Here is a 57111-nt window from a genome sequence, read left to right on the forward strand (position 1 = left end):
ACGCCTGCCGTTGGCGACGACCGTCGATGAAATTGAAGCATTGTTGCCGTGGAATACCCATGACCAAGATTTAGCCATGAATCTGGCCGCCTTGGAATAATGGGGGAAATGGATCAATTACGCTATTGCAGTTGCGTTTCTTTCCCATTCTTTGGCAAAGGCCAACTTCCAATTCGACTTTCTGAATTCCTGATTACGCTCTTGATCCGCGTTTAACGCTTTCTTTGGCGCATGGAATTCGCGGTCGATGCGCACAAGTCCCTCGTGATAGCTCGCGATTGCCTTGTGTAATTTGGCAATCACATCCTGAAAAGTTTTTGCACTTCCGTTCATCGCACCCACCGACTGTCTTTGAACTCGTGTGTTCGCGCATCAGCCATGCCCCTATCAATGTTGAGCGATTGCTGCTGGAAATCAGCATTAAAGATACGGAGCGAATCAACTTCCTTGATAATCGGATCGAGTACATCCTCAACAATGGATGCTCCGAACGAATCACGCACTCCTTCGCGGAAGTTCCCAGCACATAGTGCGGCCATTCCAAAAACCTCATCAAACATCAGACTCCTCCCCTTCCATATCCCCGTCTACAGGAAGTTCGAGAACATAGTCGCCAGCTGCAATTTTTGGAAATAAAGGGGCGCAAATATCACCAGGCAACAGATAGTTGGATTTGAACTCGGGATTCTTGAGCCGGATTTTGTTAAGAAACTTGCGCCACTCATCCTCGGACAAGTCAATCGAACTGCAATTAGCTGTCAATTTCAAGAGGAGTGCCGTAGCCGCATCCACTCCATCCATATCTCCGGCATTGACTGCACTTAGAAGAGCATCAATTTCAGTCCGGACTTGTGCGAGCAGGTCTGAGCCAACAATTGCGAAACGTATTTTCATAGTCACAACTCCTCGTCCTGGCGAATGAAATCAAGGCAGGACTGATCTATTTCATTTTTACTTGGCAGCATCCCTACCATGGGCGAGCCAGCGTCGCGCAGAGTGTCACGCAGTTCTTTCTCTTTCTCTGGCGGCAGGTCGTGGATATCTCGTGAGCAAAGGGTGCATTGCGCATCTGCCTGCTTATGCCCTTCGGCTTGGAAAACCATGTGATCCTTCTGGGAGTAGAGGTATTCTGCCTTGCCGCATTTCACCTCAAATGCCATTGAACCTCCTACCGGCGCTCCCATCCCCTCGCCACGCCCCAAAATGACTGGAGCCCGTAAATCAGTAACCAATAGATCTGTTTTTGTGTACCGGCCGTTATCGCCAACGAAGGTTCGCCCTTGTGTTTCGATCCGGCCACCAAGCGGTGCAAGTGCGTGCCGAGCTATTTGTTCTCCAAATTCGCCACTCAAATGTATTCGCGCCCTACGTGCGACGATGTTGCGCTCGGCATCACCCTTGGCGGTTGCCCACTGGTTCCGATACTTATCAACTTGCTTGCGATACGCTGGATTACGGTCATAAAGATATTCCTGAAACAACCGTCGTTGTTCTGACGATAGATTCATACGGTCTCGCAAGGCGTCAGGCGTGACAGGGCGACCTTTCTGAGCCGGATTCCATTTCAACCAAGCATGGAATTCCGCAGCGGGCGGATTTGTCGCAAGATAGGCATCGAGTGCTCGTTGCGCGGAATTCAAGCGCGCAGTGCCTATTGCAATAGCTTGATCGACAGTTGCCAAGCGCGTGGCGCATTCTTGTTGAGCCTGCTCCAGAGCGTGTTCCGCTATCGCCTGCGCCTGCTTCGCAATATCTACGCGCTGCTCCATGGAGATGCGATTTCCTGTCGCCACCTCAAGCTCTGCTTTTGCTTGCTCCAGCATGCCTTGAGCCTGCTCAACAGCGGCTTCTGCTTCGGCAACAGCAGAGTACTCGCCGGAGCAGTCCGGGCAACGACCATCGTCATCCGGCGGTTGAGCAAGGCAAGACGATAGCGAAGACTGGGTGGAGGAGAGTGCGCTTTGACTGCTGTCGAGAGCCTGCTCAGCACCGTCAACTTTTTGCTGCGCAGTTTGCTCCTGCTGGGTGGCATTCTCCAACATGCTTGAGCTGTTCTGCGCTTCTTCGCGAGCCTCTGCGCATTTCTGTGCCGCAATAGCAATTTGTTCGCGGCATGCGGTTTCTAGAGCCTCGCGCACTGACTGTAGCCCGCGCACCAGATCCTCAAGATTCTCCACTTGTCCAATTGAAACTTGTGCCATTGCGACCTCGGTGCCCTTAGCTTTGTAAATAATCCCGCAGCCGGGACGCGAGCGCGGCCAGATATGGAACTTGCTCAGACGCGTTTTCGTTGAAATGTTGCAACTGCTGGACGAGCGCGTTGTAGTCCTCCTCAAACCGTGCCCGCTTTTCGTCTTGCCATGTGTCGCCTAGCGAAGCGAAGGCACCGTTAAGGTTGCCCACTGCATCGTTGAGTGAATCAATGAATTGTTGCAGTGAATACGCGAAGCGCTCAAGCTCTTCCGGATCTCCAATTGCCTGCGGCATTACCAATAGCCCCCATCTGCTGCAGAAGTACTCTGCGTCTTATCTTGGCGCGCTTCGATGGTGGCGGGCTGAATGTCAATAGCGCTCGCTTCAGGCACATTATTTGGTGTCTGTGACTTTGTGCGAATGGTCACCGACATGGTGACAAATTTGAAGAAATCGCGCAGCTGTTTGGCGTTCTCAGCATAGAACAGTTGATTCGAAGTACCTTCGATAAACTTCCCAAGCACTGCCTCGTCAGCATCAGCGCCTATCGCCATTGCCAAGCGGTCGCATTTTGCGGAGCGCCCGTCGCTAATGAACGCGTTCAGGGGATTTTCCCACGCATCGTTAGGGCCACCATCCGAAACCAATACAACCGTTGGACGATACGCACGCGAAGGAACGACATCTTTGTCTTCGATCATCGCCTTGGCCATTTGCAATGCCGTACCAAGCGGGGTCATACCACCAGCAGAAAGATCCTGCCAATGAATAGCACTGGCACTGGCAAGCTGCTGATGCAGGGTTACTTGAGAACCGAAAGTGATGATCGCTACATGGATTTCAGTTTCACCATTCTCAGTGTCACTGAATGTATTCAGCATATCGCGAACAGCATCATTCAGATTGTGGATTTTGTCTCCGCTCATGCTACCACTGACATCAAGCAGGAGAATTACTGGCAGTGGTTTGGCTTTCGGCGCTGTGAATTTCGACGGATCGAATGGGGTATTGCTCATAGACAGGACTCCTTGAAGGTTAATCAGGTTACTTCTTATCCCAGTGAGACAAAGGACTATTGCATAGACATAGCGCCCCATCAAATCAGGGCTCTTTGTAGCCAGGTGCCAAAACAGCATTCTTGACGCCGTATAGCGCCAAATGGTCCTTCAGCCAGAGTCGGTATTCATGGCCACGCAGACTATGGTCTGGAGAGCAGTCGACACTCCATTGCCTCAGGATGTATCCGGCCGTCGCTGCTCGCAGCTTCATTCGCAGCACGCCGTTGCACATGTCGTAGTCCATTTCGGTGATCTCCGGCCGGGGCTGGTCCGGGTGCGGCACCAACTCCAGTTCGACGATCCGAGTCCATTGAATGTCTTGGTCGCTCATCTCATGGACTGCAACTGGCTGTCCCTTAAGTACAACGGGGTTCTTGATCCGCGTGATGACGAAATCACGGAACTCCTGCGACTTCCGGTCGAACGCCCTGACATGCCAGCGCAGACCGTTGTCGATCAATGCTAAGGGAACAATCTCTCGCTTAGATTTGCCACTTGAGATCGAGTAATAGTCGGCCGCGAGTGCACATTCCTGGTGGATCGCCCGTGTCACGCTTGCCAGTACATCCAGATCCGGGTGCGTAAGCTGAGACGGGCTTTCACTGGCTACCCATGCCTTGAGCCGCATTGGCTCGCCGTCTCCAAAACCCTGCGTCAGCCAAGACAGCACTCGCTCCGGAGGAAAGTCGAAGATGGGGCGGAAGCCCGGTCCCAGGACGTAGGCCTTGCGTTTGGGGTTATAGTCGATGTTGCCCGGAGACAACTCCTTGTAGAGTGCCAAATCCCGGGTTGCCGCTGCGGACTGGATGCCAAACCGCGCAACCAAGTCCTGCCGACGGATCTCCCCCACGAAGCGCACACGCAGCTCAATGAACGCGAGCCGGTCGCGCTGAGGCTGGGTCAGTTCTGAAAGTTGGTCTTTGGACATTCCTGAGTGCTCTATCGGGTTAACGAATACTTGTACGGGTTATTGCGGGAAGTATATAAGCTGCTTTAGAATGTGGCAATGCAATGATTTTGATTCTTGTATGCGTTGCATTGTGATTACTACAGAATGGGCGACGCCCGCACTTTGGAGCACGGGAGTGAAAGCAGACAAAGCAATCGCGACGTACCGGCGCATGCGGGCGCAGCCGCTGTGGCGTCTGCTTGCCTCGACTACCGGGCCTACCGTCATTGGCCTGCTTCAATCCCATCTGTATGAGGGCGAGCGAAGCCTCCCGGCCTCCATTTTTCACGAACGCATCGCAAGGGATTTGGAAGAGCTGCGCGCCCAAGGCGAAGACTTTCCCCAAACGGCACAGGCGTATGTTGCCAGCTGGCTCGCCGATGGGTTCTTGGAGCGACGCTTCCCGGCTGGAGCTTCAGAAGAGGAATATGAACTCTCCACGGCGGCCGTCGAAGCCATTCGGTTTGTCTCTGGCCTGGCACAGCCGCACTCAGCCGCGACCGAAAGCCGTCTGACGCTCGTCATTGAGGCCTTGGCCCGACTTGCCGAGGACACAGATACCGACAAGTTCCGCCGTATCGACCGGCTCATGGCTGAGCAAGCCCGCATCGACAAGGAGATTGACGCCATCCAGAAGGGGCAGATGCGCGTGCTGCCTCACACAACGGCGCTCGAACGCACGCGGGAGATCATCACGCTGGCTGACGATCTGGCCGGTGATTTCCGCCGAGTCCGCGATCAGTTCGACCAGCTGAATCGCGACCTCCGTGAGCGCATCATGGACAACGATGGCAATCGTGGAGATGTGTTGGATTCGCTGTTCGCCGGAATCGACCTGATTTCAGAGAGCGACGCCGGAAGGACTTTCTCCGCTTTCTGGCGATTGCTTACGGACCCAGAACAAGCGGCCACGCTCGACCAGGCGCTCGATAACGTCATGTCGCGGGAGTTCGTGGGGCAGCTCGAAGCCAAGGAGCGTCGGTTCCTACTGCGGCTAACGCGCACCCTTCTTGAGCAGGGCGGCATGGTTCACGAGGTGCTCCAGACCTTCGCGCGCAGCCTGAAGCATTTCGTCCAGAGTCGTGAATACCTCGAGCAGCGCCGACTCAATCACCTGCTGAAAGACGCCCAGCGCGCAGCACTGGCCCTGAAGAACGAGGTCAGGGCCACAGAAACCCTCCAGTACACGCTTGAGCTCACGAGCAGTCGTTTGCGCTCATTGTCTCAATGGGTGCTGCACGACCCGTCCCTGCAAGCTTTGCCCGGGCAGATGGCAGAAGGGGACGCGCCGCCCATCGACCTGGAGTCTGTGAGCGAACTGGTCGCACAGTCCGAGATCGACTTCCGAACACTGAAGGCCAACGTGCTGGCTGTCCTAGAGCAACGCTCCCAGGCATCGATTGCCGACGTGCTGGAGCAGTTCCCCGCTGCACAGGGGCTAGGCAGCGTCGTCGGCCTGCTGGCGTTGGGCAGTCGGCATGGGTTCAAAGCCGACCACAGTGAAACCGTAGGCTGGGTTGGAGGCGACGACGAGCGTCGTAGCGCCCGAATTCCAAAGATCTTCTTTTTGAGGGAGCGGGCCAATGAACTGGTCTGAAAATGGGTCCATCAGCGACGAATCGGCAATGCCAGCCGAAGCTCAAGCACCAGATGCTGCCCAGGCACCTGCCAACACCCTGTTCATGGGCGACAGCGGCGAGTTGGCACTGGATACCCGGCGCGCCCTGGTGCAATTGCTGGCAGGGCCATCGCTCGATGGACGTCGGCATCCAAAACTCTGGCCGATCTTGGTGCGAGACGAAGCGGTGATACGTCGTCGGCTTGCCGAATTGTTTCTCGAACTGGTCATCGACCGAGATGTACAAGTCGCCTTCACGCGCCAGGCAGATACCGGCGACCTCGAAGTGCCCCTCCTGTTGCGTCGCGCCCAACTGACCTTCATTGACTCCATTCTGCTGCTCCACCTTCGTCAGCGATTGACCCAAGCGGACTCGCAGGGGGATCGTGCCGTGGTGTCGACAGATGAGGTCAGGGAGTTTCTATCCCTCTATGAGCGCGCCGCCAACACCGACCGTGCAGGGTTCGTGAAACGGGTTCATGCCTCAATCGAGAAGATCAAGAAGCACAGCATCCTTCAGAAAATTCGCTCGAGCGAGGATCGCTTCGAGATTTCGCCGACGCTGAAACTCCTCTTTTCGGCAGAGGAAATACAGGCGCTGACCCACTTGTATCAGCGCATGGCTGCCGGAGAAACGCCAGCGCAACTGGCTCAAATTGACGCTGACGAGGAGGCCGACCAATGATCTCGGAACCCCAAACGCCTCCTTGTTTGCCCGGGAGCAGTTCCGGATGACCCGCCTGCAGGTTTACAACTGGGGCACTTTCTCCGACCTGCATGACGTTCCAATCAGCGAGCGGGGCTTTTTGTTTGTCGGTCGATCCGGCGCTGGGAAGTCGACGCTGCTCGATGCATTCTCGGCGTTGCTGACGCCACCTCGCTGGATCGATTTCAACGCGGCTGCGCGCGAGGCGGACCGCAGTGGCCGTGACCGGAACCTCGTCACCTACATACGTGGTGCGTGGGCTGAACAGAAGGATGGGGAGTCGGGAGAGATCGCAACTCGCTACCTGCGCGCGGGGACGACCTGGTCAGCCTTGGCGCTGACCTACCAGAATGCCTTGGGCCAGTTTGTGGTGCTGATTCAGGTGTTCTGGCTGCGGGGCAATGCGAACGGCAGCACCGACGTCAAACGCCACTACCTTGTCATAGAACGGGCTTTTGACCTACGCGAGCTGGAAGATTTTGGCCAATCCAACTTCGACATCCGAAAGCTCAAGCAGTCTTTCCCGGAGGCATTCGCCCGCGACGAATTTCGTCCCTATTGCGAACGATTCTGTCGCCTGCTCGGCATCGAGAGCGAAATGGCGCTGCGTTTGTTGCACAAAACCCAGTCGGCCAAGAATCTCGGCGACCTCAATACCTTCCTGCGGGACTTCATGCTCGACAAGCCCGAGACCTTCGAGGTAGCGGATCGCTTGGTCAGTGAATTTGGCGAACTCAATGCTGCTCACCAGGCAGTAGTCACGGCCCGCGAGCAGGTTCAAACACTCGCGCCAGCGCGGGAGCAGCATCAGCGCAGGGACTCGTTGATGCTGCAGCGCAATGGCTTGGATGAGCTTCGCCTTGGCGTTGATGGTTACCGGGAAACCCGACGCATTGATCTTCTCAAGGAGCATGTGGCAGCCCTAGAGGTGCAAGCCAACGGCTCAGAAGGTGAAGTGGGGCGGCGTCAAAGCACGCTGGATAACCACGCCGCAATCTTGCGCGATCTGGAGCGACAACACCGTGAAGCAGGCGGTGATCAGATCGAGCAATGGGAGGCCGAGAAATCGGGGCTGGAGGGTCAGCGCACAGATCGCCTGCGCAAGCGCGGTCAAGCCGAAGAGGCTTGCAAGAAGCTGGGCTGGAGTCTCCCGGATTCGCCACAGGCGTTCGCTGAGCTGTTGAGCAACGCACGGCAGGAGGTTGAAAACTGGGAGCAGCGCAGCAACACGAACCGCGAAGAACAGTTCCGCCTGGCAGGTGAAAAAAGGGACGCTGAGGCAGCATTTTCGCAAGCAGTCAGAGAGGTGCAGGCACTGCAGCGCCAGCCATCGAACATTCCAGCCGACATGCTGGAAATGCGCCGAAACATTGCCGCTGCCATCGGGATCTCGGAGTCGGCACTTCCTTTTGTTGGCGAACTCGTCGAGGTGAAGCGTGACGAGGCCGAATGGCAGGGGGCCATTGAGCGCGTACTGCACGGATTTGCGCTCTCACTCCTGGTGGACGAGCGCCAGTATTCTGCGTTGGCCAATCACATCAACAACACCCATCTTGGCCAGCGCTTGGTGTATTACCGGACTGGCCGTCCGGAGACCTGGCAGGCTAAGCCTATCGGTGCTAACTCGCTCGTCCTCAAGCTGAACGTCAAGGAGGGGACGTATGCCGATTGGCTCCAGTCCGAGCTGCGGCAACGCTTCGATTACGCGTGTGTCGATTCCATTCAGTCCTTCAGGAGTGCTGATCGCGCCATTACCCGCGAGGGGCAGGTCAAGCACAGCAAAACTCGCCATGAGAAAGACGACCGCAGAAGTGTCGGCGACCGACGAAACTGGGCACTCGGGTTCGACAACCGCGAGAAGCTTGCGCTCTTTCAAACCCAGGCGCAGGAGCTGGCTGACGCGATTGTGCGCCTCGGCGGGGAGATCGACAAACTCTCCGAGCAAGACAAAAATCGTGCGACCCGAGCGATGCAGTGCCAGACTCTGGTGAATCTTCAGTGGCAAGAAATAGATGTGCTCCCATTGCTGGATCGCATCTCCACCATTGAGCGGCAGATCTACGAAGCGCGCGAGGAGAACACCACCCTGCAGCAAATCAGTGAGAAGCTCGAGAAGCAAAAGAAACTCGTCGATGATGCTGACAAGGACCTTCGGCAGGCAACGCGTGCGCACGACTCAATTGTTGACCAGATCAAGACCAACGCTCAGAAACTGGAATCTCTCCTGCAGGACGCGTCTATCGTTCCATTGACGCCCCATCAGGTTTCGGGTCTCGACGAGCGCTTCGCCAAGCAGTCAGATGCAGTCCGGCTCGACAACCTCGACAAAGTGACAACTTCTGTAGAACGTGCACTCAATGCGGAGATCGAAGAGGTCAACCGTGGGATTGGTGCCTGCGAGAAGGAAATAGAAGCGCGCTTTGCCGACTTCAAACGGCAATGGCCGATGGACGCGGGCGACATGGACACGAGCCTTGCCAGCGCGCCAGACTTCTTCGCCAAACTGGTTCGGTTGGAGACGGATGGTCTGCCCGCCTATGAGCAGCGATTCTTTGAATTGCTGCAGAACCAAAGTCACCAGAATCTGGCGGCGCTTTCCACCTATCTGAACGATGCGCGCAAAGCCATCCTGGAACGGATGGATCTGGTCAACGACAGTCTTGGCCAGGTGCCCTTCAACCAGAGCGCCAATCAACGCACCTATCTCCACATCGACGCCAGTGACCGGCAGCTTGTCGACGTCAAGGAGTTCAAGCAGGAGATCCAGCTGGCGCTGAGCCATGCATGGACGGAGGATCGCGAGTTTGCCGAGGCGCGGTTTCTGGCCTTGCGACGACTTGTTGATCGACTCGCCAGTCAGGACCCCGAGCAGAAACGCTGGCGTGAGACTGTGCTCGATGTTCGGCAGCATGTTGAGTTCATCGGGCGGGAGATCGATGAAAGCGGCGTCGAGGTTGAGATCTACCGCAGCGGAGCAGGCAAGTCTGGCGGCCAACGGCAGAAGCTGGCCACCACGTGTTTGGCCGCTGCACTGCGATATCAACTGGGCGGGAACGACCACGGCGTGCCGATGTATGCGCCCGTCGTGCTGGATGAAGCCTTCGACAAGGCGGATAACGAGTTCACCGCTTTGGCGATGAACATCTTTACCAATTTCGGATTCCAGATGGTGGTCGCTACGCCGCTGAAGTCCGTCATGACCCTTGAGCCATTCATCGGTGGCGCCTGCTTCGTGGATATCAGCGACCGACGCGTCTCAGGCGTCCTGCTGATCGAGTACGACGGTGATCGTCAGCGGTTGAAGCTGCCAGAGCACGCGCGAGAGGAGGCTGGCGTTGAAGCTTCCTGAAGATGTTCGGCAGTTTCTCGCCCGTCGCTTTCAAAGCAAGCACCGCGAGTGGTTGATCGGCGGTCCGTGCGAAGGCCAATGGCCGCTTGAGGTTACGCTCGGTGTACCGACCGAGCAGGCTGCACTGAGACAAGTCGACGGCGTTCGTGCCTGGGTGAGCGCATGGCAAGGCTGGCAAGGGGGCGGCACACTATCCTGGTGTGAGCGCCGGTGGAAAGCGCTTGGCGTCCAGCGACTACCGGAGAAGCTAGCGTTGGGCGGCCCGGAGGATGTTGCCACGTGGGTTGGTGAGTCTACACGATGGGAGCGTGCTCAATCTCGCTACCGGACGCTCACCGCTCGCTGGCCGTTACTGGCGCAGCAGTTGCCGAGGTATTTTGATGTCCTGGCGGACTACGGCGATGCCGATTTTCATCGGCTTGCAGAGATGCTGGATTGGATCAATCGCAATCCGAAATCGAATCTATACCCACGACAAATTCCGGTCCCCGGTGCCGACAGCAAATGGCTGGATTCTAGAAAGGGCATCATTTCTGACTTGATTGCAACGCTCCAGGGTGACCCAACAGGAGAGCGCGACTTCTTCAGCCGCTGCGGCTTGAGGGCACAGCCGCAGTTAATGCGCATGCGCGTTCTAGACCCGGCGCTAAGAGCGCTTTTGGGCGGTCTTGGCGATATCTCTGCTCCTTGCGAGGAGGTCGCGAGCATTGGTATACAGCCAAATAATGTCTTCGTTGTAGAGAACCTTCAAACTGGCCTTGCCTTTGATGATCTGCCTGGGGCGGTTGTGATCATGCGACTGGGTTACGCGGTTGACGTTTTGGGACAGCTTCCATGGCTACAACACGCGCAATGTATCTACTGGGGTGACATTGACACGCATGGCTTTGCAATTCTTAATCGGGCCAGAACATACATCCCCAGCTTGAAGACCGTGCTTATGGATGAGCCAACGCTGATGAGTCATCGAGACTTATGGGTGGAAGAGAAAGAGCAGCACCTATCCATCGAACTCCCAATGCTCACCAACACTGAACAAAAACTCTATCAGTCGCTCAAGACCAATATCTGTGGGCAACAAGTCCGCCTCGAGCAGGAGCGTGTGCGCTGGGATGTGGCGTGGACAGCCATACAGGAAAGTATTCGATGATTCAGGTTTTCATTACAAAGTTGCTTGATGAACACCTGCGCTCACTAGTCGACACGAAAATTGTGCCTCCGGTTTAACGATGCTGCATACGAGCTGTTCGCTGGGCTTGTATCATAATAAGGAATTTTGAATGTCAGGCGAGTATGAAAAGGCCATTTCTATCGGCAAGGCAATCCAGAATATTGTCTCTCGCCGGTATCTCCTGCCCGCGATACAGCGGAAGTTCACATGGAGCACATCTCAGATCGAAGTGCTGTTCGACTCGATCATGCGTGGCTATCCCATCAACACATTCATGTTCTGGGAGGTGACCGATGCAGAGGTCAAGACTAACTTCCGTTTCTACCAGTTCCTGGAAAAATACTGTGAACGTTTCGGTGAGAACAATCCTGATTTCGATACCAAGGGCCACGGAAATTTCCAGGCCGTCATCGATGGCCAGCAGCGACTGACTTCGCTATACATCGGCCTGAAAGGTACCTTCGCATACAGATTGCCGCGCAAATGGTGGCCGAAGACTCAAGACGATTCTATTTTGCCCCCGAGGCGGCTCTATCTGAATATCGCTGCGCCTTTGGACGAAGAGCGCAACGAGGAGATGATGTCTTATGAGTTCTCCTTCCTGACAAAGCAAGAGCGAGACAACGCCAGCGATGGCAAATTCTGGTTTCTTGTCGGTGATGTACTGGACCTCGAAGAGGCGGAAACGGCAGATCAGGTAGTGGACGTAGTCATGTCCCACCTGGAAAAGGTTGGCATGTCGTCGAACGCATATGCCAGAAAAACACTAACGCGGCTCTATTTCGCGGTTCGGCGCGACACCCTGATTCATTACTACAACGAGACCAGCCAGAAGATCGACCACGTCCTGGATATTTTCATCCGCACTAATCACGGCGGAACACCGCTGTCATTTTCCGATTTGCTGATGTCGATTGCCATTGCAAACTGGAAGAAGGATGCGCGTCAGCAAATAGATGATTTGGTAGACAAGGTCAGGTTTGGCTCCGACATGGAGTTCTCTATTGATCGCGACTGGATATTGAAGGCGGCATTGGCGTTGACGGATGCTGACATCCGCTTCAAGGTCGAAAACTTCGCCGGTGCGCAGGTTGCCCGAATCGAAAGCGAATGGGATGAGATCAGCGCCTGCATCTTGGAGACGTTCCGACTGATCCGATCGTTCGGCCTCAACGACGCATCTCTACGTGCAAAGAACGCAGCCATTCCCATTGCCTACTACCTGTATCACAAAGGGCGCGATGCTTCCGCTGGCAAGAAGGGCGTGTTCTCAAGCATCAACAAGCAGGCATTTCATACCCAAGATCGGAAGCTGATTCGGCAGTGGTTGCATATGTCTCTGCTCAAAGGCGTTTTTGGCGGTCAAGGGGACGCGTTGCTGACGAACTTGCGCAAGATCATCAAAGCTAATATTTCGACGGATTTGTTCCCGCTAACAAAAATCATCGAAGACTACCGCGGGCACAGCAAGGATCTACTTTTCGATGATGACTTCATCAGTCGATTGTTAAAAACTCAGAAAGATGATGCGTCGTGTTTCTCGATCTTGGCATTGCTCATGCCGGACCTCGACTACACACGTGCATTGCAGAAGGATCACATCCATCCTGCGTCCTCTTTCAGCCTAGACAAATTATCTCAGTGCGAGTTTTTGAAAGGGAAACCAGAAGCGCTCGAATTTTTCCAGAACCGTGAAAACTGGAACAGCATCGTCAACCTTCATCTCTTGGAGGAGTCCAGAAATAAATCGAAGCAAGATAGGCCATTCGCTGAATGGCTCAAGGAGCAAGAGGGCATCAGCCTTGACGGACTACTGATCCCAACCGACGCACCACTTGATTTCGCATCGTTCAGAACCTTCGTTGAGAAACGATCTCAGCACCTATACGACATCCTTAAAGAATTGGGCAAATCCGGATGCTCTGCAGCCACCAGTCCAATTCCATAAACGGGGATCGAACCGATGGCCTGTTTCAATTGCTCGGTTGGTGCCAATATCGTCTAGGTTGATTGACCCGAAGGTGCCTTGATACGAACACTGCACCTTCGAGTTTTCGTTATGCCTGTTACCTTGGCTTCGGGAGCCGTGGCATGCGTGGCGGTCCCTTCGGGTTCCGCATCGGATGAGGCACCTGCCTTTGTAACGACCTAACTCGGCCATCATGACGCGCGGGGCATCCAGCCGCCCCCTCACGAATCATGATCGCCTCGGCAGGGATCTAGGAAAAAAACGAGAGCCGACACCGGGTTGCTCCGGCCGTTTACGTCTGCGTGGTGAAAAATTCTGTGCAGCGATGAAGAAATTCCCTGTTCGTACAACTAGGGAATTTGCTGTCAAGGGCTATGAAATCTCGGCCCTTTTCAGGAAACGGCAACCGTGAATGGCTTGAAAAGCCAAAATTTCCCTGCACTTTCCCGTTGAACAGGGAATTGACGTTGAGAGCGGTTCGCAGCAGACTACGTCCACCGCCAGGAATTCGTCTACAACGGTAGACAACAGTATAGAAACCCGCATGTTTGCTGACATTGCGGGTTTTTTTGCGTCTGTGTGTATACGTCAGGGTATGGGCATATACCCCCGCATTGGATACTTCGGCCCTTCCCCATTTTGGGGGGGGGCACTTATCAGACTTGGTTCGTTTGGGTCTTTAAGACAGCCGTGGCCCGGGGCCCGGGCCACGGTCTGGTTTTACTTATGCCCCTAGTGCCCCGACGCCGGGTCGATTTTTTCGGTTGAGTGGAAGATCGTGTGGTCTTCTTTGCCGGTCACCTCCAGCACGCCCGACAAGCCTTTTTCAACGCGTGATAGGGCGTGGTCTACCAGCAGGTAGTTGCCTGGTACGTCTACCTTGAATTCGACCATGGTGGCGCCGCCCGGAGGGACGAGGGTGGTCTGGACGTTGGTAAGGGGTGGGCTGGTTAGCGAGGCGTGTTTGTAGACTTTGTCGAAAATTTCGCCAATGACATGAAAGCTGGAGGCGAGGTTGGGGCCGCCGACACCAAAGAAGATGCGTACGGTTTCGCCGACCTTGGCTTGCAGCTTGTATTTCTCGGTCAGTGCGCTCATGGTGCCGTTAAACATCAGGTGTTCGGGGTTTTCGTCCAGGAGCTTTTCAAGCGAGAACTCTTGTAAGCCTTGCGAGCCGTGTTTTTGGGCGGTGTAAAGCTCGCCTTGCATGACGTAGAACTCGCGGTCGACTTTCGATAAGCCGCCTTCGGGTTCGACCAGGATCATGCCGTACATGCCGTTGGTGATGTGTTGTGCCACCATGGGGGTGGCGCAGTGGTAAACGTACAGGCCGGGGTGCATGGCTTTGAAGGTGAAGCTTTTGGTTTGCCCGGGTGCTGCCTGGGTAACCGCCGCACCGCCGCCGGGCCCGGTGACGGCGTGGAAGTCGACCGAGTGGATGTGGGCGGCTTCTTTGGCGTTGGTGAGGTTGACCTTGACGGTATCACCCACGCGCACGCGGATGAAGGGGCCCGGTACTTTATTGTTGAACGTCCAGTATTTATAGGTGCTGCCGTTGGTTAGCTGGCCGACAACCTCGGTGGTTTCCAGGTCGACGGTATGGGTTTGCGGCCCGCGTTTGCCTACAGGGGTGCCCACCTGGGTGGGGTCTTGGGAAACGTCTAGGGCGTTACTTGGCGCGGCCTGTTTGGGGTCGCCCACAATAAGCTTGCCAAACATGCCGGCGGCTTTGTGGCCGGGCAGGGTGCACAGGTATTCGAAGGTGCCGTCTTTGCTGGCGCGCAGCACAATGGCGGTGGCTGACCCTTTGCCGGTGATGTTGTCAGACTTGGCGCCGAACTCGGGGACGGCGATATCGTGAATGGCGCCGTCGCCGTTAATGACGTTGATTTGGACGACGGCGTTGGAGGGGACGTGCAGGTCGGGGTTGACCTTGCCGGCAATGGCGCCTGCGTCGCCGATATAAACCAGTTTGCCGTCGGCAATGCTGGTGCGTAGGGTAAAGGTAATGTCGGGTTTGTACGTAACCGGTTGCTGTTCGGCCGCAAGTGCCGCGCTGCCCCCTGCAAAGGCCCAGAAAAAGGCAAATAACGTTAACAAGATTTTCATTGGTACTCCCCGTGCTTGGCGCGACGTGAATCGTCGGCCCTGTGTACGCGCATGGTGTATGGGCGTGTCTGTGCATTGTAGGGTTTTGTCTTGCATGTATCAAAGTGGTTACATTTCGCCTGCGTCTGGGGCATTATTCAGGGAGTATAGATGCTTTGGTGCAATTGATCAGACGCTCGTTTTTCGGACTTGTTCGCCCGTAAAAAATAAAGTCTGGCGGGCGCAATATTTGTCATTACAATCGCGTCACTTACAAGTTGTATCTTGTGGGTATTGGACGTGTATGCAGCGTGCGCTGCGGGCGGCCTGGTTCAGAGAAACGTCTGTTTTTCTGCCGCTGTTTATCTTTGTTTAACTTATTGGTGTTGCTATGAAAAACATTGCTGTTGCCGCAGTTCTTTTTGCTTCAATGGGCGCTGCTTTTGCGGCAGATGCGGATTTCACGCTGGTAAACAAAACCGGCTATGCAATTGAAGAGGTGTATATCTCGCCGTCGCAAAAAGACGCCTGGGGTAAAGATCGTTTGGGTGAATATCAGTTTGCCAATGGCGAAGCCCGTAAATTCAAGTTTGGCGATACGAACAATTGTCAGCAAGACATCAAGGTAGTTTTCTCTGATGACGAGTCTGAAGTGCAGTGGGACGATATCAATTTGTGCGAACTGAACAAGATTACGTTGCGCTACAACCGAAGCACTAACGAAGTGTCAGCCGACCTGGAATAAAATCTGGGTTTGAATGAAACAAGGCCGCTCATGCGGCCTTGTTTGTTTTAACCGTTTAACTGTCATGGGGGGCCAGGGTGAATACGAAGGACTCCGAAAAAAACGGGCGCCTCAGCTGCCCACAATGCCTTCGCCCGTCCTCACACTGCGTGTGCGCATACGTGACTGCCGTACACAGCCGTACGCGGGTGTTAATACTGCAGCACCCCGAAGAATCCCGTCATGCCTTGAATACGGCGCGTTTGGCCGCGTTGGGCTTGCCAAATAGCGCCCTGTGGGTTGGCGAGCATTTTCCTGATCTGGCGTCGTACCTGGGCCAGGCGTCCGCTGCGTTTCTGCTTTTTCCGGGCCCCGAGGCGCAGGCCCCGCAGCCGCTTGGCGTGCTTGACGCCGGGGATGCCCCGTTGCTGATCGTGCCCGACGGGACGTGGCGCAAGGCGCGCAAAATTGTGCACATGAACCCGGTGCTGGCCGGCCTGCCAAGGCTGATGCTGGCCGAGGGCGGGCCGTCACGTTACAGGGTGCGCAAGGCCTCCGAACCCAATGCCGTCTCAACGATCGAGGCGGTTGTCCGAACATTAACACGGCTTGAGCCCGAGCAAGACTTTGAGCCGTTGTTACGGCCGTTTGACGCCCTGATTGAACAGCAGATTGCGGCGATGGGGGCCGATGTTTATGCGCGGCACCATGCGGGATAGGTGTTGCGCTATCGCTTCATCGTCGTGTAACCGTTCGCATGACAATTCATTGAAATGTCATAATTACGCAATTTTTCGCAAACGGGCTTTTTCTCCCGAATCTCTTCATGCAATTCCAGGAACTCTCCGACATCCAGCACGCGACCAAACGTAGTCAGCGTGAATTTTTCCGCTTTGGCATGGGGCTGCTGTTTGTTGTCAGCATCATGATCTACTCATCTTTAGGGCTGGGTATTTCGGGCACGCAGGGCATTATGCTGGTGGTGGCGTCCATGATTGGCGGCTACATGGCCATGAATATCGGCGCCAACGACGTTGCCAATAATGTTGGGCCGGCGGTGGGGTCAAAGTCTATTTCAATGGCCGGGGCCATTGTCATTGCCGCTGTTTTTGAGGTGATGGGCGCGCTTATCGCCGGGGGTGATGTGGTGTCGACGGTACGGGGCGACATCATCGATATGACAGCTATCCCCAGTCCAGATCACTTTCTAGCGTTAATGACGGCAGCATTGCTGGCCGGGGCGCTTTGGCTGAACCTGGCCACTGCGCTGGGTGCGCCTGTGTCAACGACCCATTCTATTGTAGGTGCTGTGCTTGGGGCCGGGGTAACGGCCGGTGGCTTTGCTGCCGCCAACTGGGATGTCATGGTCAAAATTGTGGCCAGCTGGGTCGTGTCGCCAGTGTTGGGCGGGCTGATTGCTGCCGGTTTTTTGCTGTGGATTAAATGGGCCATTACCTACAAAAGCGACATGGTGGCCGCAGCGCGCAGAACGGTGCCCATCCTTATCGGCGTCATGGCGTTTTCTTTTGCCACCTACCTTATTCTTAAAGGGCTTAACAAGGTCTGGAAGGTGGACTTCCTGACGGCGGTTGTCGTGGGTGCGTTGATTGGTGTGGTGGTGTGGTTATTTATGCGTGCCGTCATGGCGCGCCGTGTCGCTACCCTGTCCAACACGAAGAAATCAATTAATTCGCTGTTTACTATTCCGCTGATTTTGGCGGCTGCTTTGTTAAGTTTTGCCCACGGCGCCAACGATGTCGCCAATGCGATTGGGCCTCTGGCTGCCATTGCCGATACAGTACTTAAGGGGGGCGTTTCCGACAAAGCCGGTATCCCGTTATGGGTCATGCTGATTGGCGCAGCCGGCATTGCGCTTGGGCTGGCGCTGTACGGCCCCAAACTGATTCGTACGGTAGGGGGCGAAATTACCGACCTAGACCAGATGCGGGCGTTTTCTATTGCCATGGCTGCAGCCGTTACCGTGATTGTGGCGTCGCAACTGGGGTTGCCTGTTAGCTCAACGCATATTGCCATTGGCGGTATTTTTGGCGTTGGCTTTCTGCGCGAACACCTCAAGTCAAACTATTCACAAATGCTCGAATGGATCAAGCACCGCCATACCGGGGCCGACAAGGCCCAAGTCGAGGCGTTTCTTGACAAGTTTGCCGCGGCCGACGTGCAAGCCAAGCAAGACATGCTGCAGCAGCTTAAAGACCACACGGTAGATGTAGAGCTGACCAAAAAAGAATACAAAAAAATGCGTCGCGTTTACCGGGGTGAACTGGTCAAACGTACGGCGGTGACCAAAATTGTGGCAGCCTGGATCATCACAGTGCCGGCCTCGGCACTGATGGCGGCCGGTATTTACTGGCTGATTGCGTCGTTGCTGTAAGCCTGTGGGCAGAAAGAAATTAAGCGTTGTTTGACGCTGTGCCCGTTTTACCGATAAGCCGGTCTTGCATGGCGTAATAAGACGCTGCCGAGCTTCTAAGGTTGTATTGGACCCCCTCGCAAGCCGCCTGGGGGTCTTTTTTTATGAATGCGTCTGTGATTTTTTGCGTGGACAGCAACGAAGATGCCCTGACCTTGGCGTCTCGTAAGGTGGCCAGGCGAACGGCCTCGAAGTGGGCCGCAAGACGAATAATCATGTCGGCCAAGTGCGGGTTGGGCACTTGGCTGATCCATGTGCTTCTGAATAAGCTGTTGGCAGCCATATAGGCGACGATATCGTCATCGCGGTGAGCTTTTTCGGAGGCTTCAGCCGCTATCTTCATTTTGGCGACGGCCTCCATTGAGGCCTGTCGACACGCGGCCTCAGCTGCAGGGGGCTCCAGCAACAATCGCACGTCGAATATCTGGGCGATATCTGTCGGCGTAAAACGCCGCAAGACGAAACCCCGTGAGGTGCTTTCGAGCAGTCCTTCGTTTTTAAGCTGAAGCAGTGCTTCGCGAACGGGCATGCGCGAAACGGAGAGGTCTGCCGCAATTTCATGGTCGACCAGCCGATGTGATGAGTCGATCTCGCCTTTTTGCATGCGCGTGCGCAGGTGGTTGTAGACCTGTTCCCGCATATTGGGCTTTTTCATGTCTGTGGTTTGACGGCGAGGTGAGGCGCGGTTCTTGAGGGTCATTATTGGGTGTCTGAGCAAATCGTAAATTGACAGGCATCTATATGTGGGCCGGACGCGCAACATTGGGTTTCGGTCACTGTGACCGCCGAACCAAGAATCAGGCGCCCTACGGTTTGTAGCATGCCCGCTATGGGGTAACAAACCGGGCCGTTTGCCGATGTGCCATAACCCGCAGCGAAAGGGCTGTTTTGCACGGTGAGCTGTATTTCGCGATCGGATGCTGCAGTGAACGACCAGCATCCCCAACCCAGTTCAGCAGAGAAATCAACCATGGTTTGTATCAGGCGAACGGCATCGCAATTGAGTGATTCATAGTAAGCCTGTGCGGACTTTCCCCCGTTTTCGGCGACCGATGCTTCGAAGGCGCGCAGCGCCGCGTGGCGAATGTTTTCGGGTAGACGATTGAAGATGCCCATAAGCACGTCTGTACGCATCAAGAGATAGCGCCGGTCATGGTCAAGAATCTGACCCTGGGCGGTGTCGAAATGCATTCGGCCAACGAGAGATTCCGGCATATGGGCTTCCTTTAGTGTTCTGTTGGAACTAAATTATACTGAATTAGAATTTGATAACATAATGATTTATATGTATTTAATTGATAGGGTAAACCACTATATCCAATAAATTAACACAAACAATATACTGTTTAAAGAGTAAAAAACGGTGCTTGTGGCGTTGATGCTGTGTGATCAGTCTACGTGTCTCAAGTGCTTTATATCCACAAACTCATGAGGGCGTTGACGTGAACTTTTTACGTAAAGAAACGGCAGGTTTGGTGTTGGGGGCGTGTTTGGGGGTGTTGGCTGGTGGTGTGTCAGCTCAACAAGCACAAGAACTAAAAATTGCGTTTCCAGTCGACGTGCCCACGTGGGATCCGACGGCGGTAACCTTTCCGGCAGGCCAGTCGGTTTACAAGGCGGTATTCGATTCGCCTATGTTCGTAGATGATGACTTGCAGGCCGGGCCGCGGCTGATTGAATCCTATCGTTGGCTGGATGATACGGGTACACGCCTCGAGCTCAAGCTTCGTGGCGATGTGTTCTTTCACGACGGCAGCAAAATGTCGGCCGAAGACATCAAGTTCACTTTCGACCGGGCACGAGGTACCAAGACCCTTGCCCTTAACGGCATGATGCCAACGGTAAGTGCGGTTGAAGTGGTCGATGCGAATACTGCGATCATGACGTTTTCGAAACCGACGCCTACCGCAGCCAAGTACTTGAGCTTTCTTACTGCCTATATCTTGCCCAAGGCATATTTCGAGAAAGTCGGCGAAGCTGAATTCTTAAGCAAACCAATAGGGGCTGGCCCTTACAAGCTTGTCGACTACAAGCGGGGTTCGCGTATCACACTCGAAGCGTTTGATAAGTATTGGGGCGGTAAGCCAAAGATAGACAAGGTTATTTTCGATATCGTGCCTGATTCCTCGGCACGGGTTGCGGCCGTTGAGTCGGGCCGTGCAGATATGGCGGTGCAAATTCCTGTGCGCGAGGTCAGCCGTCTCGAGAAGAATCCGAAGCTGGACGCCAAGGTTTACCCGTACAGCGAACTTTATATTTTGCAGATGCCCAGCTACGAGCCGGTGTTTCAGAATGACCATGTACGCCGCGCCATGCACATGGCAATCGATAAGCAAGGGCTTTCACGTGCGTTTTACAACAACGTAGCCAAGCCAGTGTCTGTATTGGCTACTAAAGGGTCTCCCGGCGATGTGCCGGATTTCTCGGTGCCATTTGATCGAAAGGCAGCAGTCCAGGAGCTTGCCAAGGCGGGTTTTAGCGTTGAAAAGCCGCTGGAAATCAAGCTGTTCTCGACCAATAACACGTTTCCGTCAGACTACGACGTTGCACGCGCGGTTGCGCAAATGTGGAGCCAGATCGGCATCAAGACGACAGTTGAGGAAATTACGGTTGCCAAGTATCTGGAGCTGAGCCATTCGTCCAAGTTGACCGGTGTCATGCTTTATAGCTGGGCTAATGCAACCGGCGACCCCGAAATCTTCAGCGGCCGTATTCTCGACCCGCGCCTGCGCTTTTCGACATGGAAAGACATGGCCCTGGCTGAAGAAATTGATGGCCTAAGCGTTGAAATGGATGAGGAAAAACGCGTAGCCGGTTATCGGGCGTTAAACAAAAAGGCTTCTGAAAATGCCTGGAGCTTACCTCTGTTGCAGTCTGTCTCTACGGTGGCGCATAGTAAAAAATTAAACGTTCCCACTTACCAGACTGGCTATATCCTGCCCCAGGAGTATTCCTGGAAGGAATAGTTAACCTCGGCTTGAGTTTATAGGGGCGGCACGGCGCTGCCGCCCACATTCAAACGCTCTGCACTGCGGCAGGTATTACATGTCATCTGGAATTGTTTTCTTGCTGATGCGAAAGCTCGGCGTGGTTGTTCTGACGTCTATTGTTTTGTCGATAGTCGTATTTATTGTCCTTCGCATGATTCCGGCTGATCCGCTCGGGATGCTGCTGCCGCCATCGGCAACCGAGGCGGATGCCCAGGCGTTACGCAAGGCGTTGGGGCTCGATGGCTCGATAGCGCAGCAGTACCTGGTATGGCTGGGTCAGGCCCTGCAAGGGAACCTCGGCGACTCGATTTTCTTTCGCGAATCGGTAATGCAGTTACTGGCGGAGGCCTTGCCGCCAACACTCGAACTGGTGCTTATCAGCTTGCTGATGGCACTTGCCATTTCCATACCCGGGGGTGTCTTGCTTTACAAGCTCGAGGGCCGCAGGGGTGAGGTGCTTGCCGACTTTGTTTTAGTGCTGCTCCTGTCAATTCCGTCGTTCTTGTGGGGCATCATTCTCATTGTTTTGTTTGGCGTTCTGTATCCGGTGTTGCCGTTTATGGGCCGACTCAGCGCTGACTTCGATGTTGATGGCTCGGGCGGCTTTCTGTTGATCAGTTTGCTGGCCAGTGGTCAATGGTCGGCATGGGTAGACGCGGTGTCACACTTGCTTTTGCCGGCGTTGGCATTGGCCTTGTCGTTCAGTCCAATCATTATCCGCGTGTTGCGTTCAAGTCTTATTGACACCGCAACCGAACAGTACGTAATGGTGGCCCGTTTGCGCGGGCAGTCCGAGTGGCGTGTGCTTGTGCATCACATGCTAAAGAATGCGGCCTTGCCGACCCTGACCCTTATTGGTGTGCAGTTCGGCTTCCTCTTTGGCGGTACGTTGCTCATCGAGGTGATTTTTTCCTTCCCCGGTATTGGCAATCTGATGGTCCAGGCTATCAAGAATCACGATCTCCCGCTCATTCAGGGCGTTGCGCTGGTGTTTTGCCTCATGGTGCTGGTGGTCAATTTTTGCATCGATGGGCTCTACGCCGTCCTTAACCCCAGGCTTCGAAACTCATGAGTACGTTAATTGCAAATACGCCGCGCATCGGCGCGATGCGGGGCATGCTGGCGCATCCCAAAGTATTGGTTGGTGGCTTTTTGGTGCTGATATTTTTGTTGGTGGCCATGTTCGCCCCATGGCTGGCGCCAAACGACCCCAATGCACAAGACCTGTTGGCCACACTGTTGCCGCCCATGTGGCAAGAAGGAGGTCTCGCGCAGTATCCGTTGGGTACCGATGCATTGGGGCGCTGCGTGTTGTCTAGATTGATTTACGGTAGTCGTCTGGCCTTGCTTGTAGCGGTTGTGGCCGCGACGGGCGCGATGTTGCTGGGTACGGTGCTGGCGATTGTCGCGGGGTATCTTGGCGGTTGGTTCGACCGGGTTACCAGCGCTGTGGTTGTGCTGTGGATGGCGTTCCCGCCTGTTGTTTTTTCAATGATGTTGATGGTGGGGCTGGGTACCGGGATTGTGAATGTCATTCTGGCCGTCGTTTTAGTCGATTGGACCCGCTTCTTTCGTGTGGTGCGCGCCGAAGTTCTGGTGGCCCGTCATCGTGAGTATGTTTACGCAGCCCGCTTACTAGGCTTCCCGCATCTTCGCATTATGTTGTCTGAGGTCTTGCCCGGTGTCGCGCCACTCATTATTACGCTGTTTAGTTTGCAGATGGGCGTCGCCATTATTGTCGAGGCCATCCTGAGTTTTGTCGGGCTGTCGGTTCCGTCCGACGTTGTGGCGTGGGGGGTGATGTTGGCAGATGGTCGAGACCAGATCTATCAAGCGGGCTGGAATCTGCTGGCGCCGGTATGCGGCATTATTTTTGCGGTATTGGGCTTTAACTTGCTAAGTGACGGGCTGCGTATCGTTCTTGATCCACGTCTGAAAAAGCGCGGGAGTGACGCATGACAACAGTGCTCGAATTTAATAATGTTTCTGTCAACGTCAGGGTGTCCGGGAAGGAAGTCGCTCTTTTGCGCAATGTGACTTTCAGCGTCGCACAGGGAAAGATTCTTGGTTTGGTCGGGGAGTCGGGCGCGGGCAAAAGCATGGTGGGGCGTGTGCTGTCGGGCATGTTGCCCAGTAATTTGCGATTTGCCGGCGGCGAAGTCCGCTTTCACGGCGAAACCCTGACCGGGCGAGCCGCGCGCTCGTACCTTGGGCGTCGAATTGCATTTATTCCGCAAGAGCCGTTGTCGGCACTTAACCCGGTATTGACAGTGCGACAACAGATGTTTGAGCATTTAAAGCACCTGGGGGTGGCTCGTCGTGACTGGCAGGCGTACAGCGTTGCCCGGTTGAATGAAGTCGGCTTGCCTGATCCGGAGAACATGTTGCAACGTTATCCGCATCAGCTGTCTGGTGGGCAATGTCAGCGCATCCTCATCGCCATGGCGTTCTCCGGTGATCCCGAACTTATTGTCGCTGACGAGCCAACTACCGCACTTGATGTCGTGACTCAGGCGCAAATTATTCGGGTGTTGCGCGAGGTTCAGCGTCGCCATAATACCGCCGTCATTCTGGTGACGCACGACTTGCGCATGGCGGCACATGTCTGTGACGAGGTGGCAGTGATGTATGCCGGCGATGTGGTCGAGCGGGGCCCTGCGCGTGAAGTGCTGGCATCTCCATTTCATCCGTATGCATGGTCTCTGAAGAATGCAACGCCAGGTCTTGAAGGGCCGCAGTATGTGTTGCCTGCACTGGCTGACTTGATGCCCGGTCTTAAAGACATGGCTGAACTTGAGGGCTGCCGATTTGCACGTCGTTGCCCGACGCGTGACGACGTGTGCGCCCGCACGGTACCCAAGCTCGAGCCGGTCGCTCACGGTCATTATGTGGCTTGCGCAGGCGCTTGTCGCAGCGATGTCGGTCAACGACAGCCCGAGCCTCATGTGTTGTTAAAAACAGCCAGTACTGCCGGCAGGCCCCTGTTGGAGTTTCGTGATGTGGCTCGCGTTTACCATGGTCAGGGGCGTGCCAAAGGGCGTGAGTTCCATGCGCTACGTCCGTTGTCTTTGGCGATCTACCCGGGTGAGTTGGTGGGTATTGTCGGGGAAAGCGGCAGCGGAAAAAGTACGGCGGCGCGCATTATGGTCGGTTTGGTTGAGGCGTCGGCAGGTGATGTCAGGGTCAACGGTGTGTCACGTCGAGACGCCAACAGTGCCGAGCAGGCCGAAATGCGACGGCTGGTCCAGATGGTCTTTCAAGACCCGGACTCCGCATTGAACCCGCGTCGCACGGTTGAAAGGCTGGTGACGCAGGTTCTGGATCTGCAGCCGGACGTTACGCCGGAAACGCGACGAGAGGTGGCTGAGCGCTTGATGGGTCAGGTGGGTATCGCCAAAGATGCCTTGAACAGGTTCTCGTCACAACTGTCCGGCGGTCAGAAGCAGCGCGTGAATATTGCGAGAGCCCTTTGCGTCACGCCTCAGTTGCTGGTTGCAGACGAAATTGTTTCGGGCCTTGATGTTTCAGTTCAGGCGCTGATCATGAATCTGTTGCTCACGCTGAATCGGGAGCTGGGTATCGCTGTCGTGTTGATTTCCCATGACCTGTCAGTCATTCGTTACCTGTGTACGCGCGTGCTGGTCATGCGCGAAGGGTACGTGGTCGAGCAGGGGGATACCGAATCCGTTTTTAGTCATCCGCAGCATCCTTACACCCGCACGTTATTGGCATCGGTCCCGCCAGACGATGCCAATGCTGTCTGGCCCCGCGAAGTAGAGGTGGTTTAAATGAAAAGCAGTAACTACAGGGAAAACGTCGAGGCCGTTCAGGGCTTGTTTCAGAACGGACGCGTCCATCGTGATGCCTACATCAGCGATGAAATTTTCGATATTGAAATGGAACGCCTTTTTGGCCGGGCGTGGCTTTATGTCGGGCACGAAAGTCAAGTGCCCAGCACCGGTGATTACATCACCACAACCCTGGCAGGTACGCCTGTCATCATGATCCGGGATGCCGACGAAACGGTCAGGGTTGTGGTTAATCGTTGTGCCCATAAGGGTGCTCAGCTTGTGTTTGAGGACAAAGGCAACGCAGGGCGAATGTTGCGTTGCCCGTATCACGCCTGGAGTTATAAGTTCAACGGGGCGTTGCTCGCTGTTTCATTGAAATCAGGCTATGAAAATACCGGGTTCCGGGAAAGCGAGGCCTCGAACGGGCTGACCGTGCCTGGCGGGGTCGAGGTTTATCGGGGGTTTGTGTTTGCGCGTCTTAGTCAAACGGGCCAGTCGTTTGTCGATTATTTCGGAGACGTGCTGTCGGCGCTTGATAATATGGCCGATCGTTCGCCGACGGGCCGATTGCGGGTCGGTAAAAGTTGCATTCGTTCTGTTATCCGTTGCAACTGGAAAATGTATCTCGAGAATATCAACGATACGGTGCATCCGATATCTACACACGAGTCTGCATCGGCCACGGCACGAAGCGTTGGCGAACATTTTGCCCAGACCGACCCGACAGCCCTCGAGCAGCTTCTGCCGTTTGGCTCTGGCTACGACTTCTACACCAAAATGGGTGCACGGACGTTGCCCAATGGGCACAGCATATTGGGGACGCGTTTCAGTATCCATAGCGAGTACTCAGACGTGCCGGGATACAAAGATCAGTTGGCGGCAGCGCACGGCCCCGAGCGCGCTGCCGAAGTATTGCAATACGCGCCGCAAAATGTGGTGTTTTACCCGAGCCTTGCCACCAAGGGTTCGCCTCAGGTAATTCGTGTCCTCAGGCCATTGGCTGTCAACTTGACCCAGCTTGAGGTGTGGGCGTTTCAGCCAGAGGGCGCACCGGATACGATGCTTAAACGTGGGGAAACCTATAGTCGTCTGGTCTTCTCACCCATGAGTGTCGTGGCGCATGACGACGTTCATCTATTCGAAAGCCAGCAGCGTGCATTGGCTTCTGCGGGGAATCCTTGGGTAAATTTGCAGCGCCAGGCGCGTGCCGATGAGCCCGAAAATTCTGATCAAAGTTTTGACGATGGTAACAACGAACTGGTGATGCGCAACCAGTATGTGGCTTGGCGCAGCTTGATGACCACACCTGTGACTGGAGAGTAAGTGATGCAAACCCTGGATATTCAGTCGCAATTGGTGGCTTTTGTGTATGCAGAGAGTCGCATGCTTGATGAGGGGAGGTACCGCGATTGGTACGATCTGTTCGCGGATGATGGCGTGTATTGGGTCCCGACCCGGCCCGAGCACACCGAACGAGATGCGCAGGTTGCCATTGCGTTAGAGAACAAAATGTTATTGGCGTTGCGGGTCGAGCGTCTTTCGCACCCGCGCGCGTTTTCTTTGCAACCAAAAGTGCGTTGTATGCATGTAATGCAGCAACCCGAGGTACTGTGTGCGGATGCTGATGGCGGGTTGTCGAAGTTGAGCACTCAATTGGTCTATATGGAGCACCAGGCCGGGCGGCAGATTGTGCTGGGTGCTCGTGCGTTTTATACGCTCAGACCGGCGGGGGCTAGCTTCCAGATTGTCGAAAAACGCGTGGAACTGTTAAATTCAGACGATTTTCTTCCTGCCATTCAACTGTTTATATAAATGAAAGTATTTCAAAACGACGACATGACGACGCTGCTGGCGTCGGAAATCGACCCCAGTATGGGGTACAAAATGGTGTCCGGGCTGGTGGTGCCGCGGCCTGTGGCATGGGTCAGCTCGCAAAGCGCCGAAGGTGTCGTTAATGTGGCGCCGTTCAGTTCTTTTAATTATGTGGCGCATAGCCCACCCATGCTGGCAGTCAACATTGCGCTGCAAGACGACGGCACGCTTAAAGATTCGGCGCGTAATATTCGCGATACCGGCGAATTTGTGGTCAATATTACGCCCACTGCGGCCCTCGACCTGATGAACCAAAGCAGTGCCGAATACCCGGCCCATGTCAGCGAGGCCGAGGTGCTTGATATTCCGTTGCTGCCCAGTCGGTTGGTCAAGCCGCCGCGGGTGGCAGTGTCGCCCGCACAAATGGAATGCCGCTTGTCGCAAGTGGTGCCTTTGGGTACCGGCATCAACACTTTGTATATTGCCGAAATCGTTGCCTTCCACGTCGACAAAAATGTGTTCGACGGGCGTCACATTGATAGCGTCGCGATGGACCCTGTTGCCCGTCTGGGCGGGCCGTTCTATGCGTCGCTGGGCGAAATTCACAAACGGCCGCGTCCCAAGGCGGTGTAAATACCTTCACCCGTTACCATGGGCCTCGTTTTGGCTTTGCGTCGGGTACCCTGCCATGGGCCAAAAAAAACCTGCAACGTTGCCGTTGCAGGTTTTTTTGCGTGGGTTGGGCAGTTGCTTTGCGGGTAGACGCCCAAGTGCCCTGATGACAGCGCTACTACCGTTCAACTGCCGGGCCCGGCCCGGCAGTTGAACGGGTAATCAGGGCTGTTTGCCTGGGTCTTTGAAGTTGGGGATGACGTCGAACTCTACGTTCTGCAGCAAGCCGTCGATTTTCTTTACTTCGCGAATGTAAACGTTCTGAATGATGTCGCGGGTTTCAGGGTCGATGGAGATCGGGCCGCGAGGGCTTTCCCAAGCCATGCCCTTGGCGCTGGCCAAGAAGGTATCGCCGTCTGATTTGCCACCGGTTTTCTTCAGTGTTTCGTAGATCAGGTGCATGCCGTCGTAGCCGCCAACCGTCAGGAACGTGGGGCGCTGGTTCGGGTACATGGCTTTGTACTTCTGTTTGAATTCTCGGTTGACGTCAGAGTCGTGCGCCTCGGAATAGGTGAAGGACGTTTTCAACCCAATCGCGGCGTCACCGGTCGCGGCAATCAGGTCTTCGGTGGTGATGTCGCCGGTTGATATCAGTTCGATGCCTTCTTTATCTAGACCGCGTTCGCGGTAGCCCTTGATAAATGCAACGCCTTGTTCACCCGCAGGCACAAACAGAAAGACGGCGTCAGGTTTTGCATCTTTGACACGCTGAAGGAACGGGGAAAAGTCGGGGCTTTGCACGGGCATGCGAATTTGCGCCGCAATATTGCCTCCGTTTTCGGTAAAGGTTTTGACAAACTGTTTTTCAGAATCGTGCCCGGGCCCGTAGTCAGACACCAGGGTAATGACATTTTTTATGCCGTTTTTGGCAGCCCACATGGCCATGGGGGCCGTAAATTGGCCCATGGTGGATGCGGTGCGCACAATGTAGGGCGACTTGGTTGTAATGGACGACGTTGCTGCGTTCATGACCACCATAAGCGTTTTTGTGCTTTCAGACAGGGGGGGCTACAGCAAACGCTGCAGGCGTAAAGCCAAAGCCAGCCAAAATATTGACTTTTTCGTTAACTAACAGCTCTTGTGCTGCCCGCTGGCTGACAGCTGGTGCAATGCCGGTGTCGTCGCGCAATAGAAGCTCGACTTTGCGGCCAGCGACGGTGTCGCCGTGTACGTTCATGTACAGTTTGACGCCGTCGAGAATTTGCTTGCCCAACGTCGAAAATGGACCCGATAAAGGCAGGATCAGGCCGATTTTCAGGTCTTCGGCATGTGCTTGCCCGGCGCCGATGAGGCCGCAGGCCAGGGCCAGGGTGCTCAGTGCTTTCTTGAAAGGTTTCATGGTTTGTCTCCTTGGTTTATTTTGATTTGGTAATGCTTGCGGGCTTATGCTGCTGAACTGGTTACAGGTTTCTTTTGAAGGTCTTCGACTTTGAAGCCAGCGACGCTTTTGTAGCGGTTCGAAATGGCCTGCAATTCTTCACGACTGATAATGTCGTTAATGTCTTTGAAGGGCTTTCCGCCTGTGCGGTCGTGCACTTCTTTAAGAATGGTGTCGGGCGGTGCACTGCGGTTGAACAAGACCACATCGGTCGTGGCTTTGTTACGGATGCGGTCGTACACCGTTAACGCGCCTTCGTTAATGCCGTATTTTTTGAATTGCTCGATCAGGCAGGGGGCGTCGAGAATGGCTTGCCCGGCACCGTTCGAACCCCGCGGCAGCATGGGGTGAGCGGCATCGCCCAGTAGGGTTATACGCCCGAAGCTCCAGCGTGGCAGCGGGTCCTGGTCGACCATGGGGTATTCAAGAATAGTTTCGGTTTTGGCAATCATGCCCGAAATATCCAGCCAGTCGTGGTGGCGCTCTTCGAAGTACGAAAAGAAGTCTTCAAGGCGTCCGGCGCGCGTCCAGTCGCGAACGACAGGGCGGTCGGATACCGTTTCGGCTACCCAGTTGATGAGTTGGTTGCCCTCGGCATCGATATTGTTCCGGATGGGGTAAATCACCATCTTGCCCACGTCGAGCCAGCCGGCGCGAACCATGCTGGCTTCGCTTAAAAAGGGCTTCATGGGGGTGACGCCACGCCACATATTAATGCCCGAGAACCGGGGCTCGCGTTCATTGGGGTAAAACTGCTTGCGGATGGCGGAGTGGATGCCGTCGCAGCCTACGAGTACAGACGCCTTGACTTCGTAGGGTTTGCCGTTGCTGTCGACAAAAGTGGCGGTAACGCCGTTGTCGTCCTGGGTGACGCCGGTGCATTTACGGTCGAGCACAATGGCGTCGTCGCCAAGGCGCTGCTTTACCGCATCGATCAGCACAAATTGCAGGTCGCCGCGATGAATCGAAAACTGAGGCCAGGCATAGCCTGCGTCCAGGCCTGCCGGTTCGCTGTAAACAAACGACCCGTGGTGGTCAAAGAAAATGGATTCTTTGGTTTTAACGCCTACCTTTTCCAGCTCGGGCACCAGGCCCAGGCGGTCGAGCACACTGACGGCGTGGGGCAATACATTAATGCCAGCGCCCAGGGGTTTAATTTCGGGCACGGCCTCGTACAGGCGGCACGAAATGCCGGCGGCATGTAAATTAAGGGCAAGGTTCAGGCCACCAATACCGGCGCCGACAATCAGGATTTCACATTCTTTTGACATGGTTTTGCTAGGTTCCTTTGGGGCTGAAGCAGACATCTGTCTATTTAAAGTCATGCCAAGTCATTATGGAAATTTGAATATCTAATGAATTAATTAGTATTGTTTATTTATTTAAAATTTGCCCTGCATCGAGTCGCGTACATACGGTACGATTCGGTTCAGTTCAGAATTGGGGTTTTTCATGCGTTTTTGGGTAGCGGGCCTGGCGGTGTTGGCATTGTCCCTGTCGGGGTGTGGCGAGGGCCGGGATACGGCCGCTGCACCGCCGGCACCCTATGTCAAAACATGGGCATTGCAGGCGGCCGAGGCGTCGTCGTATAGCTTGTCCGGCGTGGTACGTGCGCGTGTCGAGTCGCCGTTGGCGTTTCAGGTGCCGGGCCGCATCGTGGTGCGTGCCGTCGATGCCGGGCAAACTGTAAAAAAAGGGGTGTCGCTGTTTCAGCTCGACACCCGTGACCTCGACGAGCAGTATCGCGAAGCTCAGGCAGGCGTGGCCGCTGCCCGTGCAGCGCAGCGTATTGCACAAGACGACCTGACCCGGCATCGGCAGTTGCTGGCCGGTAATGCCGTCAGCCGTCAGGCGGCCGACCAGGCCGAGCTTGTGCTGCAAGAAGCACAGGCCCGGTTGCAAGGGGCATTGGCGCGCCAGACGCAGGCAAAAAATGCGCTCGAGTATGCGCGCCTGCTGGCGCCGGCCGATGGCGTATTGATTGACGTGACGGGTGATGTCGGGCAAGTGGTGGCGGCAGGCCAGACGGTGGCCTTGCTGGCGCATGCCGGCGAACGCGAGATTGAAGTTTATTTTCCGCAGGGCGAGGTGCCGCCCCGGCAGGGGGAGCTAACCCTGAATGGGCAGGCCGTTTCGGTGCAGTTGCGCGAATCCGCAGGTGCGGTCGATGCGCAAAGCCGTACCTTGCGGGCCCGATACGCCCTGCCGGCACTGGCGCCGGCATTGCAGTTGGGCAGCGTCCAGCGGCTGGCGTTTTCGTCTGACGATGCCGGGGCCAACACGTTCAGGGTACCCGTAGGCGCCCTGAACGAGCGGGGCGATGGCCCCCGTGTCTGGCAGCTTAAAGACGGCACCGTCACGCCTGTTCAAGTCACCTTGTTAAGGCTCGATACCGAAACTGCCCTGATACGTGCCGAGCTTCAGGCCGGGGACACTATTGTGGCCCTGGGCGCCCATTTGCTGGCCGATGGCATGGCTGTGCGGGAACATGGCAAATGAGTTTCCCCAATCTGTCGGCACTGGCGGTTAAAGAGCGTGCAATCACCCTGTTTTTTTTGATTTTGGCGGTTATTGCCGGCATTTACGCGTTCATGGCGCTTGGGCGCGCCGAAGACCCACCGTTTACGGTACGTGCTTTGGTGGTGTCGGCATATTGGCCGGGGGCAACGCCCGAAGAAATGCAGCAACAGGTGGCCGACCGCCTTGAAAAGCGTCTGCAGGAAGTCCCCAGCCTATACAAGATCGAGACCTCGGTGCGTCCGGGGCAGGTCAGTTTGCAGGTCGAGTTTTTCGACCACACCCCGAAAGCGCAAGTGCCTGACCTGTTCTACGAAGTACGAAAGCGCATGCAAGAAGAGGCCGTCAGTTTGCCGGCCGGCGTTATGGGGCCAATCGTCAACGACGACTTCGCCGATGTTTACTTCAGCCTGGTGGCCCTTACGGCCCCGGGCCTGCCTATGCGCGAACTGACCCGAGACGCCGAAGCCTTGCGCGACCGCATCCGCATGGTGCCCGGCGTGCGCAAGGCACTTATTCTTGGGGAACGGTCCGAGCGTGTGTTTGTTGAGTTTGACCCTGTACGCCTGAATAATCTGGGCATCTCGCCGCAGGCGGTGTTTCAGGCCATTGATGCCCATAACCGGTTGTTGCCTGCGGGCCGCCTTGAAACCGAGGGACCGCGGGTTTACTTGCGGCTCGATACTGATCTTTCTGATCTGGATGAGCTGTCGTCCGTGCCGTTGCGCATTGGCGATCGTCTGATTCGCCTGTCCGATATTGCAACAGTCACGCCGGGGTATGAAGACCCGCCGGGCTATTTGGTCCGGTCACGCGGTAACGATGCCATGCTGGTCGGTGTGGTCATGGAAAGTGGCGTGAATGGTCTTGAGCTGGGTGAGCGGTTGTCTCGGTTCATCGCCAAAGAGCGTGAGACGCTGCCCTTGGGTATGAACATCGAAGTGCTGACCAACCAGGCCGAGGCCATTGCCGGGGCGGTGAGCCTGTTTCAGGTCAAGTTTTTTGTCGCGATTGCCGTCGTGGTGGCGGTCAGCATGTTGGCTATTGGGGTGAAGGCCGGATTAATTGTAGGGGTTGCCGTACCGCTGACACTGGGCATTACGTTTCTGATCATGCTGCTGATGAACATCAACCTCGATCGCGTTACGCTGGGCGCGCTGATATTGGCTTTGGGGTTGCTGGTCGATGACGCCATTATTGCGGTCGAGATGATGCTGGTCAAAATGGAGGCCGGCTGGGACCGTGTGCGTGCGGCGGCACATGCCTGGAATGTGACGGCGGCGCCAATGCTGTTTGGCACCTTGGTGACCGTCGCGGGGTTTATCCCGGTGGGGTTTGCACAATCGGCGGTGGGCGAGTACACCGGCAATATTTTCTGGGTGTTGGGTATTGCGCTGGTGGTGTCGTGGTTGGTGGCGGTGGTGTTTGTGCCTTACCTGGGCGTTAAATTGTTGCCCGACATGCCGGCGCATCATGGTGGCACGGCCGCGTACCAAACGCCGGGTTATCGTCGTTTGCGCGCGTGGGTGACGTGGTGCGTAGTGCACCGGAAAACAGTTGTTTTTGCCACGGTGGGGTTGCTGGTGGTGGCCATTGTGGGCATGGCCACCGTGGTGCAGAAGCAGTTCTTTCCGGCGTCCGATCGGCCGGAAGTGCTGGTGAGCGTTTATTTGCCGCAGGGGTCCAGTATGACGACAACCGACACGACGGTGAGCAAAATCGAGGCTTTGCTTGCCCCCGACGACGATATCCGCAGTTTGTCGGCCTACATTGGCGCCGGGGCGCCGCGGTTCTTTATTTCTGCCAGCCCCGAAATGCCTAACCCTGCTTTCGCCAAACTGATAGCCGTCACACACGATGCCAAGGCACGTGACCGGGTGATCACACGTCTGCAGCAGGCCATCGCCAGCGGGGCATTCCCCGAAGCCCGCGTGCGTGTGACCGGTCTGTTGTATGGGCCGCCTGTGGTGTGGCCGGTGGCTTTTCGGGTTGTCGGGCCCGACCCGCAGGTGTTGCGTGATATTGGTCACGCGGTACGCCGGCATATGCAAGCGAATCCTCACATTCTCGATGCCCACCTCGAGTGGGACGAGCGTGCGCCGCAATTGCATTTGTCGATGGACAATGCCCGTTTGCGGCTGCTGGGGTTGACGCCGCTCGAGGTATCGCAACAGTTGCAGTTTCAGCTCGATGGCCTGGTCATCAGTCAGCTACGCCAAAATATCCGCACTGTCGATGTGGTGGCCCGCATGCAACGGCCCTGGCTTGACGACACGCAGGCACAAGCCGACGCCCTGGGCCAGATCGAAATCCTGACCCCTGAAGGCCGTAAAGTGCCCTTTGCCCAGCTGGGCCAGGTTGAAACCCGCTTCGAAGAACCCTTGATCAAACGCTATAACCGGCAGCGTTCCCTCATGGTGCAGGCCGATGTTCAGGGGGCGCAGCCCAATGATGTCAGTGCGTCGATCTGGCGGGCGCTGGCGCCGGTGCGCGACACATTGCCCCCGGGGTATGCGTTGCAAATGGCCGGCACAATCGAAGAATCGGGCAAGGGCGAGTCTTCTATTCAAAAGTTGCAGCCGGTTATGTTTGCCGCCATGCTGGTGTTCATCATGCTGCAAATGCGTTCTTTTTCAGGGACATTCATGGTGGTGGCCACCGCCCCGTTGGGCCTGATTGGCGCCGTATTGGCCTTGTTGCTGTTCAACCAGCCGTTTGGTTTTGTGGCCTTGTTGGGCCTGACCGGGCTGGCCGGTATCTTGATGCGCAACACCCTCATCCTGACACAGCAGGTTGCCGACAATTTTGAAGCCGGTATGACGGCTTTGGAAGGCGTAGTTGAGGCGGCCGTGCAGCGCGCGCGGCCGGTGGTGCTGACGGCCCTGGCTGCTGTGCTGGCGTTTGTGCCGCTGACCCTGGACACCTTTTGGGGGCCGCTGGCGTTTGTGCTTATTGGCGGTGTGGCCGTGGGGACAGCCATTACCCTGCTGTTTGTGCCGGCGCTTTACGGTTTATGGTTCAGGATACGTGCCGCTTGAGCGTGGCCGACGGTAGCTCGCCAAAGCGTTGCTGGTAGTCGGCCGAGAACTGGCCCAGGTGCGTAAACCCCCAATGCAACGCCACTTGCGTGACGTTGGTGTGGGTAGTGGGGTGTTGGAGGTCGGCACGGACGCGGTCAAGCCGAACCGATTTAAGTAACCGTATGGGCGACGTATTGCGATATTTGCGGAACCCGGCAAACAGGCTGCGGATACTGACCCCGACATGCTCGGCGATGTCGCCGGCGGTAAGCGGCAGGTGGGCGTGATGTTGGATGTAGTCTTCGGCGCGTTTTATAAACCCCGGAGCGACAATGGCGGGGTCGAAGGCATGCTGCTGGTTATGCGACAAACTGCTTAATAACGAAACCATCAGGGTTTCTTCGAAACGGGCGGCAATCAGCGGCTGGTTGAAGAGGTCGCCTTCAGAGGCTTCGAGCAATTGCCAGTCGAGCAAGCGCTTGAGGGATTGTGTGACCGGTGTATTTAGCGGAATGGCCGGGTCAAAATTTAAAGCTCCGCGCACCCCTTGCCCGTAATACTGGGCGCATTGCTGTTCGAAGGCGTTGCGCTCTACCCGGATGAACAGTTTTTCGGCGTGACGTTCGTGCCGCATGCGAAATTCGAGATCGGGGCTGATGATGGTGGCGAGACTGGGGTTTGACTGCACCGATTGCCGGTTGCATTCGATGGTTTCTTGCCCGGCAACCGGGATTTGTATCAGGAAAAAATCGTTCAGCTTGCCCGGCTCGATGTCGACGGTGGCACCATACAGCATGCGGCCGTAGCTAACGCGTTTGCCGGGGCGAAAGTGTATTTGGGTATTAAGCGCCTGTGATTTTCCCACCACTTTCAGGTCGTGGTCGCAAAAAATACGGCTGACCTGATGCCTGACTTCTTCGGCATCGTGCGATGTGAATTTTGGGAAACGACTAAACAAATGGCTGCGCGACTGCGCGTTGGATGCCGCCTGCATGTGCATTTTCCTTCGGCGCCCGGGCAGGCCTGAAGCCGGAAAATGCGGCTGGCAAACCGGGGGAAACGCCCCAATGACATAAAGCTAACAGTTTATACCTAAACTGTTTTTTTGCCTCTGGGGGTTTCCCCGGGGTGCTGTTTTGCTGTACGGGTTACTGGCCCGAAAACGACCCGTAATGGCCTTGCCAATAGGCAAGCGGCTTGGGCCCCGGGTTGATGTCGATACGGGTAACCTTGCCGGCAATAAGGGCGTGCTGACGATGCAGCCAGACCTTTTCGACATCGCAGGCAAAAGCGGCCAGCGCCCGGCGCGACAGCCAGACGCCGTCAGGCGTTTGATACCAGTCATCGTCGGCGTAACGGTCGTCACCTTTACGCCCGCCTTTTCCCGAAAAGTGCTCGGCCACAATTTGCTGGCCGTGTTGCAGCACGTTAATACCGAACTTGCCGGCTTTTTCGATGACGGGCCACGACGACGAGGTCTGGTTGACCGAAATAAACAGCTCGGGTGGGTCCATAGAGATGGACACCACCGATGTGGCTGTCAGGCCGGTTCGCTCGTTGCCGTTGGCGGCGGTGATGACCGAGACGCCGCCCGCCAGTTGGCGCATGGCGGCCCGGAATTCCTGGTTGAGTAATGCGTCGTTCATACGAATTTTTTGCGAATGCCACGTGATTCAAGGATGGGCAGCACGTTATCACGGAAATACGGAAACTCTTCCGCGTAATCGAAGAATGATAGCGTAGTACCACCGAAACCGGCTTCGTGCAGTTGGGTAATGCCGTCTGCGACCTGTTCGGGCGTACCCACCAGCGGGAAGCCGCCATGACCGGCGGCAAAGCGCTCGCGAATGAGGGCCAGCAGGTCGTGCGGGAACGAATGGGCATGTGCAAACTGCAGACGGATCAGGTTGTCGACGGCAGCCCAGTCAGCGTTGTCTTGCAGCGACTGCCAGACGGCCTTGGCTTCGGCCTCGGTGGGGCGGCAAATAACGTGCGAGAACGTCAGCACGCCCACTTTACGGCCTTCCTGGTCAAGCGCTTGCTGTTTAAGCTCGGCGACTTCGGCTTTGGAGCGTTCCAGGTCGATGGCCGGAGTGAACAGGAAGTCGGCGTTGCGTGCAGCAAACTCGCGGCCCAGGCCCGAACCGGCGGCGTTATAAATGGGTGGCATGGTTTGCGGCTTGGGGTTGCCGTAAGTGCCTTTAAGCTGGAAGTATTTGCCGTTCCAGTCAAAGCGGCCTTCGTGTTTCCACAGTTTCTTGATGATGTCGAACCATTCCTGGGCATAGCCGTAGCGGGTTTCGTGGTCATCGGGCAGGGTCAAACCCAGCGCTTCGTATTCGGGTTTGTTCCAGCCGGCCACAATGTTCAGGCCGACGCGCTCGCCGCTGATTTGCGCCATGGTGGCAATTTGCTTGGCAATGACCACAGGGTGGTTGGCTGAGGTGTGAATAGTGGCAAATACTGTCAGCTGCTTGGTGTTGGCCAGCAGGGCGGTGGCCCAGGTCACAGTTTCAAGTACGTAACCATGAAAGTCGGTTTCGCCGCCGTAACCAATCCAGCGGGCAATCGGCAGCATGAAGTCCATGCCGGCGTCGTCCAGCAGCTTGCCGATTTTCAGGTTGCTTTCCCAGTCGGCTTTCCAGCGGTTTGGCAGCTTCGAAACGGTCATGCCGCCCGAGCAGTTGGTTGAGAAAGTGCCCAGCAGGAAGTGGTCCCTGTTCAGGAAGTTATTGGTTTTCATGAGGTCTCCGATGCACTATAAGTTGTGTTCAACAGGTTTGGCCGGGGCGGGGAACACCCGCCTGGCTGTAACCAAACAGTAATGTGCAGCGGAAGGGTCCGACTATCGGATTTATGCACGACCTGTCAGGATCGTGCACAAAAATGATCAGTCGGTGCGCAGCCGGGCAATGACTTCGTCGGTGCCTAGTACGTCGCCAAAGAACAGCAGCCAGCCTTCAAGCGAAGCCTGGTGTTCTTGCGGAGTAACCGCCGACAGCGTGTCGTGCACCATGACCGTCACGTAGTCCAGCATCATGGCGTTGCGGGCGGTTGACTCGCAGCAGACATTGGTAACTGTGCCGCCCACCAGTACGTTTTTGATGCCTTTGGCTTGCAGGACGTCGTGAAGGTTGGATGACCCAGGGCTTAACGCGCTGTAGTAGCGTTTGATGACGCGGGTGTCAGACGGGTCGACGCGAAGCGCATTGGGGATTTGAAACCCTTCGTGCGATTCAGACAGTTCGGTCAGGCGTCGCGCACTGTTTTTGGGCGCCAGCATATTGTGCTGGAAGTGCGACCAGAATTTTTCGGCGCCGTCGGCACTGGTTTGCACCCATATGACGTGCCCGCCGGCCTGGCGTAATGCGGCCGCCAAAGCATTGACGGCCGGGAACGTGGCCCGGGCCGCTTTGCATTCACCCAGGTAGCCGGGTTGCGTAAAGAAATTTTGCAGGTCGACCACCACAAACGCCGTTTCTGCGGCCTTGAAGTGGTCGTAGGGGTGCAGGCACCCCTGGCGGGCGACGACGCGGTCAATGACAGATTGTGAAAATTCCATGATGTCTCCGGTAGCCGCCCGGCCCGCTTTAGTGGGCGTCTTTAGGGGCGGCGGTTTTCTTCAAGCTTACGATAATACCGCCCACAATCAGCGTCATGGTCACACCCAGCGATACCCAGGCCGGGATCTTGCCGATTATGTTGACCAGGAAGATCTTGGAGCCAATGAAGACCAGAATGAGCGACAGCGCGTACTTCAGGTAATGGAAGCGGTGAATCATGGCCGACAGTGCAAAGTACAGGGCGCGTAAACCCAGAATGGCAAAAATATTACTGGTGTAAACAATGAACGGGTCGGTGGTGATAGCGAAAATAGCCGGGATTGAGTCGACGGCAAACACCAGGTCGGTCAGCTCGACCATGACCAGGGCCAGGAACAGCGGGGTGCCCATGCGCACCAGCTTGCCGGTTTTCGGGTCGGGTTTTTTCACCCAGAACGAATTGCCATGAAGTTCGTTGGTCAGCGGCATGTGCTTTTTGACGAAATTCAAAACAGGGTTCTTGGCCAGGTCGGGCTCGGCGTCGGCCATGATCCACATTTTGACGCCCGTAAACACCAGGAACGCGCCAAAAATGTACAGTACCCAGTCAAACTCGTTGATGAGGGCGGCGCCCAGGCCAATCATGATGGCGCGCAGCACAATGACACCCAAAATACCCCAGAACAGCACACGGTGCTGATACTTTGGCGGGATGGCGAAGTAGCTAAAAATAAGCGCAATGACAAAAATATTGTCCATTGACAGCGACTTTTCGATCAGGAAGCCGGTGTAGTAGTCAAGGCCCTGCTGGGCGCCCATATACCACCAGACCCAGCCGCCAAAAATTAGGGCCGCGGTAATGTACCCCGCCGACAGCAGCAGGCTTTCGCGGATGCCGATTTCGCGCTGCTCTTTATGCAGCACGCCCAGGTCAAGCACCAGCAGGGTAATAACGATTAGAAAGAAGAATAGCCAGGCCCAAAGGGGCATGCTGGCCATGGGTGTCGCAAGAAACGAAATGAGCTCAGTCATGATGCGGTTGCCATTGAAATTAAGTCAGATGGGAAAACAGCGCCAATTGTGCCCGTCTGGTCAGTTCTAATAAACCATCATAAAATTGAATATAACTTCGGTTTTTTCGAACTATGATCAATTATCGGCATCTGTATTATTTTTGGGTCGTGGGCAAAGAGGGCGGCTTTTCGCGGGCGGCCGATCGCCTGGGGGTGGCGGTTCAAACCGTGTCTGCCCAGGTGCGCGCGCTCGAAGAGTCGTTAGGGTGTCAGCTGCTCAAGCCTGCCGGGCGAGGGGTGGCGCTTACCGATGCGGGCAATGCCGCTTTCGCCCGCGCCGAAGAAATCTTTCAGCTGGGCCAGCGCTTGCCGCAAGAGGTGCTGCAGGCGGCATCGCGGCCAGTGGTGCGTCTGGCTGTGGGGTTGTCTGACGGCATTTCAAAGCTTGCCGCCCATGCGTTGTTAAAGCCAGTTCTGGCCACTCCCCACTTGCATCTGGTGTGTCACGAGGGCGAATTCGACCCGCTGCTGGCCGAGCTGACCCTGCATCACATTGACCTGGTGCTGGCGGGGCAGGCCGCGCCAGTTAACCCCAATTTGCGGGTCACCAGCGAACCGCTAGTGTCGTCGCCCGTCGACTGGTTCGGGCCGTCCGCGTGGGTCAACAAAAAACATGTCCTTGCCTTTCCGGCGTGCCTGGCAACTATCCCGGTGTTGTTGCCCACCGGGCATTCCGAACTGCGCGCCTCGCTCGATCGCTGGTTTGCCGACATTCGGGTGCAGCCCAATGTGGTGGGCGAGTTCGAAGACAGCGCCCTGATGGCGGTGTTTGCGGCTCAGGGTCTGGGCGTGTTCCCGGTCAGTCGGTTTGGCGCCCTGCACACGGGGTTGCTAAAAGGCTTGCGTCGGCTGGGCGGCGACGATCGGGTGCGCGAAGAGGTTTTTGCCATAAAAAACCGTCGGGGCGAACAGCACCCGCTGGTCGCCCGGATTTTGGCGCACGCGACCTAGGGCGCAGCGCGCATGCGGGTTTCCCATTGCTGCAGAGGTAGCGCCGGGCTGGCGCTGATGGTGCGTGCGATGACCGCCGTCAGGGCTTCAAGGCCGCGGTCTGACGGCCAGCGCGATGGTTCTACAATCGCCCAGTTGCCGTTGGCGTCTTGTTGGGCCACCCTGAACCGGAACGAGTAATAGCCCGTCGCCAGGCCCATGCGCAAGTCGGTGGCTACCAGTTGCTTATCGATCACGTCGTAGCGGATCCAGTCCCCCGAAAACCAGCGCAGCCCATTAAGCATGTCGGCATTGGGGAACTGGTTGGCCAGTGCGGTGTTAAGCGGCGCTTTGATGTGCTCGCGGGGCTGGTCGTCGAGCACGCTGGTGACGTATTCAAAGTAGTGGTCGCTGTCGGTGCGCGCTACAACGCGCCACAGCAAAATATTGAAGGGCGCCGGTGTTGAAAACACGGCGTCAACGCTGACGCCGTTTTGTGCCAGGGTGCTGCGTACGCGCGATTCGACCAGGTTTTTGGCCAGCAGGGAGGCACACAGGTACACCACGCACCAGCCTAATGCCCAGGCATTCATTTTTTGCACGGCCGGCCGCGAGCCCCAGGCAAAGGCCGCCAGCGCAGCCAGCAGCATGGGTAGCGTAAAGAACGGGTCGATAATGAAGATGCTTGACCAACTGGTTGGCGTTGGCATAAAGGGCCAGAACAGTTGCGTGCCGTAACTGGTGAAGGCGTCGGCCAATACATGCGTGATGAAGATCAGCCACAGGGTGGCAAATAGCCGTTTCCAGTCGTACTGCGTGGCTGGGGGCCACTTGCGTATCAGCCAGGTCAGCAAAAACGACAGCCCGGTCAGGACAAACACCGAATGCGAAAACCCGCGATGGTTGATCATGTCGGCGATGGGGTTGCCGTAGCGAATGATGACATCGAGGTCGGGCAAGGTGCCAAGAACGGCGCCTGCAATATAGGCTTTGCGGCCGTGGTATCGGCCCAGCATGACGCCAGAGACGCTGGCGCCCAGTACGGCTTGAGTGACGGAATCCATAGTTGATGATCACCAGAAGAGGCGATTGATCATACCACCCGGGCCATGCCGTGCCGCTCGACAAGGGGTGGTGCAACGGGTCGCGGCATGACACGGCTGTTGCATTTTGTAGGTATAAAATGGCCGTTTTCATCAACTGCTTTTAGCGGCGGTGTTCTTGGGCACCGCGGCAACAGGACGACACCTTGTTCAACGTGCTTTCTGCCTATGCAGGCGACCCTATCTTGTCTCTTCAGTTGGCCTATCGCGACGATGCCCGCGCCGACAAAACCAATCTCAGCATCGGTTTGTATTACGACGACCAGGGTAATGTGCCCCGTCTTAAGTCGGTCATCGAAGCGCAGGCCCGGGTGGCACAGTCGACTCAGCCCAGCATGTACTTGCCCATGAGCGGAGACCCGGCCTATTGCAAGGTCAGTCAGGCGCTGTTGTTCGGTCAAGACGCCGACGTCATCAAACAGGGGCGCGTGGCTACTATTCAAACGGTTGGGGGGTCGGGTGCGCTTAAGGTCGGCAGCGATGTCATTCGCCGGTTTTTCCCTGCCATCGAGGCACGTATCAGCAACCCGACCTGGGACAACCATCGTGCCATTCTCGAAGGTGCCGGGTTCAAGGTCGATACCTACCCTTATTTCAACCGCGACACCCAGCGCCTTGATTTTGACGCCATGGCGGCCGCGTTGCGCCAGTTGCCGGCGCAAACGCTGGTGTTGCTGCACCCATGCTGTCATAACCCCACAGGGGCAGACCTGAGCCCGGCGCAGTGGGATGAAATCGTTGACATTATCGCGTCGCGCCAATTGATCGCGTTTCTTGATACGGCGTATCAAGGGTTGGGCGAAGGGCTTGAACAGGACGCCTATTTGATCCGTGCGTTGGTCAAGGCTAATCAGTCTTTCCTGGTTGCCAATTCATATTCGAAGATTTTTTCGTTGTACGGCGAACGCTGCGGGAGCCTGAGTATGGTTTGCGCCAATGCTGACGAAGCCAGCCGCGCGCTGGGTCAAATGCAGCAGGCCGTGCGCCGCAACTATTCCAGCCCACCTGCGTATGGCGCCAGCCTGGTGCAAACGGTATTGAACGATGCCGAGCTGAACGCGCTTTGGCGCAGCGAGGTAGACGAGATGCGTGTGCGCATTCAGTCGATGCGTGAGCGGTTGCACCAGGGGTTGTGTGCGGCTCAACCCAATGTTGATTGGGACTTTTTACTGGCTCAGCGCGGTATGTTTGGCTATGCGCCAGTATTGGCCGCCCAAATGAACCGCCTGCGCGATGAGTTCGGTGTTTACATCATCGAGTCTGGCCGTATTTGTGTGGCGGGTTTGAATACCGGTAATGTCGATCGCGTCGCCCGGGCTTTTGCCGCCGTGTTGTAGGTTGGCCGATTCGGGCGTTGTTGTTTTTAAAAGCCGTTATTTTCCTAGGAATAACCCTGAAAATGACGGCTTTGTCATCAAATTGTCGATAAACAGGGGTACTCTAGGGGTCGCAGTTCTAAACCATTCCGAATAATCGTAATATTTTCGAGAGGTTCCAGATGTTGGTTAAACCGCGCACTCCCACCCCGTTCCGCCCGTTCAAGGCCAGCGTTAAATTGTCCGCCAACCACGAACGCGCCAAACAGGCTTCCGCCCCACGCATCATCAGCATGGGCAGTATTGGTAACGATCGTTACGGGCGCAAGCGAGACAGCTAACATCTGCGTGCCCGCAAGAATTGCACCCCAAGCGCCGGACACTCGTCGGGTTTTTGGGGTGCTTTTCATTTGTACTGTCAGTTTTGGCGAGCAAAGCCGGGGGTAATAACCCTGGGGTGAACAGGGTAAAATGGCGTTTTTGACGTTACGCTGATGTGTTACCCCTATGGCTCAATTTCTGGTCGCTGCCCTATATAAATTTGTTCGTCTCGATAACTTCCGCGATATGCAGGCGCCGTTGCTTGAGGTTTGCCAAAACAACGACGTTACCGGCACTTTGTTGCTGGCCCAAGAGGGCATTAACGGCACCATTGCCGGCCCAGAGGCCGGTATTCGGGCGGTGCTGGCCTATTTGCATGCCGACCCGCGCCTGGCAACGCTCACGCACAAAGAGTCGTGGGCCGACAAGCAGCCGTTTTATCGCATGAAGGTCAAGCTCAAGCGCGAAATCGTGACGATGGGTATTCCCAATGTCGAAGCCGAGACCCGCGCCGGCAAGTACGTTAAGCCCGAAGACTGGAACCAGCTGATTACCGACCCTGACGTTGTGGTGGTTGACACCCGCAACGATTACGAAGTGGCCATTGGCACCTTTAAAGGGGCCGTTAACCCCGAAACCGTCAGCTTCACGCAGTTCCCGGACTGGGTCAAACAAGAATCCACCGACGGTGGGGTATTGCGGCAAAAGAAGAAAGTGGCCATGTTTTGCACCGGGGGTATTCGCTGCGAAAAATCCACGGCGTATCTCAGGTCGCAAGGGTTCGACGAGGTCTACCACCTGGAAGGCGGTATTCTGAAATACCTCGAAACCGTGCCCGAAGCGCAAAGCTTGTGGGATGGTGAATGTTTTGTTTTCGACGAGCGCGTTTCCGTAGTGCACGGTCTCGATCAGGGTAGTTACGAACTTTGCCGTGCGTGCCGCTTCCCGTTGTCCGACGCCGACAAGTTGTCGCCACATTTCGAGGCCGGCGTCAGCTGCCCGCATTGTCACGACAAACACACCGATGAACAAAAGCAGCGGTTTCGCGAACGTCAGAAGCAAACCGAACTGGCCGCGCAGCGCCGCGAGCGCCACATCGGCGCCCACCTCGAGGCTCAAAAAGCCGCCAAGGCCGCTGCCAAAGAAAAGGCCCGGCTGGCCGCGCTGGCAGGCCAGAAGGGCAAGTAACGGTGAGCGCGGCGGCGGCCATCGGGCTGGGGGCGTTTGACGTGCAGCGCCCCGTCTTGTATTCGTTTCGTCGCTGCCCTTATGCCATGCGCGCCCGTCTGGCTATTGCCGTTAGCGGTACACGTTGCGAGTTGCGTGAAATTGTTCTACGAGACAAGCCGGCCGCGATGTTGCAGGCGTCGCCCAAAGGTACCGTACCCGTGCTTGTCGATACCGACGGTACAGTCATTGATCAAAGTCTTGACATTATGCTGTGGGCCCTGCGCCGGCACGACCCGCAGGGGTGGCTGGCGCCGCAAAACCTGGCAGACATGCTGGCTTTGGTTGAAGCGTGCGATACGCAGTTCAAGTTTCATCTTGACCGCTACAAATACCCGCAGCGCTACGAAAACACCCGGCCCGAGCCGCATCGTGATGCGGGTGTTGCCTGGTTGAAGGGCCTGGAGGCGCGCCTGGATAAAACGCCGTACCTGTTCGGGGCTCACCCCATGCTGGCTGATATGGCGATTGCCCCTTTTGTGCGGCAGTTTGCGCATACCGACGCCGATGCGTTCGATGCGCAACCGCTGCCCCAAACAAAACGCTGGCTCAAGGCATTTCTTGAGTCAGCGTTGTTGGCCTCGGTGATGCACAAATACCCGGTGTGGCGTGCCGGTGAACCGGGGGTTGCGTTCCCCGGTTAAGGTGGTAGTTGGCGCCGCCGGTTTATTCCATGCCCGGTACAACCGTAGAGAACCCGGCGTCGACGTGGGTGATTTCGCCGGTAACGCCTGCAGCCAGTTCAGACAGCAGAAATGCCGCTACATTACCGACGTCTTCGGTGGTGACATTACGGCGCAGCGGGGCGTGCGCCTCGACATACTTCAGAATCGAACCAAAATCTTTGATGCCGCTGGCGGCCAATGTTTTGATGGGGCCGGCTGAAATACCGTTGGCGCGAATGCCCATGGGGCCTAACGAATTGGCCAGATAACGCACGCTGGCTTCGAGGGAGGCTTTGGCCAGGCCCATGGTGTTGTAGTTGGGAACGACTTTTTCAGCGCCCAGGTAGGTCAGCGTCAAGACCGAGCTGTTCCGGCCTTTAAGCAGCGGCAGGGCGGCTTTGGCCAGCGCCGGAAAGCTGTAGGCCGAAATGTCGTGCGCAATCCGGAAGCCCTCGCGCGACAGGCCGTCGAGGAAATCGCCGGCGATGGCTTCGCGTGGCGCAAATCCGATAGCGTGAACCAGGCCGTCAAGACCGTCCCAGCGCTTACCAATTTCGGCGATGGTCGATTCGATTTGCGCATCATCGCCTACATCGCAGGGCAGCACGATGTCGCTGCCAAATTCGGCGGCGTATTCGGTAATGCGGTCTTTGAAACGATCGCCGACATAGGTGAAGGCCAGTTCGGCACCTTGCTGGTGGCAGGCCTTGGCAATACCGTAGGCAATAGAGCGGTTGGAAATAACGCCTGTGATCAGGATGCGTTTGTTTTTAAGAAAACCCATGATTGAGCCTTTTGTATTGGTGATGATTGGTTGTGTCAGCCGCGAACGTTGGTGCCCGGAACGCGCAGTCGCGTGCCTAGCCCCAGGTTGTTGCTTTTAAGATTGTTTAGCCGCCGCAATTCTTGTACCGATGTGTTGTAGCGTTTGGCCAGCGCGTAAAGGGTTTCGCCCTTTTTGACGGTATGGGTGCGTGCGCTGGGCCCCCGCTTGACGACCTTGGTGGCTGGCTTGCCGGCCGATGGCAGCCGGGTAATGGCGGTGGGCATGGGTGGCGCCGCCCCGCCGGTGGTGTCAAGAGATGCCAGTTGAACACCGCCTTCGGCGGCAATCAGTTGCTTGTTTTTGTAGGCCTCGAGGTTGGCCTTGAAAATGTCTACCCGGTGCGTCGGTAACAAGATTTCGGGGGCGTCGTCGGCCACGATAATGGTTTGATTAAATGACGCATTCAGGGCTTTGAATTCTTCGAGCGGCATCTCGGCAAGGCGGGCAACGTCTTCGACCGCCATGGTCTGGGTTTTGCGTATGGCTGTGAAATAAGGGGTGTTGCTGACAGGCGGCAACGTCATGCCGTATTTTTTGGGGTCGGCGATGATGTTTTTAATGGCCTGCAGCTTGGGTACGTAGTTGCGGGTTTCGTCGGGCATTTTCAGCGACAGGTAGTCGGTGCCGTCGCCCGCTGCTTCGGCTTTTTCGATGGCGCGGCGCACCGAGCCTTCGCCCCAGTTGTAAGACGCCAGTGCCAGGTACCAGTCGCCCTGGAATTCGTAAAGGTAGGTCAGGTATTCGAGGGCGGCGTGGGTTGAGGCCACCGGGTCGCGGCGCTCGTCGCGCCAGTTGTCTTGTTTTAAATTGAAGTGCAAGCCCGTGCTGGGAATAAATTGCCACAGTCCGGATGCTTTGGCCCGCGAGTAGGCCTCGGGGTTGTAGGCGCTTTCGACAAAGGGCAGCAGGGCCAGCTCGGTGGGCAGGCCCCGTCGTTCGAGCTCGTCGACAATAAAGTAAATGTAGCGCTTGGCACGCTCGCTCATGCGGTAAACCGATTGCGGATGCGAGGCGTAGTAGTTTGTCCAGTGGTCGACCAGCGGGTCGTTAAGATTGGGGATGGCGAAACCGCGACGGACGCGGTCCCAGATATCGGTGGGTGGGTTGGTGAGGTCGATGGTGCGCGAAGTATCGACGGCAGCATAGGGAGAGCGGTCGGATTTTTGCGCGTTTTGGTGGGCACAACCCGCCAGTAGCACTACCAGTAGTAACGTAAATAGTCGTGAAAGCATGGGTACTGCGTTAAAAATTGTTCTTCCATTCGCGCAGGCATGCAAACACAGCCACCGCAGAACTAAGCGGCTTGCCGGCATGATTCTGGGCGGCTTCAATGACTGCGCTTTGCAGCGGCCGCATGAACGGGTTGGTTTCGAGCTCGAGGCTGATGGTGGAGGGCAGCGTAGGCAAGCCTTGCGACCTGGCTTGCTGCGCCGATTCCCAGCGTTTTTTTAACATGGGGTTTGCCGGTTCGACGGCAAGCGCCCAGCGCAGGTTGGACAGGGTATATTCGTGGGCACAGCACACCAGCGTGTTTAGCGGCAGCGCTTGTAATTTGCCCAGCGAATTCACCATATCGGCCGGGGTGCCCTCGAAAAGACGCCCGCAACCTGCGGCAAATAGTGTATCACCACAAAAAACAACCGGTTGGTCGTCATCGAGGTAACCAAAGTAGGCGATATGGCCTGCCGTGTGGCCGGGGATGTCGAGCACGGACAGCGTCAGCCCAAGGTGGTCGAGCCCGACTTCGTCGGTTTCTTTCAGGCCGTGGTCGCACACCGGAAGCTTTTCCCCGATGGGGCCGTATACCGTGGCGCCGGTTTTTTCTTTAAGCGCGAGTACGCCGCCGACATGATCGGGGTGGTGATGCGTGACAAGAATGGCGTCGAGCACCAGGTTGTGGGCTTGTAGTTGTTCGAGCACCGGGGCGGCGTCGCCCGGGTCGACCACAACGGCGTGGTTGCCTTTGCGAATTAACCAGATATAGTTGTCGGAAAATGCCGGAACCGGAACCAGACGGGTTGTTTTCGGGTCTTGAGTAGTATTAACCATGGCGCAAGGAGCTTGTGTGTTTGAGTTGGACCAACCGCTGATCACCGAACTGGCCGCATGGCTGGAAACGCCGGCAGGCCAGTACGTGCGCAACTGGGAGCAGAAAAAAACCAATGGTATGGTGACCAACGCGTTTGGCTACCACGCGGTACAGGTGGGGTTGCCGCACTGGGACTTGCTGGCCGCAAACCGCATACCGCACAAGATACACACCCATTCGGGTTTAAGCGAAGACAGCCTGATGGGGGCAAGCCCGGCGCTGTATACCCAGCCCGAGCAACTACCCTTCGAAAGCCAGTCTATCGACTTGCTGATATTACCCCATGTTCTCGAGTGTTCCAATCACCCGCATCAGGTGCTGCGCGAAGCCGAGCGGGTGCTGGTGCCCGAGGGTCGGCTGGTGATCTCGGGGTTCAACCCCTGGAGCCTCTGGGGGGCGCAGGCGCGCATGCCGGGCGTTGACCCGTTGGTGCCGGTGCCGGCCCATATGCAGGTGTCGTTGCCTCGCCTGAAAGACTGGTTCAAGTTGTTGTCCCTTGAAATTGACCGGGGCCACTTTGGTTGCTACGCTGCGCCCTGTTTTACGCAGCGCTGGCTGCAGCGCTGGTCTTTCATGGACGCCGCAGGCGACCGCTGGTGGCCGGTGTGCGGCGCCGTTTATGTGGTGGCGGCCGTCAAGCGCGTTGCCTCTGTGCGCTTGGTGGGGCCGGCCTGGAAGGGCAAGAAGAAGCGCCGCATGCGCCGCGCCGCCGTCGTGGCCAGCCAGCGTCAGGCCGGCAGTTAGGTTAAATCAACAAGGAAAGCATGAGTCTGCAACACACCGCACCGGTCAATATCTGGACAGACGGTGCCTGTAAAGGAAACCCCGGGTGGGGAGGATGGGGCGCGTATTTGCGTCAGGGGCGTCACGAAAAAAGTTTATGTGGCGGCGAGCCCGAAACCACCAATAATCGTATGGAGTTGATGGCCGTTATTCAGGCACTGCGGGCCTTGAAGCGCCCCTGCAAGGTCGTCATTCATACCGATTCGCAGTATGTGCAAAAAGGTATGACCGAATGGCTCGATAACTGGAAGCGTCGGGGTTGGCGTACGGCCGACAAAAAGCCGGTCAAAAATGCCGATCTCTGGCAAATGCTCGACGAACTCACCCACGAGCACGAGCTGACCTGGCAATGGGTGCGCGGTCATGCCGGTGACCCGGGAAATGAAAAGGCAGACGCGCTGGCTAACCAAGGGGTGGAAGTTGCGCGACGCGCGGCCGCCTAGCTGTCAACCCGCATTGCGGTTACTTCGCCGGAGCTTCGTGCGGCTCCGGCATGCGCTATTATCGACGTCGGCCTTTCGTGGGCCGGTTCCCGTAACCCGCTTATAGATGAACACGCTTTCATGAACAAAAACGTTGCAGGTTTTCTGGTCGTATTGGGTATAGGCGCCGCTTTGGGCGTGGCAGGCTCCAGGTGGTGGGGGCCCGGTGCAGGACAACCTGCACAAAATGCCAGCGCGTCGGCCGCAACCCAGGCAGCCAAACCTGCAGGCGCGCCTGCGGCCGGGCCGCGGCAGGTGGGTGTCGAGGTGGCGCCGGTGGTTCAGGTCAGCATGCCGCGTGAAGTCTCGGCTGTGGGTACCTTGCGTTCCGAGAATGCTGTTGTTTTGCGCCCTGAAGTTGCGGGCCGAATTGCCGACATCAAGTTTGCCGAGGGGCAACCCGTCAAGCGGGGCGAGTTGTTGGTTCGCCTGGACGACAGCGTCGTCAAAGCTCAGCTGCAACAGGCCCAGGCCAACCTTAGCCTGGCTAATACGCAGTATCAGCGGTCCCAAACGCTGACTCAGCAAGGGTTTATTAGCAAGCAAGCCCGAGACGAAGCCTTTAACCAGCTTAAAGTGCAGCAGGCCGCGGTGGCGCTGGCGCAAGCTCAGCTCGATAAAACCGCCATTCTGGCGCCTTTCGATGGCGTGATTGGCTTGCGTCAGGTTTCTGTGGGCGATTATGTGAGTGCCGGCACCGATATTGCGCCTATCGAGTCCATCGACCCCTTGCAGGTCGATTTCCGTGTGCCCGAGGGGTATGTGGACCAGATCGCGGTTGGCCTTGGTCTGACGGTGCGCTTCGATGCGCTGCCGGGCGAGTCGCGTAAGGGCAGCGTAAAAGCGGCTAACCCGCAGGTCGACGTGGGTGGCCGTTCGGTGCTGGTGCGCGCCGACGTGCCCAACCCCGACGGCAAATTGCGCCCGGGTATGTTTGCCCGTGTCCAGTTGGTATTCGAAAACACACAGGTTACCGTAGTGCCGGAAACCGCCCTGCAGTCGGCCGGGCCAGAGCGCTTTGTGTTTCGTGTCGAAGACGGTGTTGTGCGCCGGGTCGTGGTCGAGATCGGTCAGCGGCGGTCGGGGCAAGTTGAAATCTTGAGCGGTGTCCAGCCGGGCGACCAGGTGGTGATTGCCGGCCTGCAAAAAATTGCTGATGGCACCCCGGTGCGTATTTTGACCTTGCCGGCGGCTGCCGGCGCTTCTGCGCCTGCACCGGCCGCTGCCGGTCCGTCGGCCTCCTGATCCGGGGAACGCATCATGGTTCTGTCCGAAGTTTGTATCAAGCGCCCTGTATTTGCCACGGTGCTTTCCCTGCTGGTGGTGCTGGTCGGCCTGATTTCATACGATCGCCTTACGGTGCGCGAGTACCCGGCCATCGACGAGCCCGTCGTGTCGGTCATGACCGATTACAAGGGGGCGTCACCCGAAGTGGTCGAGTCGCAGGTGACCAAGCCGCTTGAAGACCAGTTGTCGGGTATGGAAGGGGTTGACGTGATGACGTCCCGCAGCCGCTCCGAACGCAGCTGGATCAGTATCAAGTTCAATATGGATCGCGACCCGGACGCGGCCGCAGCCGATGTGCGCGACAAGGTGTCGCGCGCCCGCCGTTTTTTACCCGACGAAATCGACGAGCCGGTGATCAGCAAGGTTGAGGCCGATTCGACACCCATTATTTACATTGCTGTCGAGGCCGGTAGTTTAAGCACCATGGAGGCGTCCGACTACCTGAACCGGTACATCAAAACCCGGTTGTCGGTGTTGCCCGGCGCGGCAGAAGTTCGTATTTTTGGCGAACGCCAGCCGGCCATGCGCATTTACATCGATCGGGCCAAACTGGCGGGCTATAACCTGACCGTACAAGATGTCGAGTCGGCGTTGCGCGAGCAGAATGTACTGATTCCGGCCGGTCGCATCGAATCGGCCATGCGCGAGTTTTCAGTGGTGTCGACCACAGACTTGCAAACCGTGCAGCAGTTTAAAGACGTCATTGTGGCCACCGTTAGCGGTTACCCCGTGCGCCTGGGCGATCTGGCCAATGTCGAAATCGGCCCTGCCGACGAGCGCATTTTGTCGCGCTTTAACGGCAACGATGGTCTTAACATTGGCGTTACCAAGCAATCAACGGCCAACCCGCTCGATCTGTCCCGGGCCGTGCGCGCCGAGGTTGAGCAGATCAACCAGAATCTGCCCGATGGCATGCGCTTGAATATCGCCTACGACAGCTCGGTGTTCATTCAAGAGTCCATCAACTCGGTATACATGACCATCCTCGAGGCCGTCGTGCTGGTGGTGCTGGTCATTTTCTTCTTCTTGCGCAACGTGCGCGCCAGTCTGATCCCTATCGTGACGATACCCGTGTCGCTCATCGGGGCGTTCGGCATTATGTATTTGTTTGGCTTTTCAATTAATACCCTGACGCTGCTGGCCATGGTGCTGGCCATTGGTCTGGTGGTGGATGACGCCATTGTGGTGCTTGAAAACGTTTATAGGCACATCGAAGAGGGCAAGTCGCGGCTTGAAGCGTCTTTTTTGGGTATTAAAGAAATTGCCTTTGCGGTGATTGCCATGACGCTGACGCTGGTGGCTGTGTATGCGCCGCTGGCCTTTGCAACCGGGCGCACCGGACGTCTGTTCATTGAGTTTGCCCTGACGCTGGCCGGGGCGGTGCTGGTGTCGGGCTTTGTGGCACTGACCTTAACCCCCATGATGTGCTCTACCTTGCTTAAGCATCAGCCGTCGCACGGCAAGGTGTACATGTTCATTGAGAACCTCCTCGAAGGCATGACCCGGGCCTATCGCAACAGTCTGGGTTTTGCGTTGCGCCACCGCCTTGCGGTTGTCGTGCTGGGCTTGCTGGTGGCGGCGGCCAGCGGCGTGCTTTTCAAAACCATAAAAAGCGAGCTGGCGCCGCTGGAAGACCGTGGCGTGGTGTTCGGTGTTGTCAGCGCGCCAGACGGCTCGACGCTCGATTACACGCTCGACAGCGTGAAGCGTATCGAACAGATGTACTCCGGTATCTCCGAGGCCTCCGGCAATCAGTCTATTGTCGGGTTTCCGACGGTGACCGAGGCTTTTGCCATTTTGCGGCTTAAGCCCTGGGATGAGCGCGAACGTTCGCAGCAAGAAATTGCCGCCGGCCTTTTGCCGCAGTTTATGGGGTTGCCCGGTGTGCGGGCCTTCCCCAGCAATCCGCCATCGTTTGGTCAGCGGGCCACCTCCAAGCCCATCGAGTTCGTCATCATGAGCCAGGCGCCCTACGAAGAAATCGGTCGTTTGGTTGACGATTTCGTCGAGAAGCTTGCCGGCTACCCTGGGCTGCAGAATATTGATACCGACCTGCGCTTGAACACCCCCGAGCTTACGGTGGCCGTGAATCGCGAGAAACTGGCTGACGTGGGTGTGGATGTCGGCACGGTGGGCCGCACGCTCGAGTCCATGCTGGGCGGGCGGCAGGTAACCCGCTTTCGAGACAGCGGCGAACAGTACGATGTGATTGTGCAGGTCAATAAGCAAGACCGCGCCGATCCGCGCGACATCTCGGATATTTACGTGCGTACCGCGCAAGGGGGCATGGTGCAGTTGTCCAACTTCCTTGATGTCACCGAAAGCGTGTCGCCGCAGTCGCTCAACCACTTTAATCGCCTGCGTGCGGTCAAAGTGCAGGCGTCGGTCGCGCCCGGTTATGCGCTGGGCGAGGTGCTTGACCATATGTTTGCCGTGGCGCGCGATACCCTGCCGCCCACGGTGCAAATCGACCTCGATGGCCAGTCACGCGAGTTTCGCGATTCGTCAGGCAGTATTTACCTGGTGTTTGTCATGGCGCTGGCCTTTATTTACCTGGTACTGGCCGCCCAGTTCGAAAGCTGGCGAAACCCGTTCATTATTATGTTGTCGGTGCCGCTGGCCATGACGGGCGCCCTGTTGGCCTTGTGGCTCACCGGGGGGACGCTGTCTATTTATAGCCAGATTGGCCTGATTACACTGGTTGGTCTTATTACCAAACACGGTATTCTTATTGTCGAATTTGCGACCCAGTTGCGCCAGGAGGGCCGCAATGTGATTGATGCCGTGACCGAAGCCAGTGTGCTGCGATTGCGGCCCATTTTGATGACGACGGGGGCGATGGTGTTGGGTACGGTGCCGCTGGCACTGGCAACCGGCGCCGGCGCCGAATCGCGCGAGCAGATTGGCTGGGTGCTGGTGGGCGGCCTGTCGTTTGGTACGCTGCTGACCTTGTACGTGGTGCCTGTGGCGTATTCTCTTATTGCCGGTCGGCAGGCGGTCAGGGCTTAAATTATAGGCGCCGCTGTGCGCGGTTTCAGGCGCGGCGTGTGTTGCGCCTGCGCCATGCCGGCGCCGCGTTACCGGTTGTCGGCACTGTTCATGTTTTTTCTTTTATTGTTTAAATTGCCATGCGTCAAATAATTCTCGACACCGAAACCACTGGTCTGGACCCTGCCCAAGGGCATCGGGTGGTTGAACTGGCCTGCGTCGAGATGGTGAATCGCAGCCTGACGGGCCGTCATTTGCATTTGTACCTGAACCCGGATCGCGACAGCGACCCGGAAGCCTTGAACGTGCACGGGTTGACCACCGAATTTCTGTCTGCTTACCCGCGCTTTCACGAGGTTGCGTCACAACTTGTCGACTATGTGGCGGGTGCCGAGGTCATCATTCATAACGCGGCATTCGACGTCAAATTTCTCGACGCCGAGCTTAACAGGGCCGGGCTGGGTCCGTTCCGTACGTTGTGTGACTCGATAACCGATTCTCTGCTGTATGCCCGCGAGTTGCACCCGGGCAAGCGTAATTCGCTCGATGCCTTGTGCGAACGCTACGGCATTTCCAATGCACACCGTACCTTGCACGGGGCGTTGCTCGACTCCGAGCTTTTGGCCGAGGTATGGCTGGCGATGACGCGCGGGCAAGACACCTTGCTGATGGATTTTGACGCGCACGATGGCCAGGGCGGCGGTGGCCAGGGGCTGGCCGCTTTCGATGCGTCGGTGCTTAAGGTTTTGCGTGCATCAGAAGCTGAAATGGTCGAGCATCAGCAGTATCTGAAGGTGCTCGATGATGCCGTCGGCAAGCCATGCCTTTGGCGGTCGCTCGACCCTTTGCCCGAGCCTTCGGGCGCTGTGGCCGAGTCCTGATCTTAATTCAGGGCTTTGAATTTCTGCCCGGCCTGGCTTAGCCAGGCGCCCAGCCGTCGTGCCAGTGTTTCACTGGCGCTGGGCGGCATATAGCATTTCATTAACGATGGCAGTACATAAGCCGCTTGTGTTGCTTCGCGCCGACAGGTGGCGTTGTCAGCCAGGGCAGGGCTGCGGTGGTTGGCCGGGATGATTTTCATATTGAACCTCCGTTCGGAACCTTGAACACGTATCCAGCCCGTGAAGAGGGCCGGACATTCGATGGTTCTCAAGCAAGATTCATGCCACGAACATTACCACAAGCTAGTGGTTTGCACTAATACGACACATTCGGTGTGCTTACCCCTGATTGCGGTAGGGGTGAGCGGGCCATGGCCGGTCCGATGGTCCACAATGAAGTTTGGGTAATTTGTTACTGGAAGGCATCATGACGCGAATTGTTTTATTCGAAAATATTCATCCCAGCGCCCTGGAAGTGTTTAACGAAGCGGGTTTGACCGATGTGGTTACCTACGCGGCGGCATTGCCGCCAGCCGAGCTGCGTGATGCGCTGCAGGGGGCCGAACTGGTCGGTATCCGGTCGCGTACGCATCTCGATGCCGAGCTCTTTTCCGCGTTGCCTCAGTTGCGTGCCGTGGGTTGTTTCTGCATTGGCACCAATCAGGTCGATTTGAACACCGCCATGCTTAAGGGCATTCCGGTGTTCAATGCACCATTTTCGAACACGCGCTCGGTGGCTGAACTGGTTTTGGGCGAAACCATTCTGTTGCTGCGTCGTATCCCCGAAAAAAACGATCGTGTCCATCATGGTCACTGGGATAAAGCCGCCGATGGCGCTTTCGAAGCCCGGGGTAAAACCCTGGGTATTGTCGGGTACGGCAATATTGGTTCGCAGGTGGGTATTTTGGCCGAGGCTGCCGGCATGCGGGTGGTGTTCTACGACGTTGAAGCCAAGTTGCCGTTGGGTAACGCCCGTGCGTGCACCTCGTTGCATCAGTTGCTTGAACAGGCCGATGTGGTGACGTTGCATGTGCCCGGTGGTAGTGGCACCAAAAATCTTGTTAATGCAAAAGCGCTGCAGGCCATGAAGCCCGGCAGCATTTTAATTAATGCATCGCGCGGTACGGTGGTTGATATCGATGCCCTGCATCAGGCGTTGCAAAGCGGGCATTTGTCGGGGGCGGCAATTGATGTCTTCCCGGTCGAGCCCAAAGGGCGCGACGAGGCGCTGCAAAGCCCACTGATAGGCATGCGTAACGTTATTCTTACGCCGCATATCGGGGGCAGTACGCAAGAGTCCCAAGAAAATATCGGCCGCGAAGTGGCCGAGAAACTGGTGCGTTTTGTTAAAAGCGGCACCACCAAAGGGGCCGTCAATTTCCCCGAAGTCCCCTACCAGGATGCCGGTGGTGCGACGCGTATCTTGCACGTTCACAGAAATGTGCCGGGTGCATTGGGTACGCTCAGCGGCGTTATGGCTTCACACGGCCTGAACATCGTTCGCCAGCAACTGCAAACGCTGGGCGAGGTCGGTTACGTGGTGTCTGACGTCGAGGGCGAGGTCAGCGACGCGGTCATGGCCGAACTTCGCGCCAGCGCCATTACGATTCGATGCGATCGAATTTAACCGGGTGTTCGCCGGCCAATGCGTTTGCTGCGGCCGGCGGCGGCAAGATGTCGGCCAGGGTGTAGCCGTCGAGGTGGTGTAAAAACTGTTCTAGCGCCCCGGCAAAAATACCGGTTAACCCGCACTGGCCTGTCAGGGTACAGGCGTTGCCGGTGGTAAAGCATTCGACCAGGGCGAAGTCGTTTTCGGTGTCGCGCACCACCTTGCCCAGGTTGATGTCTTTGGGTTGCCTGGCCAGGCGCATGCCGCCGTTTTTGCCGCGTATGGTTTCTATCCAGCCGTTTTGTGCCAGGCGGTGCGTTACCTTCATCAGGTGGGTTTCCGAAATGCCGTAGGCGCCGGCGATTTCGGCGATGGTGCACAGGCGGTCGGGGTGCTGGCCCACGTACATCAGCAGGCGCAGCGCGTAGTCGGTCAGGGTAGTGAGGCGCATATAAAAGTTATGTTTTAACTGGGCCGCCGGGGGCTGGCTGCTGCGCGTATATTGACGGTTGTTGAGGGTACGGGCGTTGCATTAAAACGCGGCCTGATTAACCAGGGCACAAACCGCCACAGGTACAGCGCCAACGACACCACCCAGCAGGCGGCTGCTGCATGCAGCAAGCCGGCGGCAAACGACGATGGCCATAGTGCGGCAAGCCGCAAGCATACCGCAGCCAGCATGAAACCGTAACTGGCGACCATGCTTTGGTCGAGCTGTAAAGGGCGCCCCAGGTGGCCCAGGGCGGTGCGCGTGACCATGCCAATAATCAGCACCGAGAACCCCCCCATGCCAATGAGGTGTGCCGGTACCGCCGCACGCGTCAGTGTGCCGGGGGTTAAGTCGAGCAGCCAGGCGCCGGCGGTGATCAGCCCTAGCCCCATGAAGGCGTATCCGATGTACAGGATCCATAAAATGGGCTTGCTGCGGACCGCGACCGGCTTCCAGGTAAATAATTGGTACAGGCTGATAAGGCCGGTAAGCGCCAGTGCGATGGCCATAATGCGGGGCAGGCCGACAAGCCCGGTGGCAATGGCGAACAAGCCCAGGCCCAGTTGAAGCTGGCCGGTACCCATATGCATGGGCAGTTCGAGCCCGTTAATGGCCCGCATTGCAAAAAAAGGGATCACCCGGCGGGCGACCAGCAGCGCAATAACCGCCATGTCGACGAGCCCGATATTAAACGCCGTCATGAGGGCGTTGTAGTCGCCCAGCCAGGCTGCGTGAACATACAGCAGGTTGGCAACCGCCAGGCCCATGGCCAGCCAGGGCACACCGTAATTACGCCGGCTTTGGGTTTTGCCAATAACGCGCCATAACGCCAGGGCGGCAATGGCAAAGAACAGGGTTTCGGCCACCACGGCAATGGCCAGCCAAGTGGTGTTGCTGCCCAAGTACGCCAGCCGTGCCACCAGCCACAGCCCGCACAAAAGCGCCAGTGGCTTGCCTTTAAGCGGGTTGATGCCCGTCCAGGTGGCGGCGGCGGTTAACAGAAAGCCGACGGCGATGGTGGCAATAAAGCCCCAAAGCATTTCGTGGGCATGCCAGGCCAATA

51 protein-coding genes and 1 pseudogene (1 of these 52 only partly in view) are annotated in these 57111 nt (G+C 56.7%); 28 read left to right on the top strand and 24 right to left on the bottom strand.

Annotated elements, in window-relative coordinates; genetic code table 11:
- Positions 1-117: 117 nt before the first annotated feature.
- The 7 genes from GTU67_RS06710 to GTU67_RS06740 all read right to left on the bottom strand — a co-directional run bounded on the left by GTU67_RS06710 (position 118) and on the right by GTU67_RS06740 (position 4179).
- Positions 118-333 (bottom strand): hypothetical protein, encoded by a 216-nt coding sequence (locus GTU67_RS06710; RefSeq protein WP_185779335.1) that lies wholly within the window; start codon positions 331-333, stop codon positions 118-120.
- A complete protein-coding gene (locus tag GTU67_RS06715; RefSeq protein WP_185779336.1) occupies positions 330-560 on the bottom strand; it encodes a hypothetical protein in 231 nt (76 codons plus the stop codon). The genes GTU67_RS06710 and GTU67_RS06715 overlap by 4 nt, the downstream gene beginning before the upstream one ends.
- Entirely contained in the window at positions 553-894 is a 342-nt protein-coding gene (locus tag GTU67_RS06720; protein ID WP_185779337.1) for a hypothetical protein, read from the bottom strand. Before GTU67_RS06720 ends, GTU67_RS06715 begins: the two co-directional genes overlap by 8 nt.
- A 2-nt stretch (positions 895-896) precedes the next feature.
- Entirely contained in the window at positions 897-2201 is a 1305-nt protein-coding gene (locus GTU67_RS06725; RefSeq protein ID WP_185779338.1) for a hypothetical protein, read from the bottom strand.
- Between the two features lie 16 nt (positions 2202-2217).
- Entirely contained in the window at positions 2218-2487 is a 270-nt protein-coding gene (locus GTU67_RS06730; RefSeq protein WP_185779339.1) for a WXG100 family type VII secretion target, read from the bottom strand.
- Entirely contained in the window at positions 2487-3209 is a 723-nt protein-coding gene (locus tag GTU67_RS06735; RefSeq protein ID WP_185779340.1) for a vWA domain-containing protein, read from the bottom strand. Before GTU67_RS06735 ends, GTU67_RS06730 begins: the two co-directional genes overlap by 1 nt.
- Before the next feature lie 85 nt (positions 3210-3294).
- On the bottom strand, positions 3295-4179 hold the full coding sequence (locus tag GTU67_RS06740; RefSeq protein ID WP_185779341.1) for a helix-turn-helix transcriptional regulator: 885 nt from the start codon (positions 4177-4179) through the stop codon (positions 3295-3297).
- Positions 4180-4372: 193 nt separating this feature from the next.
- On the opposite strand from GTU67_RS06740, the gene GTU67_RS06745 reads away from it, so the two are divergent.
- The 5 genes from GTU67_RS06745 to GTU67_RS06765 all read left to right on the top strand — a co-directional run bounded on the left by GTU67_RS06745 (position 4373) and on the right by GTU67_RS06765 (position 12992).
- Positions 4373-5797: a DUF3375 domain-containing protein gene (locus GTU67_RS06745; protein ID WP_221893310.1), complete on the top strand. Its 1425-nt coding sequence runs from the start codon at positions 4373-4375 to the stop codon at positions 5795-5797.
- A complete protein-coding gene (locus GTU67_RS06750; protein ID WP_185779343.1) occupies positions 5784-6503 on the top strand; it encodes a DUF4194 domain-containing protein in 720 nt (239 codons plus the stop codon). Before GTU67_RS06745 ends, GTU67_RS06750 begins: the two co-directional genes overlap by 14 nt.
- Positions 6504-6549: 46 nt before the next feature.
- Entirely contained in the window at positions 6550-9873 is a 3324-nt protein-coding gene (locus GTU67_RS06755) for an ATP-binding protein (RefSeq protein ID WP_185779344.1), read from the top strand.
- A complete protein-coding gene (locus tag GTU67_RS06760; RefSeq protein ID WP_185779345.1) occupies positions 9860-11023 on the top strand; it encodes a DUF3322 domain-containing protein in 1164 nt (387 codons plus the stop codon). The genes GTU67_RS06755 and GTU67_RS06760 overlap by 14 nt, the downstream gene beginning before the upstream one ends.
- A gap of 130 nt (positions 11024-11153) precedes the next feature.
- Complete coding sequence (locus tag GTU67_RS06765) at positions 11154-12992, top strand: DUF262 domain-containing protein (RefSeq protein ID WP_185779346.1); 1839 nt, start codon at positions 11154-11156, stop codon at positions 12990-12992.
- A gap of 753 nt (positions 12993-13745) precedes the next feature.
- Here the strand turns inward: GTU67_RS06765 and nirK are convergent.
- Entirely contained in the window at positions 13746-15122 is a 1377-nt protein-coding gene (gene nirK / locus GTU67_RS06770; protein WP_185779347.1) for a copper-containing nitrite reductase, read from the bottom strand.
- Positions 15123-15492: 370 nt separating this feature from the next.
- Between nirK and GTU67_RS06775 the strand changes: the two genes are divergently transcribed.
- The 3 genes from GTU67_RS06775 to GTU67_RS06785 all read left to right on the top strand — a co-directional run bounded on the left by GTU67_RS06775 (position 15493) and on the right by GTU67_RS06785 (position 18217).
- Positions 15493-15846 carry a hypothetical protein gene (locus tag GTU67_RS06775; RefSeq protein WP_249417615.1) on the top strand — a complete coding sequence of 118 codons (354 nt, stop codon included), beginning with the start codon at positions 15493-15495 and terminating at the stop codon, positions 15844-15846.
- Positions 15847-15923: 77 nt separating this feature from the next.
- Positions 15924-16544 (top strand): DTW domain-containing protein, encoded by a 621-nt coding sequence (locus GTU67_RS06780; RefSeq protein WP_185779348.1) that lies wholly within the window; start codon positions 15924-15926, stop codon positions 16542-16544.
- A 107-nt stretch (positions 16545-16651) separates the two neighbouring features.
- On the top strand, positions 16652-18217 hold the full coding sequence (locus GTU67_RS06785) for an inorganic phosphate transporter (RefSeq protein ID WP_185779349.1): 1566 nt from the start codon (positions 16652-16654) through the stop codon (positions 18215-18217).
- Positions 18218-18236: 19 nt separating this feature from the next.
- Here GTU67_RS06785 and GTU67_RS06790 read toward each other — a convergent pair whose 3' ends face one another.
- Positions 18237-18956, bottom strand: a complete 720-nt coding sequence (locus GTU67_RS06790; protein WP_185779350.1) for a GntR family transcriptional regulator — start codon at positions 18954-18956, stop codon at positions 18237-18239.
- Positions 18956-19471, bottom strand: coding sequence for a V4R domain-containing protein (locus GTU67_RS06795; protein ID WP_185779351.1), 516 nt, complete (start codon positions 19469-19471; stop codon positions 18956-18958). Before GTU67_RS06795 ends, GTU67_RS06790 begins: the two co-directional genes overlap by 1 nt.
- Positions 19472-19698: 227 nt before the next feature.
- Between GTU67_RS06795 and GTU67_RS06800 the strand changes: the two genes are divergently transcribed.
- The 7 genes from GTU67_RS06800 (at position 19699) to GTU67_RS06830 (ending at position 27482) form a co-directional block, all read left to right on the top strand.
- Positions 19699-21222, top strand: a complete 1524-nt coding sequence (locus GTU67_RS06800; protein WP_185779352.1) for an ABC transporter substrate-binding protein — start codon at positions 19699-19701, stop codon at positions 21220-21222.
- A gap of 79 nt (positions 21223-21301) precedes the next feature.
- The gene (locus GTU67_RS06805) at positions 21302-22318 is read left to right on the top strand and encodes an ABC transporter permease (RefSeq protein ID WP_185779353.1); all 1017 of its coding nucleotides are present in this window, start codon (positions 21302-21304) and stop codon (positions 22316-22318) included.
- Complete coding sequence (locus tag GTU67_RS06810; protein ID WP_185779354.1) at positions 22315-23205, top strand: ABC transporter permease; 891 nt, start codon at positions 22315-22317, stop codon at positions 23203-23205. Before GTU67_RS06805 ends, GTU67_RS06810 begins: the two co-directional genes overlap by 4 nt.
- Positions 23202-25034 carry an ABC transporter ATP-binding protein gene (locus GTU67_RS06815; RefSeq protein WP_185779355.1) on the top strand — a complete coding sequence of 611 codons (1833 nt, stop codon included), beginning with the start codon at positions 23202-23204 and terminating at the stop codon, positions 25032-25034. The genes GTU67_RS06810 and GTU67_RS06815 overlap by 4 nt, the downstream gene beginning before the upstream one ends.
- Entirely contained in the window at positions 25035-26360 is a 1326-nt protein-coding gene (locus GTU67_RS06820; RefSeq protein WP_185779356.1) for a Rieske 2Fe-2S domain-containing protein, read from the top strand.
- 3 nt (positions 26361-26363) lie between these two features.
- Entirely contained in the window at positions 26364-26849 is a 486-nt protein-coding gene (locus GTU67_RS06825) for an aromatic-ring-hydroxylating dioxygenase subunit beta (protein WP_249417623.1), read from the top strand.
- Positions 26850-27482 (top strand): flavin reductase family protein, encoded by a 633-nt coding sequence (locus GTU67_RS06830; protein WP_185779358.1) that lies wholly within the window; start codon positions 26850-26852, stop codon positions 27480-27482.
- 201 nt (positions 27483-27683) lie between these two features.
- Here GTU67_RS06830 and GTU67_RS06835 read toward each other — a convergent pair.
- Both GTU67_RS06835 and GTU67_RS06840 read right to left on the bottom strand, forming a co-directional pair.
- Positions 27684-28860 (bottom strand): annotated as a pseudogene (locus tag GTU67_RS06835) (ABC transporter substrate-binding protein).
- A 44-nt stretch (positions 28861-28904) separates the two neighbouring features.
- The gene (locus GTU67_RS06840) at positions 28905-30170 is read right to left on the bottom strand and encodes a flavin-dependent oxidoreductase (RefSeq protein ID WP_185779359.1); all 1266 of its coding nucleotides are present in this window, start codon (positions 30168-30170) and stop codon (positions 28905-28907) included.
- A 181-nt stretch (positions 30171-30351) separates the two neighbouring features.
- Between GTU67_RS06840 and GTU67_RS06845 the strand changes: the two genes are divergently transcribed.
- Both GTU67_RS06845 and GTU67_RS06850 read left to right on the top strand, forming a co-directional pair.
- Entirely contained in the window at positions 30352-31398 is a 1047-nt protein-coding gene (locus tag GTU67_RS06845; protein WP_185779360.1) for an efflux RND transporter periplasmic adaptor subunit, read from the top strand.
- The gene (locus GTU67_RS06850) at positions 31395-34454 is read left to right on the top strand and encodes an efflux RND transporter permease subunit (protein ID WP_185779361.1); all 3060 of its coding nucleotides are present in this window, start codon (positions 31395-31397) and stop codon (positions 34452-34454) included. Before GTU67_RS06845 ends, GTU67_RS06850 begins: the two co-directional genes overlap by 4 nt.
- On the opposite strand, the gene GTU67_RS06855 is transcribed toward GTU67_RS06850, so the two are convergent.
- The 5 genes from GTU67_RS06855 to GTU67_RS06875 all read right to left on the bottom strand — a co-directional run bounded on the left by GTU67_RS06855 (position 34435) and on the right by GTU67_RS06875 (position 39010).
- Positions 34435-35430 (bottom strand): AraC family transcriptional regulator, encoded by a 996-nt coding sequence (locus GTU67_RS06855; protein ID WP_185779362.1) that lies wholly within the window; start codon positions 35428-35430, stop codon positions 34435-34437. The genes GTU67_RS06850 and GTU67_RS06855 overlap by 20 nt on opposite strands.
- 154 nt (positions 35431-35584) lie before the next feature.
- Entirely contained in the window at positions 35585-36082 is a 498-nt protein-coding gene (locus tag GTU67_RS06860; RefSeq protein ID WP_185779363.1) for a flavin reductase family protein, read from the bottom strand.
- Positions 36079-37179 carry an LLM class flavin-dependent oxidoreductase gene (locus tag GTU67_RS06865; RefSeq protein WP_185779364.1) on the bottom strand — a complete coding sequence of 367 codons (1101 nt, stop codon included), beginning with the start codon at positions 37177-37179 and terminating at the stop codon, positions 36079-36081. Before GTU67_RS06865 ends, GTU67_RS06860 begins: the two co-directional genes overlap by 4 nt.
- A gap of 147 nt (positions 37180-37326) precedes the next feature.
- Positions 37327-37998 (bottom strand): cysteine hydrolase family protein, encoded by a 672-nt coding sequence (locus GTU67_RS06870; protein WP_185779365.1) that lies wholly within the window; start codon positions 37996-37998, stop codon positions 37327-37329.
- Positions 37999-38026: 28 nt separating this feature from the next.
- On the bottom strand, positions 38027-39010 hold the full coding sequence (locus GTU67_RS06875) for a TerC family protein (RefSeq protein ID WP_185779366.1): 984 nt from the start codon (positions 39008-39010) through the stop codon (positions 38027-38029).
- Between the two features lie 113 nt (positions 39011-39123).
- Here GTU67_RS06875 and GTU67_RS06880 point away from each other — a divergent pair, with 113 nt between their 5' ends.
- The gene (locus GTU67_RS06880) at positions 39124-40002 is read left to right on the top strand and encodes a LysR family transcriptional regulator (protein WP_185779367.1); all 879 of its coding nucleotides are present in this window, start codon (positions 39124-39126) and stop codon (positions 40000-40002) included.
- Here GTU67_RS06880 and GTU67_RS06885 read toward each other — a convergent pair.
- On the bottom strand, positions 39999-41045 hold the full coding sequence (locus GTU67_RS06885) for a metal-dependent hydrolase (RefSeq protein WP_185779368.1): 1047 nt from the start codon (positions 41043-41045) through the stop codon (positions 39999-40001). The genes GTU67_RS06880 and GTU67_RS06885 overlap by 4 nt on opposite strands.
- A 185-nt stretch (positions 41046-41230) precedes the next feature.
- On the opposite strand from GTU67_RS06885, the gene GTU67_RS06890 reads away from it, so the two are divergent.
- From GTU67_RS06890 to GTU67_RS06905, 4 genes are all read left to right on the top strand, one after another.
- On the top strand, positions 41231-42421 hold the full coding sequence (locus GTU67_RS06890) for an amino acid aminotransferase (protein ID WP_185779369.1): 1191 nt from the start codon (positions 41231-41233) through the stop codon (positions 42419-42421).
- 161 nt (positions 42422-42582) lie between these two features.
- Entirely contained in the window at positions 42583-42741 is a 159-nt protein-coding gene (locus GTU67_RS06895) for a hypothetical protein (protein WP_185779370.1), read from the top strand.
- Between the two features lie 166 nt (positions 42742-42907).
- Positions 42908-43909 carry an oxygen-dependent tRNA uridine(34) hydroxylase TrhO gene (gene trhO / locus GTU67_RS06900; RefSeq protein ID WP_185779371.1) on the top strand — a complete coding sequence of 334 codons (1002 nt, stop codon included), beginning with the start codon at positions 42908-42910 and terminating at the stop codon, positions 43907-43909.
- An 86-nt stretch (positions 43910-43995) separates the two neighbouring features.
- Positions 43996-44592, top strand: a complete 597-nt coding sequence (locus GTU67_RS06905; protein WP_185779563.1) for a glutathione S-transferase — start codon at positions 43996-43998, stop codon at positions 44590-44592.
- A gap of 22 nt (positions 44593-44614) precedes the next feature.
- Here the strand turns inward: GTU67_RS06905 and fabI are convergent, their stop codons facing one another.
- Genes fabI through gloB form a run of 3 tightly spaced genes read right to left on the bottom strand, consistent with a single transcriptional unit; the run spans position 44615 to position 47488 of the window.
- Positions 44615-45397, bottom strand: a complete 783-nt coding sequence (gene fabI / locus GTU67_RS06910) for an enoyl-ACP reductase FabI (RefSeq protein ID WP_123660413.1) — start codon at positions 45395-45397, stop codon at positions 44615-44617.
- Positions 45398-45432: 35 nt separating this feature from the next.
- Complete coding sequence (locus GTU67_RS06915; RefSeq protein ID WP_185779372.1) at positions 45433-46671, bottom strand: transglycosylase SLT domain-containing protein; 1239 nt, start codon at positions 46669-46671, stop codon at positions 45433-45435.
- Between the two features lie 10 nt (positions 46672-46681).
- On the bottom strand, positions 46682-47488 hold the full coding sequence (gene gloB / locus GTU67_RS06920) for a hydroxyacylglutathione hydrolase (protein WP_185779373.1): 807 nt from the start codon (positions 47486-47488) through the stop codon (positions 46682-46684).
- A 25-nt stretch (positions 47489-47513) separates the two neighbouring features.
- Here gloB and GTU67_RS06925 point away from each other — a divergent pair, with 25 nt between their 5' ends.
- From GTU67_RS06925 to dnaQ, 5 genes are all read left to right on the top strand, one after another.
- Positions 47514-48272: a class I SAM-dependent methyltransferase gene (locus GTU67_RS06925; protein WP_249417624.1), complete on the top strand. Its 759-nt coding sequence runs from the start codon at positions 47514-47516 to the stop codon at positions 48270-48272.
- 20 nt (positions 48273-48292) lie between these two features.
- On the top strand, positions 48293-48754 hold the full coding sequence (gene rnhA, locus GTU67_RS06930) for a ribonuclease HI (RefSeq protein WP_185779375.1): 462 nt from the start codon (positions 48293-48295) through the stop codon (positions 48752-48754).
- A gap of 120 nt (positions 48755-48874) precedes the next feature.
- Positions 48875-50038 (top strand): efflux RND transporter periplasmic adaptor subunit, encoded by a 1164-nt coding sequence (locus GTU67_RS06935; protein WP_185779376.1) that lies wholly within the window; start codon positions 48875-48877, stop codon positions 50036-50038.
- A gap of 15 nt (positions 50039-50053) precedes the next feature.
- On the top strand, positions 50054-53089 hold the full coding sequence (locus tag GTU67_RS06940; protein WP_185779377.1) for an efflux RND transporter permease subunit: 3036 nt from the start codon (positions 50054-50056) through the stop codon (positions 53087-53089).
- A 119-nt stretch (positions 53090-53208) separates the two neighbouring features.
- Positions 53209-53949: a DNA polymerase III subunit epsilon gene (gene dnaQ / locus GTU67_RS06945; RefSeq protein WP_185779378.1), complete on the top strand. Its 741-nt coding sequence runs from the start codon at positions 53209-53211 to the stop codon at positions 53947-53949.
- A gap of 2 nt (positions 53950-53951) precedes the next feature.
- On the opposite strand, the gene GTU67_RS06950 is transcribed toward dnaQ, so the two are convergent.
- On the bottom strand, positions 53952-54149 hold the full coding sequence (locus tag GTU67_RS06950) for a hypothetical protein (protein WP_185779379.1): 198 nt from the start codon (positions 54147-54149) through the stop codon (positions 53952-53954).
- A gap of 227 nt (positions 54150-54376) precedes the next feature.
- Here GTU67_RS06950 and serA point away from each other — a divergent pair, with 227 nt between their 5' ends.
- Complete coding sequence (gene serA, locus GTU67_RS06955) at positions 54377-55576, top strand: phosphoglycerate dehydrogenase (RefSeq protein ID WP_185779380.1); 1200 nt, start codon at positions 54377-54379, stop codon at positions 55574-55576.
- Here serA and GTU67_RS06960 read toward each other — a convergent pair.
- Positions 55551-56009, bottom strand: a complete 459-nt coding sequence (locus tag GTU67_RS06960; protein WP_185779381.1) for an RrF2 family transcriptional regulator — start codon at positions 56007-56009, stop codon at positions 55551-55553. The two genes, serA and GTU67_RS06960, sit on opposite strands and share 26 nt — an antisense overlap.
- A gap of 14 nt (positions 56010-56023) precedes the next feature.
- On the bottom strand, positions 56024-57111 hold the 3' portion of the coding sequence (locus GTU67_RS06965) for an NnrS family protein (protein WP_346726997.1). Its footprint extends 175 nt past the window's final position; only the last 1088 of its 1263 coding nucleotides appear in the window; the start codon falls outside the window, past its right edge — the gene reads right to left on this strand; the stop codon is at positions 56024-56026.

The sequence above is a fragment of the Pusillimonas minor genome (genome assembly GCF_014237865.1).
In the GTDB taxonomy this organism is placed as follows: Bacteria; Pseudomonadota; Gammaproteobacteria; order Burkholderiales; family Burkholderiaceae_B; genus Neopusillimonas; species Neopusillimonas minor.

Excerpts from the sequence above, each read along its gene's own strand:
- GTU67_RS06710 (WP_185779335.1), bottom strand. The coding sequence starts at position 333 with ATGAACGGAAGTGCAAAAACTTTTCAGGATGTGATTGCCAAATTACAC.
- GTU67_RS06715 (WP_185779336.1), bottom strand. The coding sequence starts at position 560 with ATGTTTGATGAGGTTTTTGGAATGGCCGCACTATGTGCTGGGAACTTC.
- GTU67_RS06720 (WP_185779337.1), bottom strand. The coding sequence starts at position 894 with ATGAAAATACGTTTCGCAATTGTTGGCTCAGACCTGCTCGCACAAGTC.
- GTU67_RS06725 (WP_185779338.1), bottom strand. The coding sequence starts at position 2,201 with ATGGCACAAGTTTCAATTGGACAAGTGGAGAATCTTGAGGATCTGGTG.
- GTU67_RS06730 (WP_185779339.1), bottom strand. The coding sequence starts at position 2,487 with ATGCCGCAGGCAATTGGAGATCCGGAAGAGCTTGAGCGCTTCGCGTAT.
- GTU67_RS06735 (WP_185779340.1), bottom strand. The coding sequence starts at position 3,209 with ATGAGCAATACCCCATTCGATCCGTCGAAATTCACAGCGCCGAAAGCC.
- GTU67_RS06740 (WP_185779341.1), bottom strand. The coding sequence starts at position 4,179 with ATGTCCAAAGACCAACTTTCAGAACTGACCCAGCCTCAGCGCGACCGG.
- GTU67_RS06745 (WP_221893310.1), top strand. The coding sequence starts at position 4,373 with ATGCGGGCGCAGCCGCTGTGGCGTCTGCTTGCCTCGACTACCGGGCCT.
- GTU67_RS06750 (WP_185779343.1), top strand. The coding sequence starts at position 5,784 with ATGAACTGGTCTGAAAATGGGTCCATCAGCGACGAATCGGCAATGCCA.
- GTU67_RS06755 (WP_185779344.1), top strand. The coding sequence starts at position 6,550 with ATGACCCGCCTGCAGGTTTACAACTGGGGCACTTTCTCCGACCTGCAT.
- GTU67_RS06765 (WP_185779346.1), top strand. The coding sequence starts at position 11,154 with ATGTCAGGCGAGTATGAAAAGGCCATTTCTATCGGCAAGGCAATCCAG.
- nirK (WP_185779347.1), bottom strand. The coding sequence starts at position 15,122 with ATGAAAATCTTGTTAACGTTATTTGCCTTTTTCTGGGCCTTTGCAGGG.
- GTU67_RS06775 (WP_249417615.1), top strand. The coding sequence starts at position 15,493 with ATGAAAAACATTGCTGTTGCCGCAGTTCTTTTTGCTTCAATGGGCGCT.
- GTU67_RS06785 (WP_185779349.1), top strand. The coding sequence starts at position 16,652 with ATGCAATTCCAGGAACTCTCCGACATCCAGCACGCGACCAAACGTAGT.
- GTU67_RS06790 (WP_185779350.1), bottom strand. The coding sequence starts at position 18,956 with ATGACCCTCAAGAACCGCGCCTCACCTCGCCGTCAAACCACAGACATG.
- GTU67_RS06795 (WP_185779351.1), bottom strand. The coding sequence starts at position 19,471 with ATGCCGGAATCTCTCGTTGGCCGAATGCATTTCGACACCGCCCAGGGT.
- GTU67_RS06805 (WP_185779353.1), top strand. The coding sequence starts at position 21,302 with ATGTCATCTGGAATTGTTTTCTTGCTGATGCGAAAGCTCGGCGTGGTT.
- GTU67_RS06810 (WP_185779354.1), top strand. The coding sequence starts at position 22,315 with ATGAGTACGTTAATTGCAAATACGCCGCGCATCGGCGCGATGCGGGGC.
- GTU67_RS06815 (WP_185779355.1), top strand. The coding sequence starts at position 23,202 with ATGACAACAGTGCTCGAATTTAATAATGTTTCTGTCAACGTCAGGGTG.
- GTU67_RS06820 (WP_185779356.1), top strand. The coding sequence starts at position 25,035 with ATGAAAAGCAGTAACTACAGGGAAAACGTCGAGGCCGTTCAGGGCTTG.
- GTU67_RS06825 (WP_249417623.1), top strand. The coding sequence starts at position 26,364 with ATGCAAACCCTGGATATTCAGTCGCAATTGGTGGCTTTTGTGTATGCA.
- GTU67_RS06830 (WP_185779358.1), top strand. The coding sequence starts at position 26,850 with ATGAAAGTATTTCAAAACGACGACATGACGACGCTGCTGGCGTCGGAA.
- GTU67_RS06840 (WP_185779359.1), bottom strand. The coding sequence starts at position 30,170 with ATGTCAAAAGAATGTGAAATCCTGATTGTCGGCGCCGGTATTGGTGGC.
- GTU67_RS06845 (WP_185779360.1), top strand. The coding sequence starts at position 30,352 with ATGCGTTTTTGGGTAGCGGGCCTGGCGGTGTTGGCATTGTCCCTGTCG.
- GTU67_RS06850 (WP_185779361.1), top strand. The coding sequence starts at position 31,395 with ATGAGTTTCCCCAATCTGTCGGCACTGGCGGTTAAAGAGCGTGCAATC.
- GTU67_RS06855 (WP_185779362.1), bottom strand. The coding sequence starts at position 35,430 with ATGCAGGCGGCATCCAACGCGCAGTCGCGCAGCCATTTGTTTAGTCGT.
- GTU67_RS06860 (WP_185779363.1), bottom strand. The coding sequence starts at position 36,082 with ATGAACGACGCATTACTCAACCAGGAATTCCGGGCCGCCATGCGCCAA.
- GTU67_RS06865 (WP_185779364.1), bottom strand. The coding sequence starts at position 37,179 with ATGAAAACCAATAACTTCCTGAACAGGGACCACTTCCTGCTGGGCACT.
- GTU67_RS06870 (WP_185779365.1), bottom strand. The coding sequence starts at position 37,998 with ATGGAATTTTCACAATCTGTCATTGACCGCGTCGTCGCCCGCCAGGGG.
- GTU67_RS06875 (WP_185779366.1), bottom strand. The coding sequence starts at position 39,010 with ATGACTGAGCTCATTTCGTTTCTTGCGACACCCATGGCCAGCATGCCC.
- GTU67_RS06880 (WP_185779367.1), top strand. The coding sequence starts at position 39,124 with ATGATCAATTATCGGCATCTGTATTATTTTTGGGTCGTGGGCAAAGAG.
- GTU67_RS06885 (WP_185779368.1), bottom strand. The coding sequence starts at position 41,045 with ATGGATTCCGTCACTCAAGCCGTACTGGGCGCCAGCGTCTCTGGCGTC.
- GTU67_RS06895 (WP_185779370.1), top strand. The coding sequence starts at position 42,583 with ATGTTGGTTAAACCGCGCACTCCCACCCCGTTCCGCCCGTTCAAGGCC.
- trhO (WP_185779371.1), top strand. The coding sequence starts at position 42,908 with ATGGCTCAATTTCTGGTCGCTGCCCTATATAAATTTGTTCGTCTCGAT.
- GTU67_RS06905 (WP_185779563.1), top strand. The coding sequence starts at position 43,996 with ATGCGCGCCCGTCTGGCTATTGCCGTTAGCGGTACACGTTGCGAGTTG.
- fabI (WP_123660413.1), bottom strand. The coding sequence starts at position 45,397 with ATGGGTTTTCTTAAAAACAAACGCATCCTGATCACAGGCGTTATTTCC.
- GTU67_RS06915 (WP_185779372.1), bottom strand. The coding sequence starts at position 46,671 with ATGCTTTCACGACTATTTACGTTACTACTGGTAGTGCTACTGGCGGGT.
- gloB (WP_185779373.1), bottom strand. The coding sequence starts at position 47,488 with ATGGTTAATACTACTCAAGACCCGAAAACAACCCGTCTGGTTCCGGTT.
- rnhA (WP_185779375.1), top strand. The coding sequence starts at position 48,293 with ATGAGTCTGCAACACACCGCACCGGTCAATATCTGGACAGACGGTGCC.
- GTU67_RS06935 (WP_185779376.1), top strand. The coding sequence starts at position 48,875 with ATGAACAAAAACGTTGCAGGTTTTCTGGTCGTATTGGGTATAGGCGCC.
- GTU67_RS06940 (WP_185779377.1), top strand. The coding sequence starts at position 50,054 with ATGGTTCTGTCCGAAGTTTGTATCAAGCGCCCTGTATTTGCCACGGTG.
- dnaQ (WP_185779378.1), top strand. The coding sequence starts at position 53,209 with ATGCGTCAAATAATTCTCGACACCGAAACCACTGGTCTGGACCCTGCC.
- GTU67_RS06950 (WP_185779379.1), bottom strand. The coding sequence starts at position 54,149 with ATGAAAATCATCCCGGCCAACCACCGCAGCCCTGCCCTGGCTGACAAC.
- serA (WP_185779380.1), top strand. The coding sequence starts at position 54,377 with ATGACGCGAATTGTTTTATTCGAAAATATTCATCCCAGCGCCCTGGAA.
- GTU67_RS06960 (WP_185779381.1), bottom strand. The coding sequence starts at position 56,009 with ATGCGCCTCACTACCCTGACCGACTACGCGCTGCGCCTGCTGATGTAC.